Source organism: Nocardia sp. NPDC004278, from assembly GCF_053602975.1.
Genome location: NZ_JBSGEQ010000013.1, coordinates 169,339 through 226,661 on the forward strand (window position 1 = coordinate 169,339; position 57,323 = coordinate 226,661).

50 protein-coding genes and 3 pseudogenes (2 of these 53 only partly in view) are annotated in these 57,323 nt (G+C 66.2%); 23 read left to right on the forward strand and 30 right to left on the reverse strand.

Annotated elements, in window-relative coordinates:
- From ACWEO2_RS21650 to ACWEO2_RS21675, 6 genes are all read right to left on the reverse strand, one after another.
- A protein-coding gene (locus ACWEO2_RS21650; protein ID WP_452406955.1) for an amidase crosses the window boundary here: on the reverse strand, positions 1–1,256 show its 5' portion. The gene continues 139 nt to the left of window position 1, outside the view; the window shows 1,256 of its 1,395 coding nt (coding positions 1–1,256); the start codon lies at positions 1,254–1,256; its stop codon lies off the left edge, out of view.
- Between the two features lie 206 nt (positions 1,257–1,462).
- On the reverse strand, positions 1,463–1,852 hold the full coding sequence (rbsD, locus tag ACWEO2_RS21655; protein ID WP_354951014.1) for a D-ribose pyranase: 390 nt from the start codon (positions 1,850–1,852) through the stop codon (positions 1,463–1,465).
- Positions 1,853–1,884: 32 nt separating this feature from the next.
- The gene (locus tag ACWEO2_RS21660; protein WP_452406956.1) at positions 1,885–2,829 is read right to left on the reverse strand and encodes a ribokinase; all 945 of its coding nucleotides are present in this window, start codon (positions 2,827–2,829) and stop codon (positions 1,885–1,887) included.
- Entirely contained in the window at positions 2,826–3,596 is a 771-nt protein-coding gene (locus ACWEO2_RS21665) for an ATP-binding cassette domain-containing protein (RefSeq protein WP_452406957.1), read from the reverse strand. The genes ACWEO2_RS21660 and ACWEO2_RS21665 overlap by 4 nt, the downstream gene beginning before the upstream one ends.
- A gap of 10 nt (positions 3,597–3,606) precedes the next feature.
- Entirely contained in the window at positions 3,607–4,575 is a 969-nt protein-coding gene (locus ACWEO2_RS21670) for an ABC transporter permease (protein ID WP_452406958.1), read from the reverse strand.
- Entirely contained in the window at positions 4,572–5,567 is a 996-nt protein-coding gene (locus ACWEO2_RS21675) for a sugar ABC transporter substrate-binding protein (protein ID WP_452406959.1), read from the reverse strand. Before ACWEO2_RS21675 ends, ACWEO2_RS21670 begins: the two co-directional genes overlap by 4 nt.
- 165 nt (positions 5,568–5,732) lie before the next feature.
- Between ACWEO2_RS21675 and ACWEO2_RS21680 the strand changes: the two genes are divergently transcribed.
- The gene (locus ACWEO2_RS21680) at positions 5,733–6,737 is read left to right on the forward strand and encodes a LacI family DNA-binding transcriptional regulator (RefSeq protein WP_452406960.1); all 1,005 of its coding nucleotides are present in this window, start codon (positions 5,733–5,735) and stop codon (positions 6,735–6,737) included.
- A gap of 341 nt (positions 6,738–7,078) precedes the next feature.
- Here the strand turns inward: ACWEO2_RS21680 and ACWEO2_RS21685 are convergent, their stop codons facing one another.
- Entirely contained in the window at positions 7,079–8,035 is a 957-nt protein-coding gene (locus ACWEO2_RS21685) for an MBL fold metallo-hydrolase (RefSeq protein WP_452406961.1), read from the reverse strand.
- Positions 8,036–8,092: 57 nt separating this feature from the next.
- Here ACWEO2_RS21685 and ACWEO2_RS21690 point away from each other — a divergent pair, with 57 nt between their 5' ends.
- Entirely contained in the window at positions 8,093–8,716 is a 624-nt protein-coding gene (locus ACWEO2_RS21690) for a TetR/AcrR family transcriptional regulator (protein WP_452406962.1), read from the forward strand.
- Positions 8,717–8,922: 206 nt separating this feature from the next.
- Here the strand turns inward: ACWEO2_RS21690 and ACWEO2_RS21695 are convergent, their stop codons facing one another.
- The 10 genes from ACWEO2_RS21695 to pruA all read right to left on the reverse strand — a co-directional run bounded on the left by ACWEO2_RS21695 (position 8,923) and on the right by pruA (position 21,487).
- Positions 8,923–10,197, reverse strand: a complete 1,275-nt coding sequence (locus ACWEO2_RS21695) for an enolase C-terminal domain-like protein (protein ID WP_452406963.1) — start codon at positions 10,195–10,197, stop codon at positions 8,923–8,925.
- Between the two features lies 1 nt (position 10,198).
- Positions 10,199–11,641 carry an aldehyde dehydrogenase (NADP(+)) gene (locus ACWEO2_RS21700; RefSeq protein ID WP_452406964.1) on the reverse strand — a complete coding sequence of 481 codons (1,443 nt, stop codon included), beginning with the start codon at positions 11,639–11,641 and terminating at the stop codon, positions 10,199–10,201.
- A 122-nt stretch (positions 11,642–11,763) separates the two neighbouring features.
- Positions 11,764–12,678, reverse strand: a complete 915-nt coding sequence (gene kdgD / locus ACWEO2_RS21705) for a 5-dehydro-4-deoxyglucarate dehydratase (protein WP_452406965.1) — start codon at positions 12,676–12,678, stop codon at positions 11,764–11,766.
- A 10-nt stretch (positions 12,679–12,688) separates the two neighbouring features.
- Entirely contained in the window at positions 12,689–13,579 is an 891-nt protein-coding gene (locus ACWEO2_RS21710) for a LysR family transcriptional regulator (RefSeq protein WP_452406966.1), read from the reverse strand.
- 124 nt (positions 13,580–13,703) lie between these two features.
- Positions 13,704–14,708, reverse strand: a complete 1,005-nt coding sequence (locus tag ACWEO2_RS21715) for a lactonase family protein (protein WP_452406967.1) — start codon at positions 14,706–14,708, stop codon at positions 13,704–13,706.
- Positions 14,709–14,710: 2 nt separating this feature from the next.
- Positions 14,711–16,111, reverse strand: a complete 1,401-nt coding sequence (locus ACWEO2_RS21720) for a sugar porter family MFS transporter (protein WP_452406968.1) — start codon at positions 16,109–16,111, stop codon at positions 14,711–14,713.
- Between the two features lie 117 nt (positions 16,112–16,228).
- Positions 16,229–17,029, reverse strand: a complete 801-nt coding sequence (locus ACWEO2_RS21725; protein ID WP_452406969.1) for an NAD-dependent epimerase/dehydratase family protein — start codon at positions 17,027–17,029, stop codon at positions 16,229–16,231.
- 256 nt (positions 17,030–17,285) lie between these two features.
- A complete protein-coding gene (locus ACWEO2_RS21730) occupies positions 17,286–18,719 on the reverse strand; it encodes an amino acid permease (protein WP_452406970.1) in 1,434 nt (477 codons plus the stop codon).
- A gap of 165 nt (positions 18,720–18,884) precedes the next feature.
- Complete coding sequence (locus tag ACWEO2_RS21735) at positions 18,885–19,841, reverse strand: proline dehydrogenase family protein (protein WP_452406971.1); 957 nt, start codon at positions 19,839–19,841, stop codon at positions 18,885–18,887.
- Positions 19,841–21,487: an L-glutamate gamma-semialdehyde dehydrogenase gene (gene pruA, locus ACWEO2_RS21740; RefSeq protein WP_452406972.1), complete on the reverse strand. Its 1,647-nt coding sequence runs from the start codon at positions 21,485–21,487 to the stop codon at positions 19,841–19,843. Before pruA ends, ACWEO2_RS21735 begins: the two co-directional genes overlap by 1 nt.
- Positions 21,488–21,627: 140 nt before the next feature.
- On the opposite strand from pruA, the pseudogene ACWEO2_RS21745 reads away from it, so the two are divergent.
- A pseudogene (locus ACWEO2_RS21745) lies at positions 21,628–22,863 on the forward strand (PucR family transcriptional regulator); the annotation flags it as partial.
- A gap of 60 nt (positions 22,864–22,923) precedes the next feature.
- On the forward strand, positions 22,924–23,541 hold the full coding sequence (locus ACWEO2_RS21750; RefSeq protein WP_452406973.1) for a dihydrofolate reductase family protein: 618 nt from the start codon (positions 22,924–22,926) through the stop codon (positions 23,539–23,541).
- Between the two features lie 47 nt (positions 23,542–23,588).
- Here ACWEO2_RS21750 and ACWEO2_RS21755 read toward each other — a convergent pair whose 3' ends face one another.
- Positions 23,589–24,443: an NAD(P)H-binding protein gene (locus tag ACWEO2_RS21755; protein WP_452406974.1), complete on the reverse strand. Its 855-nt coding sequence runs from the start codon at positions 24,441–24,443 to the stop codon at positions 23,589–23,591.
- Positions 24,444–24,532: 89 nt separating this feature from the next.
- Here ACWEO2_RS21755 and ACWEO2_RS21760 point away from each other — a divergent pair, with 89 nt between their 5' ends.
- Together ACWEO2_RS21760 and ACWEO2_RS21765 are read left to right on the forward strand one after the other, a co-directional pair.
- Complete coding sequence (locus tag ACWEO2_RS21760; RefSeq protein WP_452406975.1) at positions 24,533–25,150, forward strand: TetR/AcrR family transcriptional regulator; 618 nt, start codon at positions 24,533–24,535, stop codon at positions 25,148–25,150.
- Positions 25,151–25,293: 143 nt separating this feature from the next.
- On the forward strand, positions 25,294–25,710 hold the full coding sequence (locus tag ACWEO2_RS21765; protein ID WP_452406976.1) for a hypothetical protein: 417 nt from the start codon (positions 25,294–25,296) through the stop codon (positions 25,708–25,710).
- A 204-nt stretch (positions 25,711–25,914) separates the two neighbouring features.
- Here the strand turns inward: ACWEO2_RS21765 and ACWEO2_RS21770 are convergent.
- Positions 25,915–26,193 (reverse strand): annotated as a pseudogene (locus ACWEO2_RS21770) (glycoside hydrolase family 19 protein); the annotation flags it as partial.
- 253 nt (positions 26,194–26,446) lie between these two features.
- The gene (locus tag ACWEO2_RS21775) at positions 26,447–27,667 is read right to left on the reverse strand and encodes an alpha/beta hydrolase family protein (protein WP_452406977.1); all 1,221 of its coding nucleotides are present in this window, start codon (positions 27,665–27,667) and stop codon (positions 26,447–26,449) included.
- Positions 27,668–27,768: 101 nt separating this feature from the next.
- On the opposite strand from ACWEO2_RS21775, the gene ACWEO2_RS21780 reads away from it, so the two are divergent.
- Entirely contained in the window at positions 27,769–28,362 is a 594-nt protein-coding gene (locus ACWEO2_RS21780; protein WP_452406978.1) for a TetR/AcrR family transcriptional regulator, read from the forward strand.
- Between the two features lie 312 nt (positions 28,363–28,674).
- On the opposite strand, the gene ACWEO2_RS21785 is transcribed toward ACWEO2_RS21780, so the two are convergent.
- A complete protein-coding gene (locus ACWEO2_RS21785) occupies positions 28,675–30,720 on the reverse strand; it encodes an alkyl/aryl-sulfatase (protein WP_452406979.1) in 2,046 nt (681 codons plus the stop codon).
- Between the two features lie 124 nt (positions 30,721–30,844).
- Here ACWEO2_RS21785 and ACWEO2_RS21790 point away from each other — a divergent pair, with 124 nt between their 5' ends.
- The gene (locus ACWEO2_RS21790; protein WP_452406980.1) at positions 30,845–31,432 is read left to right on the forward strand and encodes a TetR/AcrR family transcriptional regulator; all 588 of its coding nucleotides are present in this window, start codon (positions 30,845–30,847) and stop codon (positions 31,430–31,432) included.
- Here the strand turns inward: ACWEO2_RS21790 and ACWEO2_RS21795 are convergent.
- Complete coding sequence (locus tag ACWEO2_RS21795; RefSeq protein WP_452406981.1) at positions 31,429–32,985, reverse strand: amino acid permease; 1,557 nt, start codon at positions 32,983–32,985, stop codon at positions 31,429–31,431. The two genes, ACWEO2_RS21790 and ACWEO2_RS21795, sit on opposite strands and share 4 nt — an antisense overlap.
- A gap of 171 nt (positions 32,986–33,156) precedes the next feature.
- On the opposite strand from ACWEO2_RS21795, the gene ACWEO2_RS21800 reads away from it, so the two are divergent.
- The 7 genes and pseudogenes from ACWEO2_RS21800 (at position 33,157) to ACWEO2_RS21830 (ending at position 38,633) form a co-directional block, all read left to right on the forward strand.
- Entirely contained in the window at positions 33,157–34,686 is a 1,530-nt protein-coding gene (locus tag ACWEO2_RS21800) for a phytoene desaturase family protein (protein WP_452407005.1), read from the forward strand.
- A 63-nt stretch (positions 34,687–34,749) separates the two neighbouring features.
- Positions 34,750–34,986, forward strand: a pseudogene (locus tag ACWEO2_RS21805) (hypothetical protein); the annotation flags it as partial.
- Positions 34,987–35,147: 161 nt separating this feature from the next.
- Complete coding sequence (locus tag ACWEO2_RS21810) at positions 35,148–35,843, forward strand: hypothetical protein (protein ID WP_452407006.1); 696 nt, start codon at positions 35,148–35,150, stop codon at positions 35,841–35,843.
- Positions 35,844–36,084: 241 nt separating this feature from the next.
- Positions 36,085–36,474 carry a hypothetical protein gene (locus ACWEO2_RS21815; protein WP_452406982.1) on the forward strand — a complete coding sequence of 130 codons (390 nt, stop codon included), beginning with the start codon at positions 36,085–36,087 and terminating at the stop codon, positions 36,472–36,474.
- 173 nt (positions 36,475–36,647) lie between these two features.
- Positions 36,648–37,553 (forward strand): LysR substrate-binding domain-containing protein, encoded by a 906-nt coding sequence (locus tag ACWEO2_RS21820; RefSeq protein WP_452406983.1) that lies wholly within the window; start codon positions 36,648–36,650, stop codon positions 37,551–37,553.
- A 150-nt stretch (positions 37,554–37,703) separates the two neighbouring features.
- On the forward strand, positions 37,704–37,889 hold the full coding sequence (dmpI, locus tag ACWEO2_RS21825) for a 4-oxalocrotonate tautomerase DmpI (protein ID WP_354950967.1): 186 nt from the start codon (positions 37,704–37,706) through the stop codon (positions 37,887–37,889).
- Positions 37,890–37,931: 42 nt separating this feature from the next.
- Entirely contained in the window at positions 37,932–38,633 is a 702-nt protein-coding gene (locus ACWEO2_RS21830; protein ID WP_452406984.1) for a DUF1275 family protein, read from the forward strand.
- Positions 38,634–38,861: 228 nt separating this feature from the next.
- On the opposite strand, the gene ACWEO2_RS21835 is transcribed toward ACWEO2_RS21830, so the two are convergent.
- Together ACWEO2_RS21835 and ACWEO2_RS21840 are read right to left on the reverse strand one after the other, a co-directional pair.
- Positions 38,862–40,184 carry a family 1 glycosylhydrolase gene (locus ACWEO2_RS21835; RefSeq protein ID WP_452406985.1) on the reverse strand — a complete coding sequence of 441 codons (1,323 nt, stop codon included), beginning with the start codon at positions 40,182–40,184 and terminating at the stop codon, positions 38,862–38,864.
- A 210-nt stretch (positions 40,185–40,394) separates the two neighbouring features.
- Positions 40,395–41,177, reverse strand: a complete 783-nt coding sequence (locus ACWEO2_RS21840) for an IclR family transcriptional regulator (RefSeq protein WP_452406986.1) — start codon at positions 41,175–41,177, stop codon at positions 40,395–40,397.
- Positions 41,178–41,263: 86 nt separating this feature from the next.
- On the opposite strand from ACWEO2_RS21840, the gene hutH reads away from it, so the two are divergent.
- The 5 genes from hutH (at position 41,264) to hutI (ending at position 48,288) form a co-directional block, all read left to right on the forward strand.
- Positions 41,264–42,811 (forward strand): histidine ammonia-lyase, encoded by a 1,548-nt coding sequence (gene hutH / locus ACWEO2_RS21845; protein WP_452406987.1) that lies wholly within the window; start codon positions 41,264–41,266, stop codon positions 42,809–42,811.
- Between the two features lie 30 nt (positions 42,812–42,841).
- A complete protein-coding gene (hutU, locus tag ACWEO2_RS21850; protein WP_452406988.1) occupies positions 42,842–44,494 on the forward strand; it encodes a urocanate hydratase in 1,653 nt (550 codons plus the stop codon).
- A complete protein-coding gene (locus tag ACWEO2_RS21855; protein ID WP_452406989.1) occupies positions 44,491–45,705 on the forward strand; it encodes an allantoate amidohydrolase in 1,215 nt (404 codons plus the stop codon). The genes hutU and ACWEO2_RS21855 overlap by 4 nt, the downstream gene beginning before the upstream one ends.
- 73 nt (positions 45,706–45,778) lie before the next feature.
- Positions 45,779–47,083, forward strand: a complete 1,305-nt coding sequence (locus tag ACWEO2_RS21860) for a formimidoylglutamate deiminase (protein WP_452406990.1) — start codon at positions 45,779–45,781, stop codon at positions 47,081–47,083.
- Positions 47,084–47,112: 29 nt separating this feature from the next.
- Complete coding sequence (gene hutI / locus ACWEO2_RS21865; RefSeq protein WP_452407007.1) at positions 47,113–48,288, forward strand: imidazolonepropionase; 1,176 nt, start codon at positions 47,113–47,115, stop codon at positions 48,286–48,288.
- Between the two features lie 25 nt (positions 48,289–48,313).
- Here hutI and ACWEO2_RS21870 read toward each other — a convergent pair whose 3' ends face one another.
- Positions 48,314–49,057, reverse strand: coding sequence for a TetR/AcrR family transcriptional regulator (locus ACWEO2_RS21870; protein WP_452406991.1), 744 nt, complete (start codon positions 49,055–49,057; stop codon positions 48,314–48,316).
- A gap of 205 nt (positions 49,058–49,262) precedes the next feature.
- On the opposite strand from ACWEO2_RS21870, the gene ACWEO2_RS21875 reads away from it, so the two are divergent.
- Positions 49,263–49,952 carry a hemerythrin domain-containing protein gene (locus ACWEO2_RS21875; protein ID WP_452406992.1) on the forward strand — a complete coding sequence of 230 codons (690 nt, stop codon included), beginning with the start codon at positions 49,263–49,265 and terminating at the stop codon, positions 49,950–49,952.
- Positions 49,953–49,958: 6 nt separating this feature from the next.
- Here the strand turns inward: ACWEO2_RS21875 and ACWEO2_RS21880 are convergent, their stop codons facing one another.
- On the reverse strand, positions 49,959–51,071 hold the full coding sequence (locus ACWEO2_RS21880) for a PQQ-dependent sugar dehydrogenase (protein WP_452406993.1): 1,113 nt from the start codon (positions 51,069–51,071) through the stop codon (positions 49,959–49,961).
- Between the two features lie 149 nt (positions 51,072–51,220).
- On the opposite strand from ACWEO2_RS21880, the gene ACWEO2_RS21885 reads away from it, so the two are divergent.
- Positions 51,221–51,976, forward strand: coding sequence for a DJ-1/PfpI family protein (locus ACWEO2_RS21885; RefSeq protein ID WP_452406994.1), 756 nt, complete (start codon positions 51,221–51,223; stop codon positions 51,974–51,976).
- Here the strand turns inward: ACWEO2_RS21885 and ACWEO2_RS21890 are convergent.
- From ACWEO2_RS21890 to ACWEO2_RS21900, 3 genes are all read right to left on the reverse strand, one after another.
- Positions 51,973–52,344, reverse strand: coding sequence for a DUF1304 domain-containing protein (locus ACWEO2_RS21890; RefSeq protein WP_452406995.1), 372 nt, complete (start codon positions 52,342–52,344; stop codon positions 51,973–51,975). The two genes, ACWEO2_RS21885 and ACWEO2_RS21890, sit on opposite strands and share 4 nt — an antisense overlap.
- A 90-nt stretch (positions 52,345–52,434) precedes the next feature.
- Entirely contained in the window at positions 52,435–54,180 is a 1,746-nt protein-coding gene (locus tag ACWEO2_RS21895) for a protein kinase domain-containing protein (protein WP_452406996.1), read from the reverse strand.
- 131 nt (positions 54,181–54,311) lie between these two features.
- Complete coding sequence (locus ACWEO2_RS21900) at positions 54,312–55,202, reverse strand: bile acid:sodium symporter family protein (protein WP_452406997.1); 891 nt, start codon at positions 55,200–55,202, stop codon at positions 54,312–54,314.
- Between the two features lie 169 nt (positions 55,203–55,371).
- On the opposite strand from ACWEO2_RS21900, the gene ACWEO2_RS21905 reads away from it, so the two are divergent.
- Positions 55,372–55,917 carry an LppP/LprE family lipoprotein gene (locus ACWEO2_RS21905; RefSeq protein ID WP_452406998.1) on the forward strand — a complete coding sequence of 182 codons (546 nt, stop codon included), beginning with the start codon at positions 55,372–55,374 and terminating at the stop codon, positions 55,915–55,917.
- 16 nt (positions 55,918–55,933) lie between these two features.
- Here the strand turns inward: ACWEO2_RS21905 and ACWEO2_RS21910 are convergent, their stop codons facing one another.
- A protein-coding gene (locus ACWEO2_RS21910; RefSeq protein ID WP_452406999.1) for an FAD-dependent monooxygenase crosses the window boundary here: on the reverse strand, positions 55,934–57,323 show its 3' portion. Its footprint extends 131 nt past the window's final position; 1,390 of the gene's 1,521 nt are visible here — the last part of the coding sequence; its start codon lies off the right edge, out of view; the stop codon is at positions 55,934–55,936.

The window sequence follows — 57,323 nt, forward strand, 5'->3', positions numbered from 1 at the left end:
GCCGGATGTCCGGTCGCATTCCACAGTCCGGTGTAGGCGACCATGGGAACCGAGGCGAGCTGGGCCCGGATGGAATTCGCGCCGTCGAGGACACCGAGCGGCGGCGGGCGGTGCGCGATGGTCGGGGTCAGCAGCAGATCGCACTGTTCGAAGATGCGATCGGCCTTGCGGGCCGCGACCTCGCCGCGGCGCATGGCCCACTCGACCACCGGCCGCCGCGCCCACGCACCGAGCGCGGTGGTCTGGCGGGTGCGGCGTTCGAGCCGCTCCGGATGGTCGACGAATGGGATCTCGGCACGCACACCGCCATAGAACTGCGGGTAGAAGGCGAAGGTGAAGTCGGGGTAGCGCGGGTTGATCTCGAAGACCGTATGGCCGAGTTGGGCGAGCAGTTGTGCGGTGTCGTGTACCGCGCGCACATGTTCCGGATCCGGTCCGGCCAGCACCGTCGGTGATTTCGCGCTGTAGCCGATGCGCAGGCCGGTGAGGGTGCGCCGCGCCGCTTCCTCGAACGACAGCACCGGATCGGGGGCGCGGAACCGGTCGACCGGCGTGCTGCCGCGGATCACGTCGTAGACGATCGCGGAATCCTGGACGCCGCGGGTCAGCGGGCCGAGCACGCCGAGCGCCCACCACAGGTGTGGGTACGGCGCGGTCGGTACCCGTCCGCGCTGGGTTTTGAGGCCGAAGAGCCCGCAGCAGGCCGACGGAATCCGGATCGAGCCGCCGCCGTCGCCGCCGAGTGCGACCGGCACCAGTCCCGCCGCCACCGCGGCGGCGGAACCACCGCTGGAGCCGCCCGCCGAGCGGGTCCGATCCCACGGATTGCGGGTAAGTCCGTAGGTGCTGGATTCGGTGTAGGGCCATTGACCGAATTCCGGCATGGTGGTCTTGCCGACAATGACCGCGCCCGCCGCCCGCAAGCGCCGCACCACTTCGGCATCGACGGCCGCCGGGGTGGTGTTGGCGCGAGTGCCGAAGGTGGTCACGGCCCCCGCGACGTCGATCTCGTCCTTCACCGCGATCGGGATGCCGTGCAGCGGTCCGAGGTCTGTGCCTGCGGCGCGGGCCCGATCCCGTTCGATCGCTTCGGCGATGGCCTGTTCGTGCAGCACCGTGGTGAAGGCGTTGAGGTCGCCCGCCTGTTCGATCCCGTCGAGGGTCGTTTCGATCAGTTCGCGGGCCGATAGCGCCCCCTGTTCGAGCAGTTCTCGTTGTTCCCGCACACCCGAGGCGACGACCTCGCGAAGGTCCATCTCTACCGCTCCTCCCGACCCACATGCCGTGGTGTTCCGAGCGAGCTGCGAGCAGCCGCCCGACAGGCGTGACCTGTGGAATCAGTCATTGATTCGAGCACCCGACAGTAGCTAGTCGACTGACCATTCCGCAATCGATACGCGGGTCGCGGCCGCCGGGTTCAATATCGCCGATATCAATTTTCCGCTATCCGCAAGCGGCAGCGCTACAGCCAGGGCACCCCGGCCCGGAGCAGCACATTGGCGTAGGGCCGAGCCTCGCCGGTGCGCACCACGAACCGGCAGGCCCCGATCCGCTGTTTGAAGTCGTCGTGGTCGATCAACTCCGCGTTCAGGCGGTGGCTGAGCAGTGTCGCCGCCTCCGGATTCTGCTCGGCGACCTCGCGGCTGCCCCAGGCGGCCTCGACGGTGACTTCGTCGAGGATCAGGTCGAGGATGGGCTCGAACCGGGGGAATCCATAGCTGATGCCCAGGTCGATCACCGGCACACCGACAGGTGTCGGCAGACCGGAGTCGCTGACGGCGAAGAGGTCGGTGTGGCGCAATGCCGTGAGCGCTGAGAGCAATTCGGCGTGAATGAGTCCACTGGTGCGCAAGGTTCGGATCCTTCTCGAAGGGGGATGCCCGGTCAGACGAGTGGCCGGGCCGCGGGGATGGCCGCGAGCGCGGTGCCGATCTGGTCCGCGGTGGGGTAGGAGGCATGGGTTCCCGGTGCCTGCACGGCGAGCGCACCGGCCGCGGTGGCGTAGGCCACGGCGGCGCCCAACTGCCTGCCATCGGCGAGTGCGGTGGCCAGCGCACCGACGAAGGCGTCGCCCGCGCCGGTGGAGTCCACCGAATTCACCTGTGGCGCAGCCTGATATCCGCCAGCGACCGGTGCTGGCACATCGCAGCGGTGCGCCCAGACCGAGCCAGCGGCGCCCAGGGTGGCGACGACGGACGCCACCCCGCGCAGACAGAGCGAGCGGGCCAGGTGGAATGCCTGCTCGGGTGTCCGTGCGGTGGTCCCGGTCAATGCCGACAGCTCGGATTCGTTGACGACCAGCGGATGGCAGCGCAGCAGCAGTTCATCCGGCAGCGCCGCCGCCGGTGCGGCGTTGAGGACGAACCGGCGGGCGTGCCGCGCCGCCCAGGCCACCACGCGCGGCGGCACCTCCAACTGTGCGACAACGACTTCCGCCGTCCGCAGCAGCTCGGCCTCGTCCATGGTGTCGAGTTCGGCGTCGGGTTCCCAGCGGAAGTTGGCACCGGAGTCGACCACGATCTGATTCTCGCCGTCGGCGACGGTGATGTAGGCCGTGCCGGTCCGCGCATCTTCGACCTCGCGCAGGGTGGTAAGCCCAACACCATAGTCGCACAACGATTTCCGCAGCTCGGGATCGGCATCGCGGCCGATCCTGGCAATGAATTCGACGCTGCCACCGGCTCGGGCCGCCGCGACGGCCTGATTGGAACCCTTGCCGCCCAGATTGGTGCGTGAGCGCAGTGCCAGCACGGTTTCACCCGGGCGCGGCAGCCGTTCCACCTCACACACGATGTCCTGGTTGACCGATCCGAGGACGACTACCGTCACGACTCGGCTCCGGCGTCGGCGACCTCCAGATTGCCGGGTGCGGCACCGGTGATCAGCGCGACCAGCCGGTCGCCGTTCACCTCGTCGATCCGGTGTGCGGCAACGGATCTGCCGCGCCGCAGCACCACGACGTTATCGCAGATCCGCATGACCTGTGCCAGGTCGTGGCTGATGATCAAGACCGTGATCCCGCGCTCGCGCAGGCCGCGCACCAGCTTCTCGACCGCCGCGGTCTCCCGCACGCCGAGCGCGGCGGTCGGCTCGTCCATGATCACCATGGATTTGCCCCAGGCGACCGCACGGGCGATGGCGATGCTCTGGCGTTGGCCGCCGCTCATCCTGCGCACGGTGGTGCGCACCGAGGGCACATCGACATCCAGGTCGCGCATGATCTCGCCGCTGCGGGCAATCATCGCCCTGCGGTTGACGATGCCGAGCGGATAGACCAACTCCCGGTTGAGAAATAGGTTCTGCCACACCGCGAGATCGTCGATGAGGGCGAGATCCTGATACACGGTCTCGATGCCCATCTTGCGCGCGTCCTCGGGCGAACGCAGGCGCACCGGCTCGCCCTTGAACAGGATGTGCCCGGTATCTGGTGTCTGCACGCCGGTGAGGCAGCGTACCAATGTCGATTTGCCCGCGCCGTTATCGCCGACCAGGGCGGTGACCTCACCCTCCGGAATCGTCAGCGAGACTCCGGCCAGTGCGCGGACCGAATCGAACGATTTGGTGAGTTCGCGCGCCTCGAGTAGTGGAATCGTCATGTCCTGGGACCTACTTTCGGAAGCGGGCGATGCCGGCGGCCAGCAGCAGCACCGCGCCGACGGCGACCGGCTGGTAGTACTGCGAGATGCCGAGAATGGTGAACCCGTTGATCAGCGAGGTGAACAGCACCGCACCGCAGACGGTACCGAGCACCGACGCCTTGCCGCCCGACAGCGACGAACCGCCGAGCACCACCGCGGCGATCGAGCTCAGCAGATAGGTGGTCTGCAGGGACGGATCCGCGCCGCCATTGCGGGCGACCAGCATGACACCGGCTATGCCGCACAGCAATCCGGACATGGCGTAGGCGAACAGCCGGATCCGGTTCACCGAGATACCGGTGTCGCGCGCGGCCTCGAGTCGCCCGCCGGTGGCGAGCAGGTGGGTGCCGATTCGGGTCCGGAAGATGATCCCGGCCACCACCAGCGCCGCCACCAGCGCCAGCAGCCAGAACCAGCGCACCGGTCCGATGCCGTCGAGTGCGAGCCGTTGCAGGAACCGGGAACTCACGGCCTCGGTATTGCCGTGCGTCAGCAGCAGCGTGATGCCATTGAGCACGCTCAGCATGCCGAGCGTGACGACGAAGTCGGTCATATGCAGTCGGCCGACGAGCACACCGTTGACGACGCCGACCGCCAGTCCGCTGAGGATCGCCGCCGCGATGGCGACCGCCATCGGATAGCCGTGGCTGGCGAGGTAGCCGAGAACGGCTGCCGCCCAGGGGAGATTGGCGCCGACCGACAGATCGATGCCGCCCACCGTGATCGCGAACTGCTGGCCGAGCGCCAGCACCGTCAGGATCGTCGAGGCGACCAGCAGATCGCCGATATTGTCCGCCGTCAGGAAGTCCGGGGTAGCGATAAAAAACGCCACCCACAGCACGACCAGGGCCAGCGGTGCCGCGAATTCGGCGACCTTGGCAAGGATTTCCGTGCGCCCCTCACGCGCACGGAGCTCGGCGGGTGCCTCGGCTGTCACTTCTTCAGCAGTCCTTCCACTGGGTTGTCGAATGCGACGATCGGACGCGGGAACGCGGAGATCTGCTGATCGACATTGTCCTTGCCGATGAAGGCGATGGGGGAGACCACGCGCTCGGGCAGCGCCTTGCCCTGGTGCTTGGCCAGGCAGCTCTGCACCGCGAGTTGTCCTTCCGCATATGGGTATTGAGTCACCGTGCCGGTCAGGGTGCCCGCCTTGACCGCGTCGAGCGCGGCCTGGATGCCGTCGACGGAGATCACCTTGATCTGGCCTGTCTTGCCCGCGTTCTTGATCGCCTGTGCCGCGCCGAGGCCCATGGTGTCGTTGGCGGCGAAGATGCCGGTGATCTCTGGATGTGCCTTCAGGAGCGCCTCGGTGACCTGCAGGCCCTTGTCCTGTTCGTAGTCGGCAGGCGCCTTCTGGACGATATCCAGCTTGCCAGCGACGGCGTCGGTGAAGCCCTTATCGCGATTGATGCCGTTCTGCTCGCCGGCGATGCCCTGCAGGATGGCGACCTTTCCGGTGCCGCCGAGTGCGTCGAGCATCTTCTGTCCGGCGATCCGGCCCGCATCGAGATTGTCCGAACCGATGAAGCTGGCATAGGACACCCCGGCCTGCTCGGAGGCCTTCGCGTCGATCTGGGTGTCGAGGTCGAGGATCGGAATATTCTTGCGCGCCACCGGCGTCAGCGGCGTGATCACATTCGTGGCGTTGACCGGTACCACCCCGAAGCAGTCATAGCCACGCGCGGCCAGGGTGGAGATCTGGGCGTTCTCACCGTCGGCGTCCGTCTCGGACTGCCCGGCCTGCACCGTGACCTTCACCCCGAGCCGCTGCCCCTCCGCAAGGGCGCCGTCGCGCAGCGCCGCCCAGTAGGGGTTGGTGAAGTTCCTGGTGACGATCGCGATCTTGAAATCGCCGTCACCCGCGTCCTGCCCACCGCGACCGCAGGCAGCGGCGGCGAGCGCGCCGATGAGGACAAGCGGCGCCATTGCACGCCTGAATCGAGCATTCATCGTGAGTTCGACCTATCCGTCTCAGGTATCAACTCGTGTTGATTTACGCGAGTTGATGAGTAGTGTGTGACCCGAGTCACCGGCTGTCAAGTGGTGGTGCGGAGTGCTTGGATGGACGGTCGGAGCGAGGAGAGGTTTCGGATGGCAGTCACACGAGCCGACGTGGCGCGGCTCGCCGGTACGTCGCCGGCGCTGGTGAGCTATGTGCTCAATGGGGGGCCGCGGCAGGTCGCACCCGCGACAAGGGCCCGCATCGAGGCCGCCATCGCCGAACTCGGCTACCGGCCGAATATGTCCGCGCGCAGTCTGCGCATGAACCGCGGGCACGCGCTCGGCATGGTGATCCCCGACGGGGCCAACCCGTTCTTCGCCGAACTGTCCGCGGTCATCGAGGCGGCCGCCTTCGCGCGGGGGTATCCGCTGTTCGTCGGCAATGCCGCCGGGGACCAGGAACGCGAACGCGCCTACGTGCGCACCTTTATCGATCGCAGAGTCGAAGGGCTGCTTGCGATTTCGTCATCCTGGGAGACCGGTGTCGCCGACGCCTGCGAGGAGGCCGGAATGGTGCTCGTCGCGCTGGACCGCGTCATCGATCCGGCGCGCTGCGCGCATGTGATGTGCGATTCGGTCGCGGGCGCAGAGCAGGCCGTGGCGCATCTCATCGGGCATGGGCACCGCGATATCGCCTGCCTCAGCGGCCCGCATGTGTCCACCGCCGAGGACCGCGTACAGGGCTACCGCAATGCGCTAGCGGCCGCCGGACTGGCCGAAGGACGCATTGTGCGAACGGATTTCGGCGGTGCCGCCGGCTACCGCGCACTGGCCGAACTCATGGCCGACCCGCGCCGCCCCACCGCGGTATTCGTGACCAGCGACCTACAGGCGATGGGCATGCTGCGCGCGGCCTACGACGCCGGACTGCGGGTACCCGACGACCTCGCGGTGGTCGCCTTCGACGGCATCGAATACTCCCGCTACACCCGGCCCGGCCTGACCACGATGGTGCAGCCCACCCGGCGCATGGGCGAGACCGCGGTCGATCTGCTGCTCCAGCAGCTCGAGGACCACACCGTCCGGCCGGGGGTGGTGAATCTGGAGGCGGTGCTGCACACCAGGGGCTCGTGCGGTTGTTCGGACGAGTTCTGAAAGCTCAGATGCGTTGCGCCGCACGGGAAACCCTGGTCTTTCGACGGTGTCCGGCCGACCGTGCTGGTAGGCTGCTGTGACGCCAGGTTGTTGTCATTCGCAAGTCGCATCTGTCACCGGCTCGAACGCCCGTGCAGCGGCATAGAAAGACGTTCTGCGTGTCGCGCAATGTGGATATGCGTTATCACATGTTCTTCATGCCGTCTTTGGTGCGCAGGAGTGTACGAGTGACCGGTCATTACGGATCGGTCGTTTCGCCGTCTCTCAGTGGCTGGGTTCAGCAAGCGTGTTCACAGTCCGCGGAGGACGCCTGGCGATCCCGCGGTTGCTCACACAACCGGTCAGGACGTGGCGCTGATCCGGTGGTTTCGTGCCAGCGTAGCGACGAACGCGGGCAAAGCACTCAGCAACTCCAGTTCGCTCGGCGCGCTGCCGTGTTCGCGGTAGATGGCACCGATATCGAGCAGTACTCGTTCGGGGCCGAGCAACTGCGGGCAACCGGCGAAATCGAAGCGCTCGGCGGCTTCGAACACCGTCCGCCCCGCCTCGCGGCACAGGTGTGCGTAGTCGTGCATGCGAAGCAGATATTCACGGAATGTGCGGATTCCAGGTGGACCGACGACCGGGCCGTGGCCGGGCACAATGGTGTCCGCATCCGTAGTGAGCATCAGCTCGCAGGCTGCGATCCAGCCTGAGATCGGCCCGGAATGGATGACCGGATGCACGCCGATGAACAGCAGATCGCCCGCGAAGAGGGTGCGCGTGTCGGGCACGTGCACGAGCACATCACCGTGCGTGTGTGCCGGACCGGCTTCGAGCAAATGCACCACGCGCCGGCCGACCCGCAACTCCAGCTCGCCGCAGAACGTCCGGGTAGGAAGTGTTGGGATGACTCCGGTGAAGTCGAACCTGGCCATGATAGGTGTCATCCACTCGCGTAGGCCCGGCGCGAGGTCCGGGTTGAGAAGCATTGGCAGGAAACGATTTTCGCGCATGTGATGCGCCGCCACGCGCGAGGCGACGATCTCCGCGTCGGTGACGAGCTGATTTCCCCACCAATGGTCGGGGTCGTCGTGTGTGTTCACCACTGTTCGAATGCTCACCTCTGGTAACGCCTCGGCCACCGAGTGCAGTAGATGCGCGGTCTGCGTCACCGTGAAGAGCGTGTCGACAAGCAATGCCTCACGTCCGTCGACGACGAGTCCGGTGTTACTCAACCCCCAGGAACCGTCGGGCGCGAGATAGGCGAATGTGGCCGCGCCGATCGGATGTAGTCCGCGGGTGAACGGGATGGTCATGACATGCCCCCAAACTTGGTCTGTAGCCTAATTTTAGGTCACTGTACACTTCGGGGTGTGGCGACGAAAGAGGCCGGGCGGCGGGAACGACGTAAGCAACAGACTCGAAATCACTTGCTGGACACGGCATTAGCGCTGTTCGCCACGCAGGGATTCGAAGCGACCACGATCGACCGGATCGCCGAGCACGCCGACGTCGCCCGGCAGACAGTACTGAACTACTTTCCACGCAAGGAGGCTTTCGTCCGGGCCTGGGTGCAGCGACGCCAAGAGCGACTGGCGGTCCTACTGCGAGAGCGCGACTTTCGTGAGGCGGCAGCTAGCGACCAGCTGGCCACGTATGTGCACATCATGGCCGACTACGACGAACGGGAGAGCCGGATCGCGCGCGCGATCTCCGACGGATGGCTACGGCACGACAGCGGGTTTTTCGCGGAAGCGGTGGCGCCGCCGGTCCTGGCTGACACGATCCGCCTCGGGGTACAGCGTGGCGAATTCACCCCGAAGCTCGACGTGGAGATCGCTGCCGAGGTGATCTACGACTGCTATCTGCAGACGTTGAACCGCTGGCTGCAGTCGGACACGGCATTCCCGCTCGGCAGTGCGCTACGCGACAAACTCGACATCGTGTTGCACGGGCTGCTGACCCGGACCGGCGACGCGAATCAGTCCGGGCTGTAGGTCGGTGGAAAGCCCGCTCGCACTGGATACGACCTGCCGGTGCCACAACATGCGGTAGTCGTAGTGGGTGATATCTGTCGCATGCAATGCCTGACGGAAGCGGTGGTCGACGGCCGGTGCTGATGACAACAACAGCCTGTCGCCACAGTCGCTTTCTGGTTATGCCTTCGGCGGTTCGGCCACGATCGGTGGGGCCACTGCGCGTGTCAGTATTTGGGTGAGCTCGGCGTCCGATAGGTCGGGTCGACCAGGCGCATGGCGGCGATGTCATCGCGGTTGTGCCACTGCGGCATGGCGTTCCAGCGGTCGTGCAGGCGCGCGAGCGCGTCCGGATCGAGGTCGACGCCGAGCCCGGGTGCGTCGGAGACGGCGATCGCGCCATCGCTGATGACGATCGGGTCGACGATCACATCCTCTGACTGCCATGGGTAGTGGGTATCGCAGGCGTAGTCGAGGTCGGTGACGGTGGCCGCCACCTGGGTCATGGCGGCGAGGCTGATGCCGAGATGGCTGTTGGAATGCATCGAGATGCCCTTTTTGTATGCTCGACACACTGCGGCCAGATCGCGGGTCGCCAGCAGACCGCCCCAGAAGTGGTGGTCGGACAGCACGATCTGTACCGCGTCGCGGTCGAATGCCGGTTTCACTTCATCGAGTGCGGTCACGATCATATTCGTGGCCAATGAAATTCCGGTGCGGCGATGCACTTCGGCCATATCGTCGACGGTGGCGGTCGGATCCTCGAGGTATTCCACGACACCGGTCAGTTCCTCCGCGACCTGCAGCGCCGTCTTCAGCGACCAGCCGCCGTTCGGATCCAAACGCAAGGGCGAGTCGGGGAATTCGGCGGCCAGCGCTCGGATCGCGGCAATCTCTGCATCCGGCGGCATGACCCCGCCTTTGAGCTTGAATGAGCGGAAACCGCCGTGGACGAAGAACTTTCGTGCCTGAGCGACCACGCCCGCTGGATCCAGTGCCGCACCCCACTCATCCGTGGCTTCCGGCGCCAAGGGATGCTCTGCCCACTTGTAGAACAGGTAGCCCGAATACTCGACACGGTCACGTACCTTGCCCCCGAGCAGGACATGTACCGGAACCGCCAAGTGGCGTCCCAGCGCGTCCAGTGCGGCGACCTCGAAGGCGGACACCACGCTGAGCCGCACCTTGTCCGTGGTCAGCGCGCCGCGCAGGCCACTGGCCGCGGGAGCGGAATCCAGGAGGGTGCTCGTACCCTGTCCGAGCCCGGTGATCGCCGTGAGTGCACCGACCGGCATACCGATCAGTTCGCGTGCCAACTCGGCCGCGCGCTCCAGATAGACGGTGTCACCGTAGGTTTCGCCGAGGCCGACCACGCCACTGTCGGTGACGACCTCGACAATCAGTCGTGGCGTATAAGGCTGATGGACACCGGACAGATTCAACAGCGGGGGATCGGAGATCAGGATCGGGGTCAATCGGACATCGGTGATGACGGGTGTCATCTCAGTCTCGCTTTCCGTCGACGCGGCGCGGCAGCCGCCACGGATTGGCTTCGCGCAGGGCGGGTGGGAGCAGTTCATCGGGGAAGCCCTGCCAGGCGATCGGCCGCAGGAAGCGGGCGATGGCGGCGGTTCCCACCGAGGTTGTGGTCGGTGCGGTCGTCGCGGGGTACGGGCCGCCGTGCTGCTGGGCCCAGCTCACCGTGACACCGGTGGGCCAGTCGTTCCACAGCAGTCGACCGGCGAGCCCGGTGAGGGCGGGCAGCAGTTGGCGCACGTCATCGACTTCGGTGTCCTCCGCGACAATGGTCGCGGTGAGGCCCGGTTCGAGTTGGCGCAGAACTTGTTCCAGCTCAATGGGATTCGTGTATTCGACGACCAGTGCTGCCGGTCCGAAGCATTCCGCCTGTAGAACTGCTCCCGCAGCCAGGAAGTCGGTGGCGGACACATTCAGCAAGGTGGGTGCGAGCAGATCGTCATGTGCCGAAATCGCGGTGACGGAGGGGGATTCGCGCAGGGTCGTCACGCGCGATCGGAAGCCATCGGCGATGTGCTCGTTGAGCAAACGCTGTCCCGGCACCGCGGCGACCGCGGCGGCCAGCGTTTCGGTGAGCCCATGGCCCGAAGGCAGTAGCAGCACGCCGGGTTTGGTGCAGAACTGTCCAGCGCCGAGGGTGAACGATCCGACGAAACCCTCGACGATCCGCGGTCCGCGCGCGCGTACCGCACCGGGCATGACCACCACCGGATTGACGCTGCCGAGTTCACCGTAGAACGGGATCGGGCGCGGCCGTGACGATGCGATATCGAACAGGGCGCGGCCACCCGCCAGTGAACCGGTGAACGACGCGGCGGCGATATCCGGGTGGCGCAGTGCCGTGATGCCCGCCTCGACGCCGTGGATGACGGCGAAGGCGCCCGCCGGGGCACCGGCCGCGCTCAATGCCCCGCGCACGATCTCGCCGGTCCGCTCGGACAGCCGTGGGTGGCCAGGATGTGCCTTGAGGACCACGGGACATCCCGCGGCCAGGGCCGAGGCGGTGTCACCGCCCGCGACGCTGAATGCGAACGGGAAATTGCTCGCGGCGAAGACGAGCGTCGGTCCGATCGGGACCAGGCTGCGCCGAATATCGGGTCGCGGTCCCATCGGCCAGCTCGGATCGGCGTGATCCACGGTGGCGGCGAGGAATTCGCCATCGGCCAGCACCTCGGCGAAAAGGCGCAACTGAAAGGTGGTGCGGGTCAATTCACCACGCAGGCGCGGTGTTTCGGGCAGATGTGTTTCCGCTGCGGCGAGTGGGACGAGTTCGTCGGCCGCGGTATCCAGGGCATCCGCGATCCGGGTGAGCCACGCCGCCCGTTCGGTGGGTGTGGTGTCGGCGAGGCGACCCGCGGCCTGCGCCGCTGCGGCGATGATCGGCTGTAGTTCGTCAGGGGTGGTATCCACAAAGGCTCCTGAAGGTAGTGGGTTACGCCCGCACCGTGTGTTCGGCGGTCTCGCTGATGGTCACGCCGAGACCGGGGTCGAAACGGTGGCCTCGGTGATCCGGTCGAGGGTGGCCGCGCTGTTCATGCGATCGCGGCGACCAGGGCGGTCAGTTCGGCGAGTTCGGGCTCGGTGAGGTCGGTCAGCGGTGGCCGGACCGGTCCGGGCGGGCGTCCGATGGCCGTCAGTCCGGCCTTGACGATCGACACCGCATACCCGGGCACACGGTCGCGGATACCCAGGTAGGGGATGACGAATTCGCGCAGCCGCCGGTAGACCTCGTCGCGGTCGTGGGCCTGCACCGCCCGATAGAAGTCGAGTGCGAACTGCGGCACGAAGTTGAAGATCGCGGAAGAGTAAGTGGTGACACCCATTTCGGTGTAGGGCAGGGCGAAGGTCTCCGCTGTCGGCAGCCCGCCGATATAGGTGAGCCGGTCGCCGAGCCGGGCGTAGATCCGGGTCATCGTCTCGATATTGCCGACACCGTCCTTGAACCCCACCAGATTCGGGCAGCGCTCGGCCATCCGCGCCAAGGTCACGTCATTGCAGGTGGCATTGGCGCGACTGTAGAAAATGACGCCCAGTGAAGTGGCCGCGCAGACGGCGGCGACATGTTCGACCAGCCCGTCCGGCCCCGCCTCGGTCAGATACGGCGGCATCAGCAAAATGCCCTCGGCCCCGGCGGCTTCGGCCGAGCGGGCCTGCTCGATCGCCGCCGCGGTGCCCGCGGTGGCCGGTGCGACCACCGGGATCCGGCCGCCGGTCTCGGCGACCGCGGCCCGTACCACCTGATCGATCTCGGGTGGTGTCAGGGAGAAGCCCTCACCCGTACCGCCCGCCGCGAATAGACCTGCCACCTCGTACTGGGCCAGCCAGGCAATGTGTTTGCGGTAGGCGGCCTCGTCGAAGGCCAGGTCGGCGTCGAAATGCGTGACAGGGAAGGACAATAGCCCGCGGCCCAGCGCGGGACCCAACTCGTCGGCGGACAGATGTGACATATGGTTCCTCTCAGTGAGCCGGCGGCAGCGAATCGAGCAGTTCGATCACTCGGTGCAGAGCCGGATTGGCGCAGTCGCGTCGCCAGACCGCGTGCAGGACAACGGATTCCTCGACGCCGTCCAGCGGCCGGAACCGCACGCCGTCGGGATGCAGGTGGGTGGACGTTTCGGGGACCAGGGCCAGGCCGCGTCCGGCGGCCACCAGCGCGAGCATGGTGTGCACCTGGGTCAATTCATGGGTGGCGGTGTAGGGCACGGCGGCGAGGATGCCGGAGACCAGATCGGCGAAATAGCGGGCCGGACCGGGTGCGTACACCAGCAGCGTCTCGCCGCCCAGTTCCTCGATCGCGATCGGACCGTCTGCGGCGAGCTTGTGCTGTTCCGGCACGGCCAGCATCAACCCTTCGGAATGCACCAGCTGCGAATCGAATTCGGTGCGGTCGAAGGGTGGACGGGCGAGTGCGAGATCGAGGCTGCCGCCGCGCAGGTTCTCGAATTGATCCGAACTCACCATCTCGCGCAAGACCACCTCGACGCGGTCCAGCCCGGCCTCGATGTGGTTGAGGAACCGTCCGAGGAAGCCGAAGCCCGAGGCCGCCGTGAAACCGATGCGCACCGTGCCAGCCCCGCCCGCGGCGACGAGGCGGGCGGTGCCGGGCGCGGCGCTGGCCAGGGCCAGCAGACGGCGCGCCTCGGTCAGGAAGACCTCCCCGGCCGGGGTCAGCTGGACCTGCCGCTGGGTGCGATCGAAGAGTTCGACACCGATATCGCGTTCCAGTTTCTGGATCTGGCGGCTCAGCGGCGGCTGCGTCATCCGCAGCCGCTCGGCCGCCCGGCGGAAATTGCCCTCCTCGGCCACCGTGACGAAGCCGCGGACCTGCTCCAGCGACAGTATCGACATCGTTCTCCTCCTGCGTTGCGGCGTGCACTCCGCCTCGCCCGCAGATTGCCGTATCCGCAGGTTATGGCCCGCAAGTGATACTCGTCCAACGCCAATTCAGCATCAACCGATACTCGAAAGGTATTCATCGGAGGTCGACGATTTCGACCCAGTTGGGATCGCGGCCGACGCCGAGTCGATGCCGTGGGGTGAGCGAGCCGGTCTCGGGATCGATGGCGTAGCTGGTGACGGCATGAGACTGCTGACCGGCGGCCACCAGAAATCGCCCACTCGGATCGATGGCGAATCCGCGTGGTCGGGCCTCGGTGGGTGTGTGTCCGAGCGGGTCGAGCAGCCCGGTTGCCGGGGTGATACGGAATCCGGCGAGCGTGCTCGAAGTCCGTTCGGCCACATAGAGATAGCGGCCGTCCGGGGTGAGCCGCAGTTCCGATGTCCACGGCGGGCCAGCCGTGGCCGGCAGCACCGTCGCCGAGGCGACGAGTGTGAGTGTGCCCGTGGCGGATTCGAATCGGTAGGTGTTCACCGTGCCGTCCAGCTCGTTGCTGCCGTAGGCGGTCGATCCGTCGGGATGGAATACCAGATGTCGCGGACCGGCTCCGGGGGCCGTTTCGACGAGTGGCGGCTGATTCGGTGTGAGCCGTCCGGATTCGGCGTCGAAGCGGTACTGCAGGATCACATCGCCGCCGAGCGCCGCCGCGAACAGGTATCGGCCGGACGGATCGGTCACAATCGAATGGGCGTGCGGTGGTGTTGATTTCACCTCTATGGGCGGTGCGACACCGCCGTCGGATGTGATCGGATTGATGGCGATCTTATTGCCCGAATACGAGGCGCTGAGCAGAAACCGCCCGCCTCGGTCCGCCGAAAGATAGGCCATATTGTCCGGCAGCGGGGTGGTCGACAGCGGTGTCAGCCGCCCCGTTGCCGGATCTGTGGCGAATACCGCCACCGTGAAGGGGGCCGAGCGCAGCGATGCGTAGAGGTACCGGTGGTCCGGGCTCATCGCCAAGGGCATCACCGCGCCGCGCACCGGCTGCGACTCGACGGGTGTCAGTGCACCGTCGTCGTCGAGTCGCAGTACGGAGATCTCGCGACTGTCGGCATTCGAAACATAAACGGCATAGGCCATATTCACGCCGTCTCGGCGGACTTGCCGCTGACTCGCGCCCGCAGCTCCAATTCGATCTGTTCCAGGCTGCGTCCATTGGTCTCCGGCACGAATCGCTGCACCAGCATGAACATCACCACGCTGACCCCGGCGAAGATCCAGGCCGAATAGCCGAGTCCGAGATGGTCGTTCATCACCGGGAACAGGAAGGTGATGGCGAAGGTCGAACTCCACAGCACCACACTGCCGACACCCATGCCGACCCCGCGCACCCGCAGCGGGAAGATTTCCGCCATCATCACCCATACCACCGCGCCCCAACCCAATTCGTAGCCCGCGAGGTAGACATTGAGCAGGATCAGTGTCGTGATGCCGGTAATGGTGTGGTTGTGCACGCCGAGCACGATGGCGCCGAGCAGGAACAATGACGAGGCCATACAAACATTGCCGAGCAATAGCAATGGCTTTCGGCCCCAGCGGTCGACAACGAAGATCACCCAGGCCGTGAATGCCACCTTGATCGCGCCGAGCACAATGGAAGCCAGCAGGGATGTGGAATTTCCGAAGCCGAGATCCTTGAACATGGTCGGTGCGTAGACATTCACGGCATTGACACCCGAGAACTGTTGTCCGACAGCGAGAATAAGTGCCACTACCAGGGCCGGTCGTGCCCATGGCGCCAGCAGATCACGCAGCCGCCCCTTCTGCTGCTCATCCAATTGGATGACCGAGCGGATACTGCTCATCTCGGATTCGATCTCGTCGGCGCGGTGCGTGCCGGCCAGTACGGCGCGCGCCTCCATCTCCCGCCCGGCGTGCACCAGCCAGCGCGGCGTCTCCGGTAAGACCGACATGCCTGCCAGCAGCGCCACTGCCGGAATCGTGGCGACCGCGAACATCATCCGCCAGTTGCCGGATCCGGACAGCGCCCAGTCCACGATGTAGGCGATCAGGATGCCGGAGACGATCATCAGCTGGTTCAATGTCGACAATGCGCCGCGCGCCCTGGTCGGGGCGAGTTCGGACAGATATGTCGGCACGGTCGCCGACGAACATCCCACCGCGATGCCGGTAATGAATCTGGCAACTACCAGCACGGCGACATTGGGCGCCAGCGCACAGCCCAGCGCGCCGACCGCGAAGACCGCGGCGGCGATCATAATGGTGCGCCGCCGCCCGAGCCGATCGGTGATCCGTCCGGCAATGGCCGCGCCGATCACCGCACCGGCGGCCAAGCAGCCGCCGATCACGCCCTGTGTCACCGAGGACAGATGCCAGGACTTCTTGATGAACAGCAACACCCCGGAGATAACACCGAGGTCGTAACCGAACAGGATGCCGCCGAGGGCGCCGAAGAAATAGAGAAATTTGACATTGGACGCGAGCGCCGATTTCGGTGCGGTCGTCGTTGACTTGAATTGCATTGTGCTGCGCTTCTTTCGCGGTGGAGCAAAGTGCTATCAGCGTCACATGCCGCTGATGCGAAATTCCTCAGAAATGCGATTCCGTCTGGGTATCGCGTGATGCGTTCTCCGCGGTATTCATAGCGGATTCGGTTTTCCCAGCGGAGTTTCCACGAAAGGTCCGCCGATCAGCCAAGGACCCGGATCGGAGACGGCGGAAATGTCCGCGGCGAATTGTTCGGCATCGTCTTGGCTCCGGTAACCGAGCTCCTCGGCCTCGCGCAGGGAGACGACCGCGCGGGTATTGGCGGATACGCCCCAGATCACCCGGTACCCGGGTCGTTCGGCGGCCAGGCAGGCCTCGAACAGTCGCGCACAGTCGTCGGGGGACAACCACATCGACAGTCCGCGGGCATCATGCGGGCGTTCGAAACACGAACCGATCCGAATACAGATCACGTCCATGCCGAAGCGGGAGTGATAGAGACTGCCCAGCGCCTCCACCGCCACCTTGCTGACGCCGTAATAGGTATCGGGCCGGGGCGCGGCGTCACCGGGAATGGGATCGGCGCCGACGGCGTGGAAGCCGACGGCATGATTGCTCGATGCGAGGACGACCCGCGGCACCCCGGCCTGCCGCGCCGCCTCCAGTACGGTGTGCGTGCCGTCGATATTGGCGGCCAGTATGTTGTCCCAGCTGTCTTCTCGGCTGATCCCGCCCAGATGGATGATCGCGTCCACCTCCCGGCACACCGCGGCCATAGTGGCGGGATCGGTGAGTGATCCGGTGACGATCTCGACCCGTTCGCCGGATGTCGGCGCGGGGAGTTCGGTCAGATCCAGTAGCCGCAGTACGCGATCGGGGCGTCGCAGGCGCGGGCGCATCAGCGTGCCGATGCCGCCACCCGCGCCGGTTATCAGAATTCGGTGATCATTCATGCGGCATCGGTCTCGCTCGCGTAAGCGAAAATATCCGCAGAGCCGTAGTTTTCGCACATGGTGTCCTCCTGTGGTGCGAGCGGAGTGTGGGATGGGTCACTCGCCGCTCGAACGTGTCAGAAGGTTATGGCGCAGAAATGATGCCTGTCCAACACCGTTTCTGTATCGACCGATGCTGTCAGGGCATCGGTTGTGGGCCGCATAAACGCGAGTTGGGCGAGTGGCCAATTGTCCACTCGCCCAATCCGATTCGCGCTTACTTAGCCAGCTCGACGTCCGTCGTGCCGTGCTCCAGCTTGGAGTTCATCCGCGAGTATCCGAAGTACACCGCGAGTCCGATCACCAGCCACACCACGAACCGCAGCCAGGTCTCCCACGGCAGCGACCAGATCAGATAGACCGAGAAGCCGATGCCGATCAGCGGCACCACTGGCATCAGCGGCAGTTTGAACGTGCGCGGTTCGTCGGGCCGGGTGCGGCGCAGCACCATCACCGCGACCGAGACCACGATGAAGGCCATCAGAATGCCGATATTGGTCAGCTCGGCAACCACGGTGATATCGAGCAGACCGGCCATCGCCGCGGATCCGATGCCGACGATCCAGGTCACCCGGGTCGGCACCTTGCGGACCGGATGGGTCTTGGCGAACCACTCGGGCAGCAGTCCATCGCGGCTCATGGCGAACCAGACGCGGGTCACACCGAGCATGAAGGTGAGCACCACGGTGACGATGCCGACAATGGCGCCGATCGCGATGATATTCGCGACGCCGGGCATGCCGACCGATTCGAAGGCGGTGGAGAAGCCGCTCGTCGGGCTGATCTCGGTGTACTTCTGCATACCGGTCAGTACCAGTGTGGCCAGCACGTACAGCACCATCGCGATGGCCAGCGAGTAGATGATCGCCTTGGGCAGATGCTTCTTACCGTCGGTCGATTCCTCGGCGGCGGTGCTCATTGCGTCATAGCCGAAGACGGCGAAGAAGACGGTGGCCGCACCGGTCCAGACCGCGCCAGTGCCGAAGGGGAAGTACGGGGTGTAGTTGGAGCTGTCGATATGGAAGACGCCGAGCACGATGATCAGCACGACCAGTGCGACCTTGATGCCCACCGCGACGGTTTCGAAGCGGCCGACGCTCTTGATACCACGCGATAGCAGCCAGGCCGTGCCCAGACAGAACAGCACCGCGAATACGTCGATGACGTGGCCGTTACCGGTGCCGTGCGCGCCCATCATCCAATCGGGCAGTGTGACGTCGATCTGTCCGAGCAGGAATTTGAAGTATCCGGAGACGCCGATCGCGACGACCGCCGCCACCGCGACGTATTCGAGCAGCAGATCCCAGCCGATGAACCAGCCCGCGATCTCGCCGAGCGAGACATAGCCGTAGGTGTAGGCGGATCCGGCCTTCGGGACCATCCCCGCGAATTCGGCGTAGCACAGCGCCGCGCAGGCGCTGGCGACACCGGCGATCAGGAATGAGATGAGCACCGAGGGACCCGTGACGGAGTGCGCAACCGAACCGGCGAGGGCGAAGATGCCCGCGCCGATGATGCCGCCGACGCCGATCGCCGTGAGCTGCCACAGGCCGAGCGACCGCTTCAGCTGCTCGTCGGCGGGTGTCTCCTCCTCGACTTGCCCGAGGGGTTTGCGGCGCAACATCTGGATGCGCAACTCCGCGAGGGACATGGGTCTTCCTTTCATCCTCTGCGATACGCGACGGTGCAGTAGCGCAGATCACATTCTGAGCAGCACTCAGCTAATCCGACCACGAAAGCGCTGTGATCGGCGAATTGGATAAATAAAGTTCGGCGGCCTTGTCCGACTGCACAGACAAGACCGCCGAGCGGAGCGTCAGCGCTGGCTGCCAGGGCGCAGCGAGCGCAGGAAGAACGCCATATTGGCGGGGCGTTCGGCGAGGCGGCGCATGAAGTAGCCGTACCACTGATCGCCGTAGGGCACGTAGACCCGGACATGATGTTCGGCCTCGACCAGGCGGCGCTGTTCGGCGTCGCGGATGCCGTAGAGCATCTGGAACTCGAAATCGTCGGACTTGCGCGCGGTGGCTGTGGCGAATACGCCGGCGGCCTCGATGAGCGCCGGATCGTGGGTGGCGACCATCGGATAGCCGTCACCCTTCATCAGGATCCGCAGACAGTCCAGATAGGACTGGTCGACCTCGGCCTTGCTCTGGTAGGCCACCGACGCGGGTTCGCGATATGCGCCCTTGCACAGGCGAATGCGCGAGCCCGGACCGGAGAACTCCCGGCAGTCGGCCTCGGTGCGCCGCAGATAGGCCTGTAACACGGTGCCGAGCGAGGGGAAGTCGGCGCGCAGTTCACGCACGATCGACAGCGTCGAATCGGTGGTGGTGTGGTCCTCGGCGTCGATGGTCACCAGTACGCCTGCATCGGCGGCGGCCGTGCAGATCTGATGGGCGTGCGCGCGGGCGATCGCGTGACCGTCCTTGGGCAGGGATTGCCCGAGCGCCGAGAGCTTGAGCGAAACCTCCAGCGGCCCGACAGATCCGGTGGCCGAACTGCGCAGCAGCGATAGCAGCGCCAGATAGTGCGACACAGTATTGCGCGCCTGCTCGATATCGGTGGTGTCCTCGCCGAGATAGTCGACGGTGATATAGCGACCGGAATTCAGCAGAGTTTCGACGGCCGCCACCGCATTCGGCTCGGCTGCTCCCGCGACGAAGCGGTCCACCAGCTTCTTGGTGGTCGACATCCGCGTGACGGTGCGCTCGAGCCGCGGCGACCGCGAGGCCGCGAGCATGGCGGGGCGTAGCAAACCGGAGATGGCCATCAGTTCTCCTCGGGTGCCTGGTGCGGATAGGTGTGCTCGGTCGGCGGGACGAAGGTCTCCTTGATGGTGCGGGCCGAGGTCCAGCGCAGCAGGTTCTGCGGTGAGCCCGCCTTGTCATTGGTGCCCGACGCGCGGGATCCGCCGAAGGGCTGCTGGCCGACGACCGCGCCGGTGGGTTTGTCATTGATGTAGAAGTTGCCCGCGGCGAACCGCAGCCGCTCGGTCGCCGCGGCAACGGCGGTGCGGTCATCGGCGATGATCGCCCCGGTCAGGCCGTAGGCCGAACCGCCGTCGACCAGTTCGAGCGCCGATTCGAAGGATCCGGCGACGGCATCATCGTAGACGTGGATCGCCAGGATCGGGCCGAAGTATTCGGTGCTGAACGCCGCATCGGTGGGGTCGTCGCCGAGCAGGATGGTCGGGTCGACGAAGTAGCCGACGGAGTCGTCGGTATGTCCGCCGGTCGCGATGGTGAGGCCCGGGGTGGCCTTGGCCCTGGCGATGGCATCGGCATTGCGGTCGAAGGCGCGCTGATCGATGACCGCGCCGCCGAAATGCGCGAAGTCGGTGACATCGCCGTAGCTCAGCGTGCCGACCTTATCGATGAGGTCGCGGCCCATCTTGCTCCACACCGACTTCGGGATGAACGCGCGCGAGGCGGCCGAGCACTTCTGGCCCTGGTAGTCGAAGGCACCGCGGATCAGCGCCGTGGTCAGCACATCCGGATCCGCGGAACTGTGCGCCAGCACGAAGTCCTTCCCGCCGGTCTCACCGACCAGCCGCGGATAGGTGTGGTAGTCGCCGATATTCGCCGCGACCGCACGCCACAGATGCTGGAAGGTCCCCGTGGAACCGGTGAAGTGGATGCCAGCCAGCCGCCGGTCGGCCAGCGCGACATCGGAGATCTTCGGTCCCGCGCCGTGCACCATATTGATGACACCGGGCGGCAGCCCCGCGGCCTCCAGCAGTTTCATCGTCCAATAGGCCGCCACCGCCTGGGTGGGCGACGGCTTCCACAGCACCGTATTGCCCATCAGGGCGGGCGCGGTCGGCAGATTGCCCGCGATCGCCGTGAAATTGAACGGAGTGATCGCATAGATGAAGCCCTCGAGCGGGCGGTATTCGACCCGGTTCCACACACCCGGGGTCGAAATCGGTTGGTCGGCCAGGATCTGCCGGGCGAAGTGCACATTGAAGCGCCAGAAGTCGACCAGTTCGCACGGCGCGTCGATCTCGGCCTGGTACGCCGTCTTGGACTGTCCCAACATGGTCGCGGCGGCAATGGTTTCGCGCCACGGGCCGGACAGCAGATCCGCGGCCCGCAGGAAGATCGCGGCGCGATCCTCGAACGACAGCGCCCGCCAGCCGGGCGCCGCGGCAGTAGCGGCGGCGATCGCGTCCTCGACATCGCGGGCCTCGGCCGTGGTGAGGGTGCCGAGCACCGCGCCGTGGTTGTGCGGCTGCACGACATCGATGGTCTTGCCCGAGGTGCGCCGATGTTCACCGCCGATGACATGGTGGATCTCGGTCGGCGTAGCGGCGAGTTCGGTCAGCTTTGCCTGCAGACGGGCGCGTTCGGCGCTGCCCGGGGCGAAGCTGCCGACCGGCTCGTTGACCGGCTGGGGCGTGGACACGATGGCGTCCATGAGTCCTCCTTGCTGGTATATGAGGGTGAGCCGAAGTCAACACCGCAAAGCTGCCCGCAGAATCGGACAAGCGGACAAAGATGGAATAACCGTATTGGCGAGTCGTATGAAAGTGGGCGGTGGTCGTGGCTAGGAAAGGTGAGTTGGTGGCCGCAGACCTCGACCTGTTCGGACTGGCGCATATGGTGGCCCAGAATGCGGGCGGGATGGTCTCCATCGAGGACCCGCAATCGCATGTGCTGGCGTATTCGGCCTCGGATCAGACGGCCGACCAGATGCGAGTGCTTTCGATCCTCGGCCGCGAAGGGCCGCGCGACTATCTGCGGGTGCTGCGCGAGTGGGGTGTATTCGATCGGCTGCGCGGGACCGACGAGGTCATCGATGTCCCGGCGCACGAGGAGCTCAATATCAAGCGCCGCCTCGTGGTGAGCATCCGCGCGCACGCCGAGGGGAGTGCACCGCGGATGCTCGGCACAATCTGGCTGCAACAGGGTGACCGGCCGTTCAAACCGGATGCCGCGGAAATCCTGCGCGGCGCGTCGGCCATCGCCGCCCGACTCATATCGCGCAGTCTGGATGCGCCGACCGGCGAGGCACTGCTGATCCAGCGGTTGTTCGGTACCGGCGGCGGCGCTGCCGATGTGCCCACCGTCGCCAATGCGCTGAACCTGCCGCTGACCGGTCCGGCCGCGGTGGTCGGATTCGCGCCGTCGCCCGGTGCGAACGCGCCGTCGCCCGCGACGCTCGGCAATATGCTTCGCTTGCGCGCCAGCTCATTTCGTGGCGATTCGGTCACCACCGTGCTCGATGACCGGGTCTATGTGCTGCTGCCGCAGTACCGATCCGCGGAAGCCGTGACCGCGTGGACCCGCCAGCTGGTCGAGCAGCTCGAATCCAAGCGCGCGCTCGAATTGCGCGCCGCCATCGCCTGTCCCGTTCCGGATCTGGCCCACGTCGCCGGTGCGCGCGCCGAGGTGGACCGGGTACTCGACAGCACCGCGGCGACCTACCAGAAGAACCGGGTGACCACGCTGGCCGAATCGCGCACCGCGGTGCTGCTCGGCGAAATCCTCGATCTCGTCGGTGACCGGCCGCATCTGCACGATCCGCGCCTGTACAAGCTGCTGGACTACGACCGGAAGCATTCGGCGAATCTGCGCGAGAGCGTCGAGACCTATCTGCGCGAACACGGCGACGTGCGCAATGCCGCGACGGCCCTGCAGGTGCATCCGAATACGCTGCGCTACCGGATCCGCCGCGTCGAAGAGATCATCGGGATGGACCTCGCCGACCCCGCCGACCGACTGCTGCTCGAACTCCAACTCGCACTGCGCCGCAGTCGATCGCCCGGCCCGGTGGTGCGCGGCGAGCGATGATTATCCGAGCTCCGGTTCGTCTGATCTGGTGACGCAGTAGTTACCGACCAAGGAGATCCGATGCGGAAAATCACCGCGGGACTGTTCATCGCACTCGACGGCGTCGTCGAGAACCCGCAGGACTGGCACTTCCCGTACTTCAATGACGAGATGGCCACGGCCGTGAACCGTCAGCTCGGTGCGGCGGACACGCTGCTGTTGGGGCGCAAGACCTATGACGGCTTCGCCGCGGCGTGGCCGGAGCGGGAACTCGCTGGCGATGTGGACGCCGAGATGGCCAAGCGGCTCGGCGATGCGCGCAAGATTGTGGTCACGCATCAGGACCTCACCTTCACCTGGCGCAATTCCGAGGTGCTGAAGGGGGATCTGGTGGAGGCGGTCGCGGCGCTGAAGACCGAGCCGGGCGAGGCGCCCATCGGTATCAGTGGATCGGTATCGGTCGTCCGCCAGCTGCTCGAGGTCGGCTTACTCGACGAGTTGCATTTGCTGGTGCACCCGATCGCGGTACGCAAGGGTCTGCGACTGTTCGAGGAGACCGACTCCGCGCTTCCGCTGCAACTGCTTTCCTCCGACACCTTCAAAACCGGTGTCGTACATCTGGTCTACGCGAAGGCGGCGGCCGAAGGCACCGAAGGGTACGAGTACGCGAAACAGTTCCTGGGCCAGGAGGACAGCTAAGCCTCGATCCAGCAACGTAATTGGGCTGTAGAGGTGTGCCCGGGGGCTCACCACGGCCGGCCCCATTCCCCTGCCACGACCGCCTCGCGGACGAAGCGCTCGAATGCGGCCGGTTCCCGGCCGAGGACCTGCTGCACGCCGGTGTACGGAATGCTGTAGGCGCCGCCGGCCTGCCCGAGCTGATTGACGGTCATGAAGTCGATCTCCACCTCGGACAGCCCGCGTGCCCGAGCCCGCACCAGCCAATCGTTGAGGTCCGTTCGGTGGTAGGTCACCGGCCGCGCGAGAGTGCGGGCGATGATCCCGACCGCCTCCCGGAAGCTCAGGGCGCGTGGACCGGACAGCTCGTATGTCATCCCGCCGTGGCCCGCGCTGGTGAGCACCCGCACAGCGACCTCGGCGATATCGGCGACATCGATGAAATCGACGGGGATATCCGGCGCGGCCTCCACCCGTTCCACGGCGCCGGCGTTGATGCCGGCCCGCCAGCCCTCGGTGAGGAAGTTCTGCTGGAAGACGCCCGGGCTGAGGATCGTCCACTCGGTGTCGCTGGTCCGGATCGGATCCTCCAGTGCGTTCATGTAGGGGCTCCGCGGGTCGGCGCGCGCACTGCGCCCCGCCAGCAACACCATCTGCTCGACACCGCGGGCGGTCGCGAACCGGACGAAGTCGGCGACCGCGGCGGCGCCGAACCCCTCGCTCGTCATCGGGGTCGCCAGGTATACCGCGCGCACACCGTCGAGGGAGTCCGCCCAGGTCTGCGGGTCGTTCCAGTCGAAGCGGACCGCACCGGAGCGGGACGCTGCGCGCACCTCGATCCCGTGCTGCCGCAGACCGGTCACCACCCTGCTACCGGTCTTCCCGGTTGCTCCTGTCACCAGTACGCGCTGTCGTGTCACCATCGAGTCCTCCTCCGTCTCCTGGTCGCCGATGCTGCGCCCCGGAAAATGGACCCGCAAGTACGGTTTCGCCGCGGCTCTACACTGGGTCGATGCCGCAGCGCAGCACTGCCAAGGGACGCGAAACCCGCGCCAGGATTCTGGCGGGTGCTACCCGCGCCGTACTCGAAATAGGTGTCGCCGCAACAACTCTCGACGACATCCGGCAGCGATCGCAGGCGAGCAAGAGTCAGCTGTTCCACTACTTCCCCGGCGGGAAGGACGAACTGCTGACCGAGGTGGCGGCCACCGAAGCCGACCGTATTCTGGGCATCCTGCACGAACGCATCGATCCGCTCGTCACCTGGCAGGCGTGGGACAGCTGGCGGGAACAGTTGCTGGGGGAATTCGATCGCACCGGTGCCGATTGCCCGATGCAGACGCTTGTGCACCACCTGTCCACCGCCACTCCCGGCGCCGCGGCAGTCGTCCGGCGGCTGATGCTGCAGTGGCACAACATCATTCGCACCAGCATTCAACGGATGCAGGCCGCCGGTGACATGGACCCCGACGCGGACCCCGACGCGACCGCCTCGGCCGTGCTCGCCGCGGTGCACGGCGGCATGATCCTGACGACCGTCACCGGTTCGTCCGCCCACCTCGCCGCCGCCTTCGACGCGGCCGTCGGCCGGCTACGAACCTCGCCCGCGCCAGCGCCCGAAACCGGGTGATCGAGCAGACCGAGTCCACAGTTCGTCTGGCACAAGATGTTTCGAGAGTTCATCGATCATGAGTCGAACATCATGCGGCACAAACGATTCCGACGCGCGCAGACGAATCACATCCACCGAAGACACGTGGTATGAATTCTCGAGTGACAAGCAGCCCCGACCCGGATCGTCCGGCGCGGTCCGAACCACGGAAGGACCTGGTCGAGCGTTCGGCGCCGCTACTTCCCGCAGGCAGTGAAATCCGGCAGGTGTTCATCTGTCAGACCGCGCCCAGCTTCATCTTCTTCCTCATCACATATCTCACTGGTCTTACGATGTTCTGGAACAAGTACCGTTGCGTGGCAGTCACTCAGAACGCCATATATGTGCTGGAGAGCAGCAAGTTGTCGGGCGGCGCCAAGCCGCAGCAGCTGGTGGGCACGTTGCCACGACACACCCAGCTCGGTCCGGTCTCCGGCCGATGGGGACAGGTGAACATCCTGGGCCAGCGCCATTGGGTGCACAAGCGCTTTCACGACGCAATCGCTGCCGCCGACCAGGAGGCTGGCCTTACCCGCTGAAAGCATGGGCCGGTCAACCGGTTTTCCGTACTCGACGTGCTCGAACGCCCGCCATGGACATGAGCTTCACTCGCTGCCACACTCACCTGCTACAAGAAGGTCGCGAAGGCAAAATCGGCGACATGGGACACCGTCTAAGACGTTGAATGGCATATGGTTTCGGACCATGTGCCACTCGGGCGTCAATGACCAAATCGTTTGCGATCATTCCGTATCGAGGACTTTGCTTGCGCGGCGGTAGTTCTCATTGCGCTCCGCACTTCCATTACTACCGCCGTTGATCGTATGGGTGATCGCATCGATATCGGATTTATCCGCGTCGTCGTTCAAATCCTTGGAATCCCAATACCATCCCGCAGTGGCGAAGGCGTACTTCGGGTCTTTGGCCAAGTCGGGGTTTCCGACGAAGTCGACCTCGAGAGCATCGCTTGCCTTCCGGTAGTTGGTGCGGCCGGTCAGCTGCAGGCCGCCTCGACCGTGGAAGCGGGCGCCGTCACCGGACCGGTCGTTTCCGAGGTCCTTGGCTTTACGGGGTTCCGTACCTGATTTCGGCGCGGGTGATCCGCGCTGGCCCGGTCACGGTGTCCCTCGTGGGCGTAGAGCAGGCATGAGCCGCGCCCGCCAACTGGCAACCCAGGCCCCAGCATCTCCATCTTGGGTGGCAATCAACACCCGCTCACGATCAGCGGATTACCTGCAGGCAGGGACCCGTCGGGATGCCAGGTCGGCGGCCTCTTCAAGCTGTCACGGCGAGGGTGTCGTCGAGCCAGTCGTAGATGCGGGCTTGGGACAGGCGCATCGCGCCCGGGTGGCAGTGGGCGCCCGCGCCTTCCTCGGCGGTGAACACCATCAGGGTCTTGGGGCAGGTCAGGTGGCCGTAGAGCTGCTCGGGCTGGCCCTTGAAGAACTCGTCCTCGGCGGCGTCGCACACCAGGGTGGGGCACTGGATCCGCTCCGCGATGCCGTCGGCGAGGGTGTAGTCGAGGTAGGAGGCATTGAAGGCCCTGGGGGTTTCGACGCCCATGACGTACATGCCGTGGTTGATCGCCCAGCGGGCGGTTGCGTCAGTGGACATGAGCTGCCGGAGGGCGGCATCGAGTTCGGGGGCGGATTCCGCGCGCAGGATCCGTTCGGCTTCCTTGCGGTCCCCGGGGATGTTCCGCGTCGATATCTGGCCGAGGTCGTAGACGCCGTCGACGGCGATCAGCGCGGCCAGGCGGTGCTCGAAGGCCGCAGCCCTGGGGGCGAGGACGCCGCCCATGCTGATACCGAGAAGTGCGATGCGGCTGTTGTCGACTTCCGGGATGGTCTCGGCGAAGTCGATCACGGGGGTGATGACGTTCTCCCAGTCCGGGCGGAAGACCATGCACTGATGGTGGCGTGGTCCGGGCATTCCGGGGCCGTCGAAGACCAGCACGGTGTAGCCACGCTCGACGCCGGCCATGGCGCCGAAGAAGTGCAACTCCTCGGCGGTGCCGTCGAAGCCGTTGTGCATGATCAGGGTCGGCCGCGGGGTACTGGTGGTGTCGGCCCGGTAAAGGTAGCCGGGCAGGGTGGTGCCCTCGTAGGGGATGCGGACCGGCTCGATGATCGGGGTGAACAGCGCCGCCGCAGACTGGAAGCAGGCCACGCTGCGGTCGTAGGCGTGGTCGTGGCGGGGGTCGCAGGGTTGGCCGTGGAGGAAGAACTCGGCCGAGCGGTAGTAGTTGGAGGCCCGCAGGAAGCCGTCCCGCGCACTGACCGGGTGGCCGGCGTCCAGCGCCTTCTGCGCCTCGCCGGCCACGCGGTCGGCGGTGGCCAGCCACTCGGTGTACCAGCTGTCGTAGTCGCCCTCGACGATGCGCTCGCCGGTGGAGACCACCTCGCCGAAGTCGGCGCCGCCGTAGGCGATGTGGCTCATCGAGCGCAGGGTCTCGTACCAGAACTGGGGGTTGTTGGGGAACAGCAGCTGCTTCATCGTCCGTACTCTCCTCGGGCAGTAAGCACAGATCTGTGCTTGTGCAGAACTGTAGACCAGCCGAGGATCAATAAGCAAATATCTGTGCTTACGATGAGGGGGTGACTTCGAAGCAGTCGACCGCACGCATCCGCAAGAGCCCTGAGCAGGTCCGCTCGGCCGTCCATCAGGCGGTCATCGACCTGCTGTCCGCACCCGGGGGCGCAGAGCTCACCATCCCCGCGATCGCTCAACACGCCGGGGTCAACCACACCAGCGTCTACCGGCGCTGGGGCAGCCGTGAGGCGCTCCTGGCCGACGTAGTCACCACCCGCCTGGAACGAGACTGGCCACTAAAGGACACCGGCACCCTGCGCGGTGACCTCACCGCCTGGGCGCAGGCGGGGGTGGCGAGCATCCGCACACCCGAAGGCCGTCTCCTCGTACGAGCCGTCGCCCTGTCCATGCCGAGCAGTGCCGACGCACAGGCGGAACGCGCACAGCACTTCCAGCGCCGCCTCCACGCCATCGAGCGCATCCGCGAGCGGGCCGTTGCCCGCGGCGAGAACCCTCCGCCCCCGGAGCAGATCCTCGACCAGCTAATCGCACCGCTCTACCTGCGGGCGATCTTCGGCATCGACCCGCCGGCCTCCGGCTACCCCGAACTCCTCGTGGACAGACTGCTGCGCAACACCGATGCGCCTGGCACAAGCTGAGTGTGGCGCGCACCTGAACCTCCGGCGCCTACTGAAGGCAGCACACGCCGCAGTCGTTACCGGTGGTCACCAATGTGAGCGCCAATACGCACCACCCTGGCTGCCCGCGGGCTGATCGCCCGTGACTGGCGGCCCACCACCCTCGGACGGATGCACACCGTCACCCTCACACGCGAGGGCCGCGCTGCCGCCCGTGCCGGAACCAGCCTGCGCCCTATACCCGGCTGAGGAAACATAACCGCTGGTTACCCACCCGGCCTCCGATCAGCCGACATCCCGAACTTCGTTGGATTTTCGGCGATTAGGAACCCTCTATGGCGTGACGATCGCGAAGTTCGGATCGGGGCGGTCGAAGAGGCCGTTGAGTTTCTGCAGGGCGGCGATGTTGCCGTCGACCTTGATCTGGCCCTTGATGATCGCGTCGGCGACACTGCCGCCCGCGAGCATGGCGCTGGCGAATGTGGCGCGGGTCAGCGTGAGGGTGGCGTCGGGGGCGGGCAGACCGTCGTCGGGGGTGCGGGCGTAGTGGATCAGCACGCCATTGCGCAATTCGACGCGCTGCGTGCGGTTTTCGGCATCGGTAAAGCGCCAGTCGGTGGTGGCCTTGACGTCCCAGGCCTTGGGGCCGTTGACGAACAGTGAGATGGCATCGAAGGCCTGGTCGATGGTCAGTGCCGCCAGCATGCCCTGTGCGTTGGCCTTCGTGGGGGTGCCGAACGGTCCGTTGCGCAGTTCGTGGGCGCCGCTGAGGTAGAAGTTGCGCCAGGTGGCGTTTTCCGCGCCGTACGCGAGTTGTTCGAAGACGCTGGCCTGCAGGTGTTTTGCCGTGGTGTTATCCGGATCGGCGAAGATCACGTAGTTCACCAGTTGCGTGGCCCACCGGTAATCGCCGGCGTCATAAGCCTTTTGCGCCTTCTTCAGCACCTCCTTCGCACCGCCCATGGCATCGACGTGCCGCTTGGCCGATTCGACCGGCGGGTGTTCCCACAGATGTGCCGGATTGCCGTCGAACCAGCCCATATAGCGCTGGTAGATGGCCTTGACGTTATGGCTGACCGACCCGTAATAGCCATGGGTCGACCACTCCTTCGTGATCCCGGGCGGTAGCTGCAGCATTTCGGCGATCTCGCTGCCGACATAGCCCTGGTTCAACAGGCGCAGCGTCTGATCATTGAGGTAGGCGTACAGATCCCGTTGCACCGCAAGGAATTCCACGATCCGGTCGGTGCCCCAGACTGGCCAGTGGTGCGAGGAGAAGACCAGATCGGCATTGCGGCCGTACAGGTTGATCGACTCGGTGAGGTAGCGCGACCATACATGCGGGTCGCGCACCAGCGCGCCGCGCAGCGTGACGATATTGTGCAGCGTGTGGGTGGCGTTCTCGGCCATACACAGCATGCGGCGGTCCGGAAAATAGAAGTTCATTTCCGACGGTGCCTCGGTGCCCGGCGTCAGCTGGAACACCATGCGCACACCGTCGACGACCTCCTGCTGGCCGGAGTGCGTGATATCGAGGGTCGGGTCGATGAGTGTCGTGGTGCCGGTCGAGGTGGTCTGGCCCAGGCCCGCACCGATCTGCCCCTTGGGGCCGCGGGGGAGGGCCGCGCCGTACATATAGGCCGCACGCCGGGACATCGCGGTGCCCGCGTAGATATTCTCGGCAACCGCGTGTTCGAGGAAGCCGGACGGCGCGAGCACCGGACAGCGCCCCGCCGCGACGTCCTCCCGGGTGGTGACGCCGAGCGCGCCGCCGAAGTGATCGACATGTGAATGCGAGTAGATGAGACCGGTGACCGGGCGATTGCCGCGATGGGCGCGGTAGAGCGCGAGTCCGGCGGCCGCGGTCTCGGTCGAGATCAGCGGATCGATGACGACTACGCCGGTATTGCCTTCGATCAGCGTCATATTCGACAGGTCGAGACCGCGGATCTGGTAGCAGCCCGGTGCAATTTCGTACAGGCCCTGCTTGACCGTCAGCTGGGATTGCCGCCACAAGCTCGGATTCACCGACAGTGGACAGGGCTCGCGCAGGAAAGCGTAGGAGTCGGTGTCCCACACCACCTTTCCGCTGGCGTCGTTGACCACGCCGGGCTCGAGCGAGGCGATCCAGCCGCGGTCGGCGTCGGCGAAATCGGTGGTGTCGGAGAAGGGCAGCGTTGCGGCGAACCGCTTATTGGCATCGGCGATGTGATCGCTCGGATCGGTGGGTGCGGTGGCGGGGTTCACCTCATCGGAGTCGCCGCACGCGGTGAGACCGACGCCGACACCAGCCACCGCGAGTGCCGCCGCTCCGACCCCGAATACTCCGCGGCGCGACACCCGCGGTGTCCGGTTGTCGTCGTCCTGGTGCTCGACCATCGTCTCTCCTGTCCGTCCTCGGCGAGCCCACCGTAACCGCTATTGCAGTGTGACTGCAATAGCGGTTACGGTGGATGCCATACCAGCGGATGTGCTCATGGGGTCGCTGTGATCGGATGCGGATATGAATGAGAGCACTGCGGGCGCCCGACGCAGGCGCAATCCGGAACAGACGCGCGCCGCGATTATCGCCGCGCTGCTCGCGGCGATTCAGGACGGCGAACTCGATCCGACCGGTAGGCGCATAGCGGCCAGGGCCGGGGTCTCCGAGCGCAGCGTCTTCGTGCACTTTCCCGGACGCGATGACCTGCGGGTAGCGGTCGTCGAGGTGCAATCGGAACGGGTCGAGGCATTGATCGCGACGCCGGATCCGCGACTGCCACTGGCCGAGCGCATTGATGCGGTGGTGCGCCAGAGCGAGGCGATCTTCGCACTGCAGCGCAATCCCCGGCTGCTCGGGCTGCTCGAATCGCATACCGTGCCCGGAGTGGACGAGCGAATGCGGTTGACCGACCGGCGGATTCGCGATGCGCTGGCCCGTACCTTCGCAGCGGAACTGACCGTCGACGGCGGCATCGACGAGGAACTGCTCGATCTCGTCGACGCCGCCGTCGGCTGGCCGACCCGGCACCACCTCGTCGAACGCCGAGGCCGCTCGCAGGCCGAGGCGTCCGTGGCGATCCGCCGGACCCTGTTCGCGCTACTGGGTTAGGCGTTGGCAGTGGCCTCGGCCTCCGGTTCGGGCGGAGCCTCGACCGTGCGCTTGGGTCCGGTGAACCAGTGCTTGGCCGATACCGCCCACCAGATACCGATCGCGCCGACCACGCCGACCAGGGTGATCGGTGCGTAATTGACGGTGTTCCAGGTGAATTCGCTGTTCCACGGGTAGCCGCGGTCATCGGTCGGCAGTATGAACAGCACACTGATCAATACGATCCAGACCAGGGCGATCACACCAACCGGTCGATACCAGTGACCGAGTTGCCAAGGGCCGGTCTGGAATCGGCTGCCGTGCAACTGGCGCAGCAGAATCGGGATGCCATAGGCGATATAGAGGCCGATGGTGGCGACCGAGGTGGCCGCCGCGTAGGCGGTCGGCGCATTCACCGCGGGCACCAGCATCGAGGGAATCAACAGCACGAACGAGAAGAACGAGATGAACAGCACGGCGTGCACCGGTACCTTGCGGGCCGAAAGTCGCGACCAGTACGCCGATCCCGGTACCGCGCCGTCGCGGGAGAACGCGAACAGCATGCGCGAGGCCGAGGTGACCGAGGCATAACCACAGAACAGCTGCGCGATCGCGGCGATGATCAGCAGCAGACCCGACCAGAACGAATTCAGCGAGTTCTCCAGGATATAGATCACCGGATAGCCGCTGTTCTTGTTCGGATCCAATGCATCGTCGAGATTCGGAATGGCGAAGGTGACCGCCATGATGAGCAGATATCCGGCAACGGCGGAGACGATGATGGTATTGATGATGCCCTTGGCCGCCGTGCGCGCGGCGTCGTGGGTCTCCTCCGACATATGCGCCGAGGCGTCATATCCGGTGAAAGTGTATTGCGCGTGCAGCAATCCGAGCAGGAAGCTGAACGCCACGCCACCGAAGCCGACCGCGCTATTGTCGACGGTCTCGGTGAAGACGAACCCGACGCTCTGATGGTGGCTCGCGCCGAAACCGAGCACGATGACGAAGATCGCCACGCCGCCGACATGCCACCAGGCCGAGATATTGTTGATCACCGCGGACAGATGCGGGCCGATCGCGTTGAGCACGGCGTGCAGGATCAGGATCGCGGTGAAGACGAGAAAGATTGCGGTGCGGTCGGTTCCGATATCGATGCCGATGACGTTCAGCACCGCGGTGGTGAAGATCGCCGCGCCGTAATCGATGGCGGCGGTCACCGCGATCTGGCCGATCAGGTTGAACCATCCGGTAAACCAGCCCCAGACCGGACCGCCCAACTCCGACGCCCACCAGTACAGACCGCCGGAAGTCGGGTAGGCCGAGGCCAATTCGGCCATTGCCAGCCCGACGAACAACACCATCACCGAGACCAGCGGCCAGCCCCATGCCATGGTGATCGGACCGCCGTTGGCCAGACCGATGCCATAGCTGGCCAAACCGCCGGTCAGGATCGAGACGATGGTGAAACTGATGGCGAAGTTGGAGAATCCGGACCAAGACCTGGCCAGTTCCTGTTTGTAGCCGAGTTCGGCAAGGCGACGTTCGTCGTCGGATGGTGCGTTGGCTTCGGTCATGATCGCTCCCGGGTGAAAACGCCGCCCTCATACAGCGTTTGCCAGAAACTAAGTGTGAAGTGAGCGCTGGTCAATCGCAGGGAAATATGGAAACCCGGCCGTAATTTCCCCGCAATCGTCCGCCGTCACCGCAATCCCTGGAATCCGTGATAGGCAGGACAGATGAAACCGATGCGCTCCTCCTATGACGTGGTGGTGGTCGGCGGTGGCCATAACGGGTTGGTGGCCGCCGCGTATCTGGCGCGGGCCGGGCGATCGGTGCTGGTGCTGGAGCGGCAGGATCACACCGGTGGGGCCGCGGTCTCGGAGCGGGTGTTCCCGGGGGTCGATGCGCGATTGTCGCGGTATTCGTATCTGGTGAGCCTGCTGCCGCGCCAGATCGTCGCGGAGTTGGGTTTGCGATTCGCGACGCGGCGCAGGCGGATCTCGTCGTATACGCCGGTCGGGGACGGCGGGTTATTGGTCGACACCGCATCCGAGGCTCGGACCAGGGACAGTTTTGTGCAGCTCACCGGATCCGATCATGATTTCCGGGCATGGCAGCGGTTCTACGGCGCGACCGGTCGGCTCGCGCAACGGGTGTTCCCGACGCTGACCCAGCCATTGCCGTCGCGGTCGTCGCTCGAGCGGGTGGTCGACGATGCCACCACCTGGGCGGCACTGTTCGAGCGGCCGCTGGGGGAGACGGTCGAGTCGACCTTCGCCGATGACACCGTGCGCGGTGTCGTGCTCACCGATGCGCTCATCGGGACTTTCACCCATGCGCACGACCCGAGCCTGCGGCAGAACCGCTGCTTCCTCTACCACGTGATCGGCGGCGGCACCGGCGACTGGGATGTGCCGATCGGCGGTATGGGCGCGCTCACCGACGCACTCGCCGACGCGGCCCGCGCGGCCGGGGCCGAGCTGATCACCGGCAGCGAGGTGACCGAGGTCGAATCCGACAATGTCACGGCGGAAGTGCACTATCGGGACGAGGTGGTCGGCGCACGGCATGTGCTGGTCAATGCGGCACCACACGAGCTCACGCGGTTGCTCGGCGTCCCGGGGGAGCCGAAACCCGAAGGCGCGCAACTGAAGGTGAATATGGTGTTGCGGCGGCTACCCCGGCTGCGCGACATCGCGACCGATCCGCGCGAGGCCTTCGCCGGAACATTCCATATCGCCGAATCGTATTCGCAACTGGAACAGGCCTATCGCGAGGCCGCTGCCGGACGGATCCCGTCCGCCCCGCCGTCGGAGATCTACTGTCACACGCTGACCGATCCCTCGATCCTCGCGCCCGACTCCCGCATGCATACCCTCACATTGTTCGGATTGCACACTCCGGCAAGGCTTTTCGAGTCCGACCCGGAAGCGGCGAAGGCAATGGCGGTGAAAGCCGCACTCGCCCAACTGGATGCGGTACTCGCTGAACCTCTCGTCGACTGCCTCGCCGCGGACGAGTACGGCGCACCCTGCATCGAAGCGAAATCGCCACTCGACCTGGAGCGCGAGGTCGGCCTGCCCGGCGGCCACATCTTCCACCGAGACCTGGCCTTCCCATACCGCACCGACGAAGCCGATACCCCTGCGGCTCGCTGGGGCGTGGCGACCGATGTGCCGAATGTCTTCCTCTGCGGTGCCGGCGCGGTACGCGGCGGCGGAGTCAGCGGTATCCCCGGTCACAACGCAGCCATGGCGGTCCTCGAAACGCGCTGACTACGTCGGCCCGGGGAGTGCGCTGTCCGCGTCCAATGTGTGCGGCATGAAGGACACCATCGCATGGGCGCCACCATCGGCATCCTGGTCGGCGGTCTCGACGGTGGCGCCGCCGGCTGCGTCCTCGGCGGTATCGCCGGTGCGACCGTTGCCTCGGCGGCCATCGTCGGTCTGTTCGGTGCGTTCATCCCGGCCGCGGCCATCGGCGGCATCGTCGCTATCGGCGCACTCGGCACCATTGCCGGACAGCTGTTCGTCACCGCTCCGGTCGCCATTGCCGCCGCAGTTCAGTACTTCACCGGCTCGGATGCCGGGCCTGAACGGGGTTCGAAACTGCAGCCGGAATCCTCTATTTGCAGACATCAAATTCGGGGGTTTCATTTTCATAACATTTGCTGCAAGATTGCGCCAGTGCCGCTGGATCGTGTAAGTGGCCCGATGATGAGGAAAAGCAAGTGAAGATGACGAATTTCGCCGTGGTGGCCACCATGTTGACCACGGCGCTCGGAGTCGCCGCCGGTACCGCCGGTGCCGCTCCGAATACCGACGATGTAGTGAACTACACGGCGAATACGACCGCAGAGTCCACCGTGATCCACACCGATGCCGGATCACTGGATGTGGACAACGGAGTATTCAAGATCAAGGCGGCCAACGGTACAACGCTCGCGGGCACCGAATTATCCTTCCGGGTAGACGATTTCGTGTTCCCGATTGCCGCAGACCTGCACGACCGGACCGCAGTGCTGACGCCGCAGTTCGACTTGGCGCATGCGGTATACCAGCCGGTGGCGCTGCCGTATGAGGACACCGCGCCGTGGAAGACACCCTACGACCGGGAACAGGCCGCCTGGAACCGGCTGGCCTCCACCATCAGCGCAGGTGCCACGATCGGCACCCTTGTCGGCGGCATCGCTGGTGGTGCCGTGGGCTGCCTGCTCGGGGGCATCGTCGGCGCGACGGTGGCGGCGGCGACGATTGTGGGTTTGTTCGGCCCGTTCATACCCGCAGCGGCGGTCGGCTGCCTGGGCGGGATCGTGGCCGTCGGCGCGTTGGGCACCCTGGCGGGGCAGCTTTTTGTGACCGCCCCGGTTGCGATACTGGCGGCCGTGCAGTACTTCACCACGATCAACCAGCCGTTCAACGCACCGAAGTAGTTTCGGCACATAGCGCCGCCCGGATAGCCACCGGGTACCTTGCTCCAGAGCGGGCACCCCGTACGCGGGGTGCCCGCTCTGCTGATTGCCCAGCCGAGGGTTCGGAGGAATCCAGGGAACAGTGGTCGAGGAAATAGCGGTCGATCGACTGGCCACGATGCCCACTGATCACCCGTTGGACTCCGACCCGGCTAGCATGCTCAGGCTGTTCCAGAAACTCTGGAAGCAGAAGAGGATAGCGATGCACTTCGAAACCAAGCGTGTTCCGCGGATCGCCCTACTCTCCGCAATGGCCGGCGCCGCAATGCTGATCGGTGCTGGCACCGCCGCCGCCGATGACTGGCCCTCGGACGGCGGCGGCGCATTCGAGGTATACGAGACCAAGAATTTCGCCGTCCAATCCGACCCCGACTACTGGAACCCCCTTTCCGACCGAAACCGCCTGACCTCCCCCTACGGCACCAACACCCGCATCGTCTGCACCAGCTTCCATGGCGTACAACAGGATTGCTGGCAAGCCGACCCCGACGGCAACCCCCACAAACTCACCACCGCCCCCCTGGACGTCCCCTACGCCGGCTCCAGCGGAACCGGCCACTTCGCCCCCAAACACTACGTCTACCCCAACTAACCCCACATAGCCTCGTCATCGAGAATGCGCTGATGCAGGTTGCTCTCGACGTTTACCTGCATCAGCGCATGGTGATCGACCGTCCAACGGGGGATTTGCGGGGGTGAATTGGGTTTGTTGGTAAGGGGGTTGGTTTTGTGGGGGGACTGATCGGTAGTTGAGGAGTCCGCGCCGTGGAGTTGCGCCAGTTGCGCTATTTCGTCACTGTGGCTGAGGAATTGCACTTCGGGCGGGCGGCTGAGCGGCTGCATATTGCCCAGCCTGCGGTGAGTCAGCAGGTGCGGCGGCTGGAGCGGGAGTTGCAGGTCCAGTTGCTGGATCGGTCGCCGCGGCGGGTGCGGCTGACGGAGGCTGGGGTGCGGTTTCTGCCCGCGGCGAGGAGCGTGCTGAGCGCGGCCGATCAGGCTCGGGCAGCGGTGGCCGATCTGGCCGGTGCGCGGGCGGAGGTATTCCGGCTGGGCACGGTGACCGGGCTGGGTGCGCGGCTGGACACCATCCTGGATGCCTTTGCCGAGCGCCTTCCACAGGTGCGGATCGAGTTGGTCACCCTGCCGGTGCGTGAGCGATTGGCGCAGGTGGCCGACGGTCGACTCGATGCCGCCTTCGTGCGCGCGCCCGCCATCGAGGACACCGCCGACCTGGAGTATCTGCACGCATGGGACGACCAGCTCGTCGCGGCTCTGCCCGCCCGGCACCCGCTGGCGGCGCAGGAGACGGTGCGATTGGCCGATTTGGCGTCGGTGCCACTGCGGATGACCGAGCGGCGCAATCATCCGGCGCTGGTGGATCTGGTGCTGATGTCTTGTCAGCGTGCGGGTTTCGAGCCGGTGCCGGCGCCGACCGCGACCACCCTGCAGGACAATTTGGCCGCGATCGGCACCGCCGTGGCCATGTGGACAGTGATCTACGCCGCCAACGCCGACCAGGTGCACAACCCCCGGGTGGTCTTCCGGCCGTTCGCGGACGGTGGCATGAGCCTGCCGATCGCCGTGGCCCTGCGTGCGGGAACCGATGCCCCCGGTTCGGAGCTACTTCGAACGCTCCTACCGGCGGAAAGCGCGCGGTACCTCGAACAATAAGGACTCGTTATCGCTGTGCGAACGAACTGGCCCTTGGTCGATGATCTTCGATCGGGTGAACTGATGACAGGCCGCCGAACCGGGCGGGAACCCACAGTGGAAAGCCCGGATGTGGTCTGTCCCAACCCTTTTCAGTGAGGAGAGTCAGTCATGCCCATTGTCACCGTGCAGCAGGGCCCGCGCACCGTCGAACTCAAGCGGGATCTGGTCCGCCGGATCACCGATGCCTTCGTCGACGCCTACCGGATTCCCGCCGAGACTGTGCAGGTCTGGATCCACGAGACGCCCGCCGACAGCTGGGGTGCGGCCGGGCAGTTGACCGCCGATAAGAAATAGCCGACCGAGGCACGCCGATGCCCGGCCGATACCGTCGCGGTTATGCAGATGAAGCATGAACGTCCGTGGCGGTTGCCGGTCGGGCCGACGGTGCTGGTCTTGCTGTCGGCCGGAGCGGGTGCGACGGACGGGTTGGTATTCACCGAACTGGGCAACGTGTTCGCCAGCGTGTTGACCGGCAATCTGGTGTTGCTCGGTGCGGCCCTCGGTATATCCGGCATCGAGTTGACACCGCCGCTGGTGGTTCTCGTCAGCTATTTCTTCGGTGTCGCGGCGGCGGCGCGCTGGTGTCGCGCCATGCCTGCGGGGCCGCTGCGCATCGCACGTCTGCGTCACTGTCTCGCGGGCGAGGCGGTATTGATGGTCGTGCTGGCCGCGGTTGCCGTATTCGCCGGTGCGGTCGGTGTCGTTCGCCTGCTGCTGCTCGGTGCGGCCGCGCTGGCGATGGGTGTCCAGTCGGCCGCTGTCCTCATTATTGATCGCCGATCGCCCACGACCTACATGACCAGCACCTTCACCGGTCTCGTCAGCGATCTTGTCACCGCCCGCCGCATCGAACCGCTCGCCGTCGCCCGTATTGCCGCCGTGGTACTCGGCGCCGCCGTCGCAGTGGCACTCTATTCCGTAAGTGCCCATTGGGGTTTCGTCATTCCCGCCGCGTTGATCGCAGCCGCGGCCGGTCTCGCCTATACCCACTGGTGGCTCGAGGGCGCGCTACCGGCCATATCGACATCGGACGAATAGTCACGCCGCGTCGATGCCGGAACTCGGCGACGGCAGGCTGAATCACTGGCTCGGATTCGATTCGGGCGAATCCGGTCCGAGTTGCTTATGCCGGAATCGGATTTGCTGTTGCAGGAATAGGACCCGGTCCCTGGTAGTGCGGGTGTCCGGATGATCCGACCCGAGGATGCGCTCTTGGTCGGCGAGTAGTTGCTCTGGAGCCGGGCGAAACCGTTGGCGCGTCTGCGGCTAGGGAACGCTGACGGTTTCGTCGCAGCTGTCGGGTGGGTCGACCAGTCCGCATTCGACCGGTGCACGGGTCGGGCGGTAGTCGGCCGGAACGCCGCCGGACCGGATGATGCCGCGGTAGACGTCGACCGCGTCCGTGGGTTGGCGGGTCAGGGTGGGGTCGGTCCGCACATCGACGGTGTAGAGGCCGAAACGCGGTGTGTAGCTTCCCCATTCGTAGTTGTCGGTGAGGCTCCAATAGTTGTAGCCGATGACATTGATGCCGTCGGCCTTGGCGCGCTGCAGCCAGTAGACGGTGTCGCGGAGGTGGTCGGAGCGGGTGTAGCCGTCGGTGCGCGGCTTACCGTCCTCGGTGGGCATGCCGTTCTCCACGACATACAGTGGGCGATCGGGAAACAGCTTCGCGTAGTGACGCAATGCGTAATAGATGCCCTCGGTATGGATGGGCAGTTCCCAGATCGGCGGACCCTCGTTCGAACCGCCCTGCACCGCTTTGCTGGTTTCCGGCACCGGCGCGAAATAGTAGTCGACGCCGATGAAGTCGAGCTTATCCGCGATCCGATCCACAATCGGCTGATTCACCTCGGTCTCGGCACCCGCGACATAGCCGAGATTGCTCGTCACCTGCGCGTCGGGCATGCTTTTATGAATGGTGTCATAAATTGCGTTGTGCGCCTGGGTAATTCGGTCCAACATCGCGGGCGCCTCATCGGGGGTGATCGCACCGATGCGCAACTCCGTGCCGATATAGGCGGCCGGCTCGTTGAAGGTGACCCACAGCGGATTGCGAGAGGTATAGCGGCTCACCACTTTTCGCATATTGACCAGCCAATCCTCGACCATGCCCGGATTGCGCCAGCCGCCGCGATCGGCGGCCCAGCCGGGATACACCCAGTGATCGAGGGTGAGCATCGGCCGCATACCGGCGGCGAGAATGCGCGCGATCACATTGTCGTAGAAGCCGAATGCCGCCTCGTCCCAGGTGTCGGGTTGCGGCTGCACGCGCGCCCATTCGATGCCGACCCGGTACACCCGCACCCCGAGGCGGGCGGCCAGATTGATATCGGAGATATAGCGCCGGTAGAAGTCGACCGAATTCTCGTAGTCGTCCCCGGCCTTGCCGGAATCGATGTAGCGGGTCCAATTGCTGTCCGGCGCGTGGCCCTCGGATTGGAAGCCGGATGATGCTACGCCCCAGAGGAATTCGCGGGCGAACGGTGCGATGGAGGCGTGCGCGCTCGGCATGGCGACACCGGGCAGCAGCAGTGCGGTCGCGATCATGGCGAGTGCGACGAGGGCACGTCGGCGCATCGGTGTTCGCATCGAGCTCCTGTCCCCATCCGGCACTGTTCGGTCGTGCGTCACCTGCGCAGCGACGCGCCGGCCGATGATCTGCCAGCGTAACCATCGGATAGCTGAATCTTGGGCTGCGCGCCGGTGTGTCGCGAATGCGGCCGGAAGTACCTTGAAAAGGCGGACGAGACGTGGCATCACAACGATTGCTCCCTGTTCGCTTACGGACAGGGCTGATCCTCAGCTCACCCGCCCACCGATGCGCCGGGTGAGATCGTCTGCGGTGTTGCGCACTTGGGCGGCGAGATCGGCCCAGTCGGCGGCGCAGGGAATCCGCTCGCAGTGGTGTCGCAATGTCACGCTGATCGCCGCGATCGGCCGATGGTCGTGATCAAAGGCCGGATAGGCGACCGAGGCGAATCCGGCGGTGACATGGCCGTCCTCGCTCGCCCAGCCGCGACGGCGCTCGGCGGCCAGAATGCCGCGCAGCGCGGCGAGGCTGGTCGGCCCGCGGTCGGTGCGGCGCACGAAGGCCGCCGCCGACGGGAACAGCGCCCGTACATGGGCGGCGGGCAGATGCGCCAGGATCGCCCGGCCCGATGCGGTGAGCTGCGCGGGCAACCGCACGCCGACATCGGTGACCAGCGTCTCCGGGCGCGGCGGGCGCTCCTTGATCAGATACAGCAATTCGTTACCGTGCAGGACTCCGAGGTGCGTATTGTGCCCGACCCGCCCGGCCAGCTCGCGTAGCAACGGCCCGGCCACCCGCTCCAGTGGATCGTGGCGCAGATAGGCCGAACCCAGTTCGAAGGCGGCAATGCCGAGGCCGTAGCGCCGCTCGGCGGGCAGCCGGGTGACGAAGCGAGCCTCCTCCAACTCCGCGAGCAGGTGATATGTGGTGGAACGGGGGATGTCGAGCTCGCGCGCGATGGTGGACGCGGCGATCGGCCCCGCCCTGGTCGCCATCAGCCGCAGCACGGCGAGGCCGCGCCGAAGTGCCGGTATATCGCTGCTCGTTCCCATGTCTCTTCCTGCGATTGTCTCGGATACCAGACAGAACCTGGCCCAGCCTCATTCTCCACCCGCCTTCGTGGTTGTGGAATGGGCCTATGCCGGAAACCACGCAGTTACCGCCCGTGGAGTTGGACGGGCCGCTGACCGTCGAACGCATCGTGGCCGTCGCCCGCCGCGGCGCCGGGGTGCGATTCAGCGCGGCCGCCGAGAAGCGGCTGACCGACGCGCGCGAGCATGTCGACGCGCTGGCGGCGGGGACGGTCCCGACCTACGGCGTGTCCACCGGCTTCGGCGCGCTGGCCACCCGGCACATACCACCGGAGAGCCGGGCCGCGCTACAGCGGTCGCTGATCCGCTCGCATGCCGCTGGCGCGGGTGCGGCGGTCGAGACCGAGGTGGTGCGCGCCATGATGGTGTTGCGGCTGCGCACGCTGGCCACCGGACATACCGGGGTGCGTCCGGAGACGGCACTCACATTGGCCGCGTTGATCAATGCGGGCATTACGCCGGTGGTGCACGAATTCGGCTCGCTCGGCTGCTCCGGTGATCTCGCGCCATTGGCGGCGGTCGCGCTGGCGCTGATGGGGGAGGGGGAGGTCACCGACTCCTCCGGCAACCTGGTCTCGGCGGCAGATGCGTTGCGCGCCAATGGGATCGAACCATTGACACTCGCCGAGAAGGAGGGCCTCGCGCTCACCAATGGCACCGACGGCATGCTCGGCATGCTGGCGCTGGCGATCAACGATCTGGCGGAGCTGTTCGACGTCGCCGATATCACCGCCGCCATGAGCGTGGAGGCACTGCTCGGCACCGACCGAGTCTTCGCCGACGATCTGCAGGCCCTGCGTCCACATCCGGGACAGGCACTCTCGGCGCGGCGCATGGCGGCCGCGCTGGCGGGTTCGGATATCGTTGCCAGCCACCGCGGTCCGGACTGCAACCGGGTGCAGGACGCGTATTCGCTGCGCTGTGCACCGCAGGTGCACGGTGCCGCCCGCGACACCCTCGCCCATGCCCGAACGGTCGCCGATCGGGAAATGGCATCGGCGATCGACAATCCCGTGGTGCTCGCCGACGGCAGGCTCGAGTCCAATGGCAACTTCCACGGTGCGCCGGTGGCGTATGTCCTCGATTTCCTCGCCATTCCGGTCGCCGATGTCGCGAGTATGGCCGAGCGCCGCACCGACCGAATGCTGGATGTCGCTCGCTCACACGGTCTTCCGGCCTTCCTCGCCGCCGATCCGGGTGTCGATTCGGGCCATATGATCGCCCAGTACACGCAGGCGGGCATTGTCAGCGAGCTCAAACGCCTCGCCATGCCCGCCTCGGTGGATTCGATCCCGAGCAGCGCGATGCAGGAAGACCATGTGTCGATGGGCTGGTCGGCCGCCCGCAAACTGCGCCGGGCCGTGCACGGGCTGAGTACCGTGCTCGCCATCGAATACCTCACGGCGGCAAGGGCATTGGATTTGCGGGCCCCGCTGCGGCCCGGTCCGGCCACCGCGGCCGCCCGTGCGCTGCTGCGCACCAGGGTCGACGGTCCGGGACCGGACCGGCACCTGGCACCGGAGATCGCCGCCGCGGCCGAACTCATCCGCTCCGGCGAGCTGCTGGCCGCCGTCGCGCCACACCTCGGCTCCTGACGGGCCATTCGCTGATATGGAGGGAATTTGATGACACGAACGATTCGGGCGGCACGTGGGTCGCGGCTGACGGCCAAGAATTGGCAGGCCGAGGCCGCCATGCGGATGCTGCACAACAACCTCGATCCGGAAGTGGCGGAGCGGCCGCAGGATCTGGTGGTGTACGGCGGCACTGGTAAGGCCGCGCGCGATTGGGCCAGCTTCGACGCGATCACGCGCACGCTCACCACGCTCGATGCCGATGAGACCCTGTTGGTGCAGTCGGGTAAGCCGGTCGGTGTATTCCGGACACACGAGTGGGCGCCGCGCGTATTGATCGCCAATTCGAATCTTGTCGGCGATTGGGCGAATTGGCCGGAGTTCCGCAGGCTGGAATCGCTCGGGCTCACCATGTACGGGCAGATGACCGCCGGGTCGTGGATCTACATCGGCACCCAGGGCATCCTGCAGGGCACCTACGAGACGTTCGCGGCGGTGGCGGATAAGCGCTTCGGCGGCACCCTCGCCGGAACCCTCACCCTGACCGCGGGATTGGGTGGTATGGGCGGTGCGCAGCCGTTGGCCGTCACCATGAACGGCGGGGTGGCGCTGGTCATCGAATGTGATCCGGCGCGCGCCGAGCGCCGGGTGCACGACCGCTACCTCGATGAGATCGCCACCGATTTCGACGATGCCGTACGTCGGGTCTCGAAGGCGCGCAAGGAACGAAAGGCGCTGTCGGTCGGGCTGATCGGCAACGCGTCCGAGGTCCTGCCGCGACTGCTCGCGGCCGGTGTCGAGGTCGATATCGTCACCGACCAGACCTCCGCGCACGATCCGCTGGCGTATCTGCCGCGCGGGGTCGAGCTCGCGGACTGGGCCGACTACGCGGCCAAGAAGCCCGACGAATTCACTGACCGCGCCCGCGAATCCATGGCCGAGCACGTCGATGCCATGCTCGGCTTCCTCGACCGGGGCGCCGAGGTTTTCGACTACGGCAATTCGCTGCGAGGGGAGGCCGAACTCGGTGGCTGCGAGCGGGCCTTCGACTTCCCCGGATTCGTACCGGCCTACATTCGGCCACTGTTCTGCGAGGGCAAGGGGCCATTCCGCTGGGCGGCGCTGTCCGGCGATCCGGCCGATATCGCCGCAACCGACCGCGCGATGCTGGAACTGTTCCCCGAGAACGAATCTCTGCGCCGCTGGATCACGATGGCCAGGGAACGTGTTGCCTTCCAAGGACTTCCGGCCCGCATCTGCTGGCTCGGCTACGGCGAGCGGCATCTGGCCGGTCTGCGCTTCAACGAGATGGTCGCCAGCGGTGAACTGACGGCGCCGATGGTCATCGGCCGTGACCACCTCGACTCCGGCAGCGTCGCATCGCCGTATCGCGAAACCGAGGCAATGGCCGATGGCTCCGATGCCATCGCCGACTGGCCGCTGCTCAATGCGATGGTCAATACCGCCTCCGGCGCGAGCTGGGTCTCGATCCACCACGGCGGCGGCGTCGGCATGGGCCGCTCCATCCACGCCGGACAGGTCTGCGTCGCCGACGGAACGGCATTGGCCGGACAGAAGATCGAGCGCGTGCTCACCAACGATCCCGGTATGGGTGTGATTCGACATGTGGACGCCGGTTACGACCGCGCCAACGCGGTCGCTGAGGAGCGCGGCGTGCGAATCCCCATGCGGGAGAACCGGTGACGGCGGCCGGCGGCGGCGCGAACGGCCTGCTCACCGAAATCGCCGATGTGGGCCGGGATTCGCGACGCGGCGGATACTCCCGGCACGTCTACGACCGCGCCGAGCTGCAATTGCGGGACTGGTTCACCGAGCAGGCGGCCCGGCGCGGCCTGGATGTGACCACCGACCGCAACGGCAACATCTGGGCATGGTGGGGGGCTCCAGGTGCCGGTGCGGTGGTCACCGGAAGCCATCTGGACTCGGTGCCCGGCGGCGGTGCGTTCGACGGCCCGCTCGGCGTGACGAGCGCTCTCGCCGCCGTGGATATCCTGCGCGCCAAGGGTTTCGCGCCCGCGAAACCGCTCGCGCTATTGGTTTTCGCGGAGGAGGAGGGCGGGCGCTTCGGGGTGCCGTGCCTGGGGTCCAGGCTGCTCGCCGGTGCCATAGATGCCGACCGCGCCCGCGGACTGCGCGACGCCGCCGGGATCACCTTCGCCGAGGCCGCGGCCGAAGCGGGGCATGATCCGCGGCGATTCGGCGCGGATCCCGATGCGCTGGCGAATATCGGCTGCTTCGTCGAACTGCATGTCGAACAGGGGCGCGGGCTGATCGACCTGGACAGTCCGGTCGCCACCGGCAGCAGCATCATCGCGCACGGCCGCTACCGGTTCTCCTTCACCGGACAGGGCAATCACGCGGGTGCGACCCGTATGCCCGATCGGCACGATCCGATGTTGCCCGCGGCCGCGGTGATCGCGGCCGCCCGCCGCGTTGCCGCGGCCACCGACGATGCCAGGGCCACCGTCGGCAAACTGATACCGACACCGGGTGGCACGAATGTCATTGCCTCGACGGTGGATCTCTGGCTGGACGCGCGCGTTGCCGGAGACGGACGCACGGCCGCGCTGGTCGAGGATATTGCCGGATTCGCCCGGGAGGCCGCGGCCGCCGAGGGGTGCGAGGTCACGGTGACCGAGGAATCGTATTCCGACGATGTCGTTTTCGACGACGCGCTGCGCGGCCGCATGGACGGCGTGCTCGGCGGTGTCCCCGCACTGCCCACCGGTGCCGGGCACGATGCGGGCATTCTGGCGGCACACGTGCCGTCGGGCATGCTCTACGTGCGCAATCCAACCGGGATCAGCCATGCGCCGCAGGAGCACTCCGAACCCGCGGACGTGGATTTCGGCGCAGCGAGCCTCGCTCGCGTGCTCGAGGACTTGGCGACATGAGCGTGGAGTGCGGGGTGCGCATGCCCGGGGATTCGGATGTTCGCGTGAACCCGATGTGCGGGGATTCGATCCGATGAGCGGGTACTGGGCCGAATTCGCCTGGCTGCCTGATGGATTGGCGGAACGGGTGACGATCGAGGTCGCCGGATCGTCGATCCGCTCGGTGGTACCGGGGACCGAGCCGAGCGGAAAGGTGTTGCGCGGCCTGACCGTTCCCGGCTTTGCGAATGCGCATTCGCACGCCTTCCATCGCGCGCTGCGCGGCCGTACCCACCACGACCGCGGCTCGTTCTGGACCTGGCGGGAACGGATGTACGCCATCGCGGACCGGCTCGATCCGGATTCCTACTACCGCCTCGCGCGCGGGGTATACGCGGAGATGGTGCTCGCCGGATACACCAGCGTCGGTGAATTCCACTACCTGCACCACGCGCCGGGCGGGGTGCCGTACCGCGATCCGAATGCCATGAGTACCGCACTGGCCGCGGCCGCCGAGGACGCCGGAATCCGGCTCACCCTGCTCGACACCTGTTACCTCACCGGTGGATTCGGCCGAATGCCGGACGAACACCAGCGCCGCTTCAGTGACGGTGACGCGACTGCATGGGCCGAGCGCGCCGCCGCATTCAAACCCGAATCGGAGCTGGTGCGCACCGGTGTGGCCGCGCATTCGGTGCGTGCGGTGCCGCCGCAGGCGCTGGCGGTGGTGGCCGAACAGGCCGACGGACGGCCGGTGCACGTCCACCTGTCCGAACAGCCCGCAGAAAACAGCGATTGCCTTGCCGCACATGGGCGGACGCCGACCGCATTGCTGTCCGAGGCCGGGTTGCTCGGGCCGGATACGGTGGCCGTGCACGCCACGCACCTGAGCGCCGCCGATATCGGTCTGCTCGCCGCGGCACGGGCGCGGGCCTGCTTCTGCCCGACCACCGAACGCGATCTCGGCGACGGCATCGGCCCCGCCCGCGAACTCCTCGATGCCGGAGTTCGGCTATGTCTCGGCAGTGACAGTCATGCCGTCGTCGACGGCTTCGAGGAATGGCGTGCGCTGGAATTGAACGAGCGCCTTGCCGCCCGCGCGCGCGGACGCTTCGATATGGCGCAGTTGTTCACCGCGGCAACCGATCACGTGTCGATCGGCTGGCCGGAGGTCGGACGCATCGAGGCCGGTGCCGCGGCGGATCTGGTCACCGTCGAGCTCGACTCCATCCGAACCGCGGGCGCCGAACCGGCCGCCGCGCTGTTCGCGGCCACGGCAGGCGATATCCGCGAGGTCCTGGTTGCCGGGCGAGAGGTGGTCTCGAACGGCCGCCATCTGCTGATGGCGCAACCCGAAATCACGCTGCGCGACGAGATTCGGGCCTTGTACGGACCGTGAGGTCATTGTCCACCGACGGAAAGGAAGCCGTGTCCACCCTCATCACGGGAATCGGTGAGCTCACCACCAACACATCGGACGGGCCGCTGCACAATGCCGCCGTGGTGATCGACGGTGCGCGCTTCGGCTGGATCGGTCCGGCCGCCGCCGCGCCGGCCGCCGATCGCAAGGTCGATATCGGCGGCCGCGCGGCACTGCCCGGCTGGGTGGACAGTCACACCCATCTGGTCTTCGCCGGTGACCGCACCGCCGAATTCGAGGCGCGAATGGCCGGTCAGCCCTATCGGGCCGGTGGCATCGCGACCACCGTCGCCGCCACCAGAAGTGCCTCGGACGAACAGCTTTCGGCCAATCTGCGGCGGCATATCGCCGAGGCCTACCGGCAGGGCACGACGTGTCTGGAGACCAAGACCGGATACGGCCTGAGTGTGCGCGATGAGGAGCGCGCTGCCCGCATCGCCGCTGCCAATGTCGATGAGGTGACCTATCTCGGTGCGCATCTGGTACCGCCCGATACCGATGCGCGATCCTATCTCGACCTGGTCTGCGGCCCCATGCTGGATGCGGTCGCGCCACATGTGCGCTGGGCCGATGTCTTCTGTGAGACAGGAGCTTTCGACGAGGATCAGTCCGATCGCGTGCTGCGCGCAGCTGCCGCACGCGGTCTCGGACTGCGCGTCCACGGCAACCAGTTGGGCACCGGTCCCGGCGTGCAGTTGGCGGTCCGCCACGGTGCCGCCAGCGTCGACCACTGCACCCACCTCACCGATGCCGATATCGAGGCCCTGGCCGCCTCGGACACCGTCGCCACCGTGCTGCCCGCCTGCGACCTGTCCACCCGCCAGCCGCTCGCCCCGGCCCGCGCGCTGCTCGACGCGGGCGCGACCGTCGCCCTTGCCACCAATGCCAATCCGGGCAGCTCCTACACCACCTCGATGGCCTACTGTGTGGCCACCGCCGTACTCCAAATGGGTCTGTCGGTGGCCGAAGCGGTATACGCGGCAACCGCGGCGGGCGCGAAGGCCCTGCGCCGCAATGACGTCGGTGTCATCGAGGTCGGTGCGCGCGCCGATCTCCAGGTGCTCGATGCGCCATCGGCCACACACCTGGCCTACCGGCCCGGCGTCCCGCTGACCCGCGCGGTATGGCGGCTCGGCGCGCGCATTCCGTTTACCATCGCCGAATTATCAGGTACCGCAGGGTGATTCGCCTGCAGCAAAATGTTCCGACTTACGGCGTTCCGTCCAGTGACCCCAGCGCCGAATCCACGAGCGTGCTCGCGGTGTGGGCACATACGGCCACGGCCGCATCGGGTGCGAGTCCGCGCACATCGATCAGCACGATGAACGCCTCCCAGCCGACCACCACGGCAATGCTCGAAACGAGATCGTCGAACTGCCGCTGGGAGATCCGCTCACGCACTGGTTCGAGCGCCCACTCGATCCAGCGCACCCGGCGCAGTCCGGGGCGCGGTGCGTCCGCTGCTGGCGGGTCGGCGGACAGCTTCACCAGCCGCCGACCCATCGGTAGTAGTTCGGTGATCTCGGCTCCCATCGCCCGCACCAATTCGGCGATGCGCACGCGCGGGTCCGCAGAGTGGATATGTGCCAGCGCCGCATCGGTATTCGCGCTGAGCAGCCCGATGGTCGCAGCGAGCATCAGCTGGTCGAGAGTGGGGAAGTGCAGGTAGACGGTGCGCCGGGAGACCTCGGCCGCGGCGGCGATGTCATTGACCGACGGTTCGATGCCGCGGTGCAACAGGGTCATGGAGGCGTCGACGATGGCCTTGCGGGTGCGTCGGCGTTGGGCGACGCGGCCCGAGGTGAGTTGGTTGGCTTCGTCGACCTGAACGGTATCGCTGAGCCGAGTGGTATCGCTGAGCCGAGTGGTATCGCTGAGCCGAGTGGTATTGCTGAGCTGAGTGGTATTGCTGAGCTGGGCGGAATCGCTGACACGGGCTCGGTGCTCGGTCATTCGCTGATGGTCCTCCATTGTCATCTCGACAGGGCGCATTGTCATCTTGACGGGGTGCGCGCGGCCAAACCTATACTAGGTTGCACTTATTGCACTGGAGTGCATTTAGGTTCGGGAGGAACTAAATGGCCATCGGGGATCTTGGATTTGCGCTGCCCGCATTCGCCGTGGGCACGGGTTCGCGACCGGAGCGGGAGCAGGTGTTATGAGCCGCCGGGCGGCGCGGGAACCGGGCTGCGATACCCGCGATATGGTGCTGGTGCACCGGGTCTTCCGTCGCGAATTCCGTTTGCTGGCAGACATTGTCGAGGTCACCTCGCCCAATGATGTCGAGCAGGTGGCGCGGATCAGTGAACACGCTCGCGAGATGCTCACCGCCCTGCAACAGCACCATGGTTCCGAGGATGAGCTGGTGTGGCCGAGATTGCTTTCGGCGCAGGTGGATTCGGCGCTGGTCGAATGTATGGCAGCCCAGCACGACGAGATCGACACGGTAATGCGGCGCGTCGATGCCGAACTGGCCGAATGGGAACACCAGGGCGGGACGGAAACGGTGGATCTACTGGTCGACGACCTGCGCCGACTCAATGAGGTGCTGACCGAACATCTTCGCCTGGAAGAGGATTCGGTACTGCCGGTCGTGGCCGAGACATTGACCGAGTCGCAATGGGCCGAACTCGGCAGGCGCGGTCTGGCATCTCTGCCGCGGCGGCGGGCTCCGATCTTCCTCGGTCATATCGCCGAAGAGGCCGACGACCGCGAATGGGCGGAATTCCGGAGCCGCGTCCCGGTCCCGATCCGGCTGCTGTACCGCCTGTTCGGCCGTCGCGGCCATGCCAGGGAGACCGCACTGCTGCGCCGCGATCTGGACTCGGTCGGAAAGGTCGCGAAATAGCGCGGCTCACCGTGCGGGGAAGCGGATGATGCGATCATCACCGGCACGGACGTCACCGCGGCCGTCCGTATTGGAGGTGGTCAACCACAGGGCGCCATCGGGGGCGATCACCACCGTGCGCAGGCGACCGAGGTCGGGTATGCGAGCCTGTGGCGTGCCGAGTGTGCCGTCGTGCATGGGGACCGTCCACAGTCGTTCGCCACGCAGCGCCGCGACGTAGAGGGTGTCACCGGCGATGGCGATGCCCGATGGCGATGCTTCGGCGGGCTTCCAAACGATCTGGGGGTCGGTGAATCCGCGATCTGCACCGCCCATACCCTCGACAGCGGGCCAGCCGTAATTGCGGCCCGGTTCGATCAGATTGATTTCATCGAAGGCGTTCTGGCCGAATTCGGCGGCGAAGAGTCGGCCCGCCTGATCCCACGCCAGACCTTGCACATTGCGGTGGCCCAGGCTGTAGACCGGTGAGCCGGGCGTCGGATTGCCCGGTGCCGCAGCGCCATCGGGTGTCAGGCGCAGGATCTTGCCATTCGGACTGGCCGGATCCTGAGCTCGACCGCCGTCCCCCGCATCACCGGTTCCGACGTAGAGCATGCCGTCGGGCCCGAAGGCGATCCGGCCGCCGTCATGAGTATTGGCCTTCGCGATGCCGTCGAAAATGACCTCCGGTTGTCCGTCGAGTCGCAACCGCACGATCCGGTTATCGTCAGCGGCGGTGAAATAGGCGTAGACATAACGTGTTTCGGCATAGTCCCGGGCAACCGCGAGCCCGAGCAGACCACCCTCGCCGCGCGCGACGACACCTGGAACCTCGTACACCTGCTCCGGCGCGTGCCCGGGACGCACGCGCAGAATCCGCCCGGTATCCCGCTCCGCGACCAGCGCGTCACCATCGGGCAGGAACGCCAGCCCCCACGGCACGCCGATATCTCCGACGATCTCCTCTCCCGCATCCAGATCCGGCACACCCGATGGTGTACTGGGCGCGGTCGTGGTGACCACGGCCGTCGTCCGATCGGGCTGTGCCTGGGAACCGCTGGCACAGCCCGCGACGACGCTCACCACGAACAATGCGGCGACGGTGATCCGTCGACGTGCAATCGAACTTATGATCCCCATGCGTCTGCCTCCGATCTGCGCCTGCGGTCGGTCACCGGCGGGGGTGTACATCGATCCTGCCCGGTCCACGCTCGCTCATGTCGAGATGGGGCCCGATGCGGCGCGCTAGGCTCGACAGCGGGGCCAGCCGCCGTGGGAGGGAAAGATCAATGCAGATCGCCATCGTCGTCTATCCGGGCATGACCGCGCTCGACGTGATCGGGCCCTATGAGGTGCTTCGACTACTGCCCGGCGCACGGCTGCGATTCGTCTGGCACGAGCCGGGGCCGATCACCACCGACAGCGGCGTCCTGCTGCTCGGCGCGACGCACTCCTTCGCCGAGACGCCATCTCCCGATATCGTTCTGATCGGCGGTTCGGGCCCTGCGACGGCGACCACGGCCGCCGACGAACGGCTGCGCGCCTGGCTGCGGCAGGTGCACGAGACCTCGACCTGGACCACATCGGTATGTACCGGATCGGTAGTCCTTGCCGCAGCGGGGATCCTCAAAGACAAGCCAGCGACATCGCACTGGGCGGGGTTGGCGGCGTTGCAGGCGCTCGGCGCGCAGCCACGCGGCGAGCAGCGGATCGTGCGCGACGGCAAGATCGTGACCGCCGCGGGCGTCTCGGCCGGTATCGATCTCGGCCTGTGGCTGGCGGGGGAGATCGCGGGCAAGGAGACGGCCGAGGCGATCCAGCTGATGATCGAATACGATCCGCAACCGCCTTTCGACAGCGGTCATATGAGCAAGGCGAGTTCGGCCGTGCGGCGCAAGGTCACCGCGATGTTCGGTCGCGAGGGCGCCGATCTGCTCACCGCCGATCCACGCGCCGTCGTCCGGGAGGCGAGCGCCATCGCCAAACTGTCGTGGACGACGGCGATCGATCGCGCCCGCGCCCGTCGTCGACTCGGCAAGCGTTAGTTGTTACTGCCTGCTACCAGCACCGCTACCAGGGCGATCGCGCCGGGCAGGGCCTGTACGAACAGGATTCGACGGCTCGCGGTTGCTGCACCGTAGATCCCGGCGATGACAACGCATGCGCTGAAGAAGATCATCGCGGCGAATCCGACCGGGTCCGATGCGATGATGCCCCAGATCAGCCCGGCCGCCAGGAAACCGTTGTAGAGGCCCTGGTTTGCGGCCAATACCTTGGTCTGCTCGGCGAATTCGGCGGTGCTGCCGAAGGCCGCGCGCACCCGCGGCGTCGTCCACAGGAACATCTCCATGACCAGGATGTAGATGTGCAGCAATGCCACCAGGCCGACGACTACTTCGGCTACCACGCGCATGAGCTGATCCCTTCGAGAATGTGTCGTCCACAGGATGATCGATTGCGGACCGGTGCGTCGGCAGGCGCGCCAGGGCAATCCCACCGGGTACTAACTCTTGTGCAGGGTCCCGGTGATATTTCCGAGGAGCCCGCTGAAACCGCCGCTGAAGCTGTAGCTCACCGAACCGTCCGATTGCAGGACGACCTTCGAGACCGACCCTTCATCCATACAGCCGTTCGCACCGCCGGACAGCCGCGCCACGAAAGCGATCTCGTTACCGGTGACACTGGTCAGACGTTCGGCGCGTTCACAACGACTACGTGAGGCCTGGCCGGTATTCGACGAGGTCGCGATCTCTTCACCGATATTTCCGTCCCGGATGGTCAACTCGATATCGAAGGTGGCCAGCGCATCCCGTGCGGTCCCGGTCCATGTGCCGACGAACGCTTCCGGCACCGATGTGCCCGCCGTCGCGGTGCGCGAGACCTCCGTGGTCGAGGGGGACGCACTGTCGGTCGCATCGGAGGTGGTGCTGACTGTCGCGGAACGATTCGCGGTAGCGGAGTCGGAGGATTTGCCGTTGAGCTGCGTGCCGATGACGAAGGCGCCGACGGCGACCACGACACCGACCACAACGGCGGCGATGATCAACGCGGTACGGCGACCGCGCCTCTTCGGTTGCGCAGCGGGGTGATTCGGATGCTGGCCGGGCGGCGGCCCGGCGGCGTAGGCGGGTTGCGGCCCGGACCGGTCGTAGGCCGGAGGGTACGGCGCGTACACATTCGATCCACCCGTCCGACCGGCGCGCCAGGCCACCGTATCGGCCGAGCCCTGCCCCGCCCCCACGGGTCCCGAATTCGGCGGCGGTGTGTGCGGTCCCGAATTCGATTGCGGCACAGGCCGGGACACCGTCGGCGCCGACCGTGACGGATCCTGCGCCGGTTGCGCGAACCCGACCTGCGGCAGCTCGACCGACTCCAGATCGAGCAGCGCCACCGCCCGCCTGCTCACCTCCTCCAGCACCGGCGCGGGCAGCCAGCCGCCGCGTTCCGGAACACCGAGTTCGGCCAGCTGATCCAATAGTTGGTGCGGTGTCGGACGCGCCGCGACGTCCTTGTGCAGACATGCCGCGATGAGCGGACGCAACCGCTCCGGCACCGCCGCCAAGCGCGGCTCCTCGTACACCACGCGATACAGCATCTGCACCGTCTCGCCGGAGCCGAACGGCCCCTGCCCGGTCGCCGCGTAGACAAGGACGCCGCCGAGCGCGAATACATCGCCTTCGGGTCCCATAGCCGGACCGACCACCTGTTCCGGACACATGAATCCCGGTGAGCCGATGACATTCCCGGTGGTCGTGAGCGCGCTGTCCTCGGCGCCCCTGGCGATACCGAAGTCGATCACCTTGGGCCCGTCCACGGCCAGCAGCACATTCGACGGTTTCAGATCGCGGTGCACGATTCCGGCACCGTGTACGGCGATCAATGCCTCGGCAAGTCCGTGCGCGAGCACCAGCAGCGTGTTCTCGCTGAATGTGCCGAACTGCTCGACCGCGTCGGTCAGCGAGAACCCGGCGACATATCCGGTCGCCAGCCACGGCGGCGTCGCGTCCACATCCGCGTCGAGCACCTGTGCGGTGAATTTGCCGCCGACCCGCCGCGCCGCGGTGACCTCGCGCCGGAATCGCTCTCGGTACTCGTCGCCGATCAGATCCGGCCGGATCACCTTCACCGCGACCGTGCGGCCGCCCGCGCTGCGGCCGAGGTATACCCGCCCCATCCCGCCCGCGCCGAGCAGGCCGAGCAGTCGGTAGTCCCCGATCCGCGTTGGATCGTCTGTGCCGAGCGGTCGCATCGCGAAATGGGGTCCTCTCACATGACGTTGAACAGGCAAAGGCTACCCATGGCCGGGCTCGGTGTCCGCATGCACCGAGCCTCGACCGGGTTATCGAGCAGCAGTAGCCCCCGCGTTTCGCGGTATGCGATCTAGCCGTGCGCCGTCGGAACCGGCGCCGGAGCGTCTCGCCGTACCTGCCGTGCCAGCAGATACGCGGCGATGACGGCCGGAATGTTCATCAGCACCCCGTACACCGCGGGTGGCACCGCCATCTGCGAATTGTGCAGCACGCTCGAGGCGACCGCGATGGCCAAGGCGCCGTTGTGGATACCGATCTCCATTGCCGAGGCGATCGCCTGATCGGCCTGCACCTGGAATATCCGCGGCACCGTGTAGCCGATGATGAAGCTCAACGTCGAGAGCAGCAGGCTCAGGGTGGCGAGTTTGCCGATGTTCTGGGTCAGCGTGTGGAATTCGCGCCCCACCGCCGCTACCACGACCAGAGCGAGCACCACCGCCGAGACGATCTTGACGTTCTTGCGCATCCGGTCCGCCCATGCGGTGAACCGGCGATGCACCCACATCCCGAGCGCGACCGGGACCAGCACGATCGCGAACACCTGGATGAACTTGTCCGGCCGCAGCCCGATCGTGGCGTCGTCAGCCATGAACAGGGTGAAGGCCAGCGTGACCACCAGCGGCAGGGTGAAGACCGCGAGGATCGAATTGATCGCGGTCAGCGTGATATTCAACGCCACATTGCCACCGGCGATATGGCTGAACAGATTCGCCGACGGACCGCCGGGGGATGCGACGAGCAACATCACTCCCACGGCCAGCGCACCCTCGAGCCGGAACAGGTAGACCAGGCCGAGGCAAATGGCGGGCAGTACCACCATCTGACACACCAGCGCGATCACCGCGGCCTTGGGATAGCGCAGCACCCGCGCGAAGTCGTCGACGGTCAAGGTCAACCCGAGTCCGAACATCACCAGCGCCAGGGCCAGCGGTAGGAACACGGCGAAAATCGTTGAACCCATTCAGATCTCCTCATCAGGACTCGGTCGGGTACCGACGTTATCGACTCACCGGCGGCCCGGCGACTCCAGCCATGGGAGCCCGGCCAGGGCGGGCCCCCGGATTCGCCGATGCGATGATGTGTGTGCTGCGCGATCGAGACGCTCGTCGGACCTGAAGGGCTTTCCCTGGATGCAGACCTATCGGCTCGTATTGCTCACCCTCGGTACCGGACTCGCCTGCGTGACCGCCTGCGGATCGGGCGACAGCGGCTCCGCGACCGTCTCCAGCGCGACCACTGCGGTCGCGACCACGTCGAGTGCCGCGCCGATGGCGAAATGCGGGCTCGACCTGGCCGCACCGGTGATCCGCTCCGCAATCGCGACCCTGCCCGCGGAGCCGATCACAAAGGCGGCGTGGTCCACCGATCCGGCGAGTTTCGTTGGCACATTCGATCCGTGCGTCACACTGTCGGCCGTGATCATCACCGTGCCGGGTGCGACGGGCAGCTCACCGGAGCAGGTGCTGCTGTTCCACAAGGGTGACTTCGTCGGGACGGCGACCCGGGACAGCCACGGGTTCACCGCCCTGGACCCGGGCCGGACGACCGATGACACCGTTGGCGTGACCTATAAGACGCCCGGCAGCTGCAATGCCTGTCCGGATGGCACCATTACCCCGGTCCGATTCCACTGGGATGGAAAGCAAGTCCAGACGATCGGGACGCCACCGAAATAGCCCTTCCGGCTGCCGGTTACGTTCGGCGGAAGATCCGGTCCAAGGCGGTATTCAGCTCGGTGGCCGGATCGTCGGGCAGGGTCGGCATGCGCCAGGCGATGATCTGATCGGGACGTACGAGTAGCGCGCCGCTCGGGGAGAGGCCAACGGTATCGGCCCAATCCTGGTCCAGCTCATGGACTTCGAGTGGCAGGTGCGCTGCGGCGGCTTTCCAGGTGGTGCCATCGGGTCCGATGAGCAGGACGCAGGCCGTATCGACGAGGTCGAGCGTGGAGCGGCCGTCGGACAGCCAGCGATGGGGCACGCGGGTGCCGGGTTGGCCGGTCAGATCAAGGTGCGCCATGGTGTTCGGGCTGCCGTCATCAATGACCGCGCCCGAGTGATAGCGGTTGCCGAGGATCAATGCGATCGGGTCGGCGAGCGGTGTGGCATCCCTGGATTCACGATTCATGGTGCGCAGGTTGGCGGTTCGGATGCTCGACTGGTCGGCGATGTACCAGCCGACCGGGCGGCGTTCCTCGTGATAGGTATCCAGCAAGGCCGGGTCTTCGCCGCGTAGGACGGCCGCCAGCTTCCAGGCGAGGTTGTGTGCGTCCTCGATGCCGGTATTGGCACCGGCGGCGGCGAATGGCGGCATGACGTGGGCGGCGTCACCGGCCAGGAAGATGCGGTCCGCACGGTAGCGCTCGGCAACGAACATCCCCGGCTCCCACGGTAATACGCTGAGCACATCGATGGCGATATCGGGAACGCCAATGGCCGTTCGCAATACGCTCGGCCATTCCTCGACGGGGCGGTCGATGCCATCAGTGGTGGTGAAGATCCACCGATGTGACCCGTCGATCGAGGCGAAAGCCCCGGGTGCGTCGGCGTTCTCGATCTGGCAGAGGTTGAATTCGCGTTCCCGCACCAAATCCGACAGATCAGCGCGGAAGTACACATTGACCGCCCGGCCGAGCGTGCCGCGACCGTCACGCGGGATGCCGAGCCGTTCGCGGATCGGGCTCGACGCGCCATCGGCCGCGATCAGATAGTCCACGCGCAGCCGTTCGACCGTGCCGTCGGCGGCGCGGAGCGTGGCCACGATGCCGTCGGATTCGGTCGCGAAGTCGGTGAGTTCGACGCCGAACCGCACGTCGCAGCCGCGGGCGACGGCAATGCGACGCAGCACCGGCTCCAGTAGATCCTGGGCACATAGGCAGGCGGTGGCCGGAGTGATGGTCGACCAGTCGGGGACACCGCCGGGCAGTGTGAAGGGGATGCGGGTGGCCTGCGCGAGCGTCGGCCCGGCCGCGAAGTGCTGATACTCCGCGAGGTCGCGGGCGGCGTCCAGGACTTCGTCGGCAATGCCGAGCTGGCCGAACAGCTCCATGGTGCGGATATTGATGCGCCGGGCCTTGGGCTGC

Excerpts from the sequence above, each read along its gene's own strand:
- ACWEO2_RS21665 (WP_452406957.1), bottom strand. The coding sequence starts at position 3,596 with ATGACGATTCCACTACTCGAGGCGCGCGAACTCACCAAATCGTTCGAT.
- ACWEO2_RS21675 (WP_452406959.1), bottom strand. The coding sequence starts at position 5,567 with ATGGCGCCGCTTGTCCTCATCGGCGCGCTCGCCGCCGCTGCCTGCGGT.
- ACWEO2_RS21680 (WP_452406960.1), top strand. The coding sequence starts at position 5,733 with ATGGCAGTCACACGAGCCGACGTGGCGCGGCTCGCCGGTACGTCGCCG.
- ACWEO2_RS21685 (WP_452406961.1), bottom strand. The coding sequence starts at position 8,035 with ATGACCATCCCGTTCACCCGCGGACTACATCCGATCGGCGCGGCCACA.
- ACWEO2_RS21695 (WP_452406963.1), bottom strand. The coding sequence starts at position 10,197 with ATGACACCCGTCATCACCGATGTCCGATTGACCCCGATCCTGATCTCC.
- kdgD (WP_452406965.1), bottom strand. The coding sequence starts at position 12,678 with ATGTCACATCTGTCCGCCGACGAGTTGGGTCCCGCGCTGGGCCGCGGG.
- ACWEO2_RS21710 (WP_452406966.1), bottom strand. The coding sequence starts at position 13,579 with ATGTCGATACTGTCGCTGGAGCAGGTCCGCGGCTTCGTCACGGTGGCC.
- ACWEO2_RS21715 (WP_452406967.1), bottom strand. The coding sequence starts at position 14,708 with ATGGCCTATGCCGTTTATGTTTCGAATGCCGACAGTCGCGAGATCTCC.
- ACWEO2_RS21720 (WP_452406968.1), bottom strand. The coding sequence starts at position 16,111 with ATGCAATTCAAGTCAACGACGACCGCACCGAAATCGGCGCTCGCGTCC.
- ACWEO2_RS21725 (WP_452406969.1), bottom strand. The coding sequence starts at position 17,029 with ATGAATGATCACCGAATTCTGATAACCGGCGCGGGTGGCGGCATCGGC.
- ACWEO2_RS21730 (WP_452406970.1), bottom strand. The coding sequence starts at position 18,719 with ATGTCCCTCGCGGAGTTGCGCATCCAGATGTTGCGCCGCAAACCCCTC.
- ACWEO2_RS21735 (WP_452406971.1), bottom strand. The coding sequence starts at position 19,841 with ATGGCCATCTCCGGTTTGCTACGCCCCGCCATGCTCGCGGCCTCGCGG.
- pruA (WP_452406972.1), bottom strand. The coding sequence starts at position 21,487 with ATGGACGCCATCGTGTCCACGCCCCAGCCGGTCAACGAGCCGGTCGGC.
- ACWEO2_RS21750 (WP_452406973.1), top strand. The coding sequence starts at position 22,924 with ATGCGGAAAATCACCGCGGGACTGTTCATCGCACTCGACGGCGTCGTC.
- ACWEO2_RS21755 (WP_452406974.1), bottom strand. The coding sequence starts at position 24,443 with ATGGTGACACGACAGCGCGTACTGGTGACAGGAGCAACCGGGAAGACC.
- ACWEO2_RS21760 (WP_452406975.1), top strand. The coding sequence starts at position 24,533 with ATGCCGCAGCGCAGCACTGCCAAGGGACGCGAAACCCGCGCCAGGATT.
- ACWEO2_RS21775 (WP_452406977.1), bottom strand. The coding sequence starts at position 27,667 with ATGAAGCAGCTGCTGTTCCCCAACAACCCCCAGTTCTGGTACGAGACC.
- ACWEO2_RS21785 (WP_452406979.1), bottom strand. The coding sequence starts at position 30,720 with ATGGTCGAGCACCAGGACGACGACAACCGGACACCGCGGGTGTCGCGC.
- ACWEO2_RS21790 (WP_452406980.1), top strand. The coding sequence starts at position 30,845 with ATGAATGAGAGCACTGCGGGCGCCCGACGCAGGCGCAATCCGGAACAG.
- ACWEO2_RS21795 (WP_452406981.1), bottom strand. The coding sequence starts at position 32,985 with ATGACCGAAGCCAACGCACCATCCGACGACGAACGTCGCCTTGCCGAA.
- ACWEO2_RS21800 (WP_452407005.1), top strand. The coding sequence starts at position 33,157 with ATGCGCTCCTCCTATGACGTGGTGGTGGTCGGCGGTGGCCATAACGGG.
- ACWEO2_RS21810 (WP_452407006.1), top strand. The coding sequence starts at position 35,148 with ATGACGAATTTCGCCGTGGTGGCCACCATGTTGACCACGGCGCTCGGA.
- ACWEO2_RS21815 (WP_452406982.1), top strand. The coding sequence starts at position 36,085 with ATGCACTTCGAAACCAAGCGTGTTCCGCGGATCGCCCTACTCTCCGCA.
- dmpI (WP_354950967.1), top strand. The coding sequence starts at position 37,704 with ATGCCCATTGTCACCGTGCAGCAGGGCCCGCGCACCGTCGAACTCAAG.
- ACWEO2_RS21830 (WP_452406984.1), top strand. The coding sequence starts at position 37,932 with ATGCAGATGAAGCATGAACGTCCGTGGCGGTTGCCGGTCGGGCCGACG.
- ACWEO2_RS21835 (WP_452406985.1), bottom strand. The coding sequence starts at position 40,184 with ATGCGAACACCGATGCGCCGACGTGCCCTCGTCGCACTCGCCATGATC.
- ACWEO2_RS21840 (WP_452406986.1), bottom strand. The coding sequence starts at position 41,177 with ATGGGAACGAGCAGCGATATACCGGCACTTCGGCGCGGCCTCGCCGTG.
- hutH (WP_452406987.1), top strand. The coding sequence starts at position 41,264 with ATGCCGGAAACCACGCAGTTACCGCCCGTGGAGTTGGACGGGCCGCTG.
- hutU (WP_452406988.1), top strand. The coding sequence starts at position 42,842 with ATGACACGAACGATTCGGGCGGCACGTGGGTCGCGGCTGACGGCCAAG.
- ACWEO2_RS21860 (WP_452406990.1), top strand. The coding sequence starts at position 45,779 with ATGAGCGGGTACTGGGCCGAATTCGCCTGGCTGCCTGATGGATTGGCG.
- ACWEO2_RS21870 (WP_452406991.1), bottom strand. The coding sequence starts at position 49,057 with ATGACCGAGCACCGAGCCCGTGTCAGCGATTCCGCCCAGCTCAGCAAT.
- ACWEO2_RS21875 (WP_452406992.1), top strand. The coding sequence starts at position 49,263 with ATGAGCCGCCGGGCGGCGCGGGAACCGGGCTGCGATACCCGCGATATG.
- ACWEO2_RS21880 (WP_452406993.1), bottom strand. The coding sequence starts at position 51,071 with ATGGGGATCATAAGTTCGATTGCACGTCGACGGATCACCGTCGCCGCA.
- ACWEO2_RS21885 (WP_452406994.1), top strand. The coding sequence starts at position 51,221 with ATGCAGATCGCCATCGTCGTCTATCCGGGCATGACCGCGCTCGACGTG.
- ACWEO2_RS21890 (WP_452406995.1), bottom strand. The coding sequence starts at position 52,344 with ATGCGCGTGGTAGCCGAAGTAGTCGTCGGCCTGGTGGCATTGCTGCAC.
- ACWEO2_RS21895 (WP_452406996.1), bottom strand. The coding sequence starts at position 54,180 with ATGCGACCGCTCGGCACAGACGATCCAACGCGGATCGGGGACTACCGA.
- ACWEO2_RS21900 (WP_452406997.1), bottom strand. The coding sequence starts at position 55,202 with ATGGGTTCAACGATTTTCGCCGTGTTCCTACCGCTGGCCCTGGCGCTG.
- ACWEO2_RS21905 (WP_452406998.1), top strand. The coding sequence starts at position 55,372 with ATGCAGACCTATCGGCTCGTATTGCTCACCCTCGGTACCGGACTCGCC.